General features: G+C 74.1%; 57 protein-coding genes (2 of these 57 cut by a window edge). 24 read left to right on the plus strand and 33 right to left on the minus strand.

The genetic code is table 11. The annotated features are described in order from the left end of the window. Window positions 1–610 carry the 5' portion of a LacI family DNA-binding transcriptional regulator gene (locus tag AB1207_RS19925; protein WP_367640200.1) on the minus strand. The gene continues 443 nt to the left of window position 1, outside the view, so the window shows 610 of its 1,053 coding nt (coding positions 1–610); it begins with the start codon at window positions 608–610; its stop codon lies off the left edge, out of view. A 61-nt stretch (window positions 611–671) separates the two neighbouring features. Continuing rightward, complete coding sequence (locus AB1207_RS19930) at window positions 672–1,847, minus strand: fumarylacetoacetate hydrolase family protein (RefSeq protein WP_367640201.1); 1,176 nt, start codon at window positions 1,845–1,847, stop codon at window positions 672–674. Window positions 1,848–2,199: 352 nt separating this feature from the next. Here AB1207_RS19930 and AB1207_RS19935 point away from each other — a divergent pair, with 352 nt between their 5' ends. Then, window positions 2,200–3,882: a thiamine pyrophosphate-dependent enzyme gene (locus AB1207_RS19935; protein WP_367640202.1), complete on the plus strand. Its 1,683-nt coding sequence runs from the start codon at window positions 2,200–2,202 to the stop codon at window positions 3,880–3,882. Window positions 3,883–3,943: 61 nt separating this feature from the next. On the opposite strand, the gene AB1207_RS19940 is transcribed toward AB1207_RS19935, so the two are convergent. The 3 genes from AB1207_RS19940 to AB1207_RS19950 form a co-directional block, all read right to left on the minus strand. Continuing rightward, window positions 3,944–4,660 (minus strand): peptidase, encoded by a 717-nt coding sequence (locus AB1207_RS19940; RefSeq protein WP_367640203.1) that lies wholly within the window; start codon window positions 4,658–4,660, stop codon window positions 3,944–3,946. A 153-nt stretch (window positions 4,661–4,813) separates the two neighbouring features. Next, window positions 4,814–5,803, minus strand: coding sequence for a sensor histidine kinase (locus AB1207_RS19945; RefSeq protein ID WP_367640204.1), 990 nt, complete (start codon window positions 5,801–5,803; stop codon window positions 4,814–4,816). A 1-nt stretch (window position 5,804) separates the two neighbouring features. After that, the gene (locus tag AB1207_RS19950) at window positions 5,805–6,512 is read right to left on the minus strand and encodes a response regulator transcription factor (RefSeq protein WP_367640205.1); all 708 of its coding nucleotides are present in this window, start codon (window positions 6,510–6,512) and stop codon (window positions 5,805–5,807) included. A 138-nt stretch (window positions 6,513–6,650) separates the two neighbouring features. Here AB1207_RS19950 and AB1207_RS19955 point away from each other — a divergent pair, with 138 nt between their 5' ends. Then, entirely contained in the window at window positions 6,651–7,349 is a 699-nt protein-coding gene (locus AB1207_RS19955; RefSeq protein ID WP_367640206.1) for a DUF4232 domain-containing protein, read from the plus strand. 13 nt (window positions 7,350–7,362) lie between these two features. Here AB1207_RS19955 and AB1207_RS19960 read toward each other — a convergent pair whose 3' ends face one another. Then, entirely contained in the window at window positions 7,363–8,241 is an 879-nt protein-coding gene (locus tag AB1207_RS19960) for an alpha/beta fold hydrolase (protein ID WP_367640207.1), read from the minus strand. 108 nt (window positions 8,242–8,349) lie between these two features. Between AB1207_RS19960 and AB1207_RS19965 the strand changes: the two genes are divergently transcribed. After that, window positions 8,350–8,934, plus strand: a complete 585-nt coding sequence (locus AB1207_RS19965) for a CGNR zinc finger domain-containing protein (RefSeq protein WP_367640208.1) — start codon at window positions 8,350–8,352, stop codon at window positions 8,932–8,934. On the opposite strand, the gene AB1207_RS19970 is transcribed toward AB1207_RS19965, so the two are convergent. Beyond that, window positions 8,910–9,140 (minus strand): hypothetical protein, encoded by a 231-nt coding sequence (locus tag AB1207_RS19970; protein ID WP_367640210.1) that lies wholly within the window; start codon window positions 9,138–9,140, stop codon window positions 8,910–8,912. The genes AB1207_RS19965 and AB1207_RS19970 overlap by 25 nt on opposite strands. A 50-nt stretch (window positions 9,141–9,190) precedes the next feature. Between AB1207_RS19970 and AB1207_RS19975 the strand changes: the two genes are divergently transcribed. Together AB1207_RS19975 and AB1207_RS19980 are read left to right on the plus strand one after the other, a co-directional pair. Next, window positions 9,191–9,667 carry a DUF2231 domain-containing protein gene (locus AB1207_RS19975; protein WP_367640211.1) on the plus strand — a complete coding sequence of 159 codons (477 nt, stop codon included), beginning with the start codon at window positions 9,191–9,193 and terminating at the stop codon, window positions 9,665–9,667. 94 nt (window positions 9,668–9,761) lie between these two features. Further along, entirely contained in the window at window positions 9,762–10,115 is a 354-nt protein-coding gene (locus tag AB1207_RS19980) for a VOC family protein (protein WP_367640213.1), read from the plus strand. Here the strand turns inward: AB1207_RS19980 and AB1207_RS19985 are convergent. Further along, the gene (locus AB1207_RS19985) at window positions 10,097–10,513 is read right to left on the minus strand and encodes a nitroreductase family deazaflavin-dependent oxidoreductase (protein WP_367640214.1); all 417 of its coding nucleotides are present in this window, start codon (window positions 10,511–10,513) and stop codon (window positions 10,097–10,099) included. The two genes, AB1207_RS19980 and AB1207_RS19985, sit on opposite strands and share 19 nt — an antisense overlap. Window positions 10,514–10,544: 31 nt before the next feature. Between AB1207_RS19985 and AB1207_RS19990 the strand changes: the two genes are divergently transcribed. Further along, window positions 10,545–10,907, plus strand: coding sequence for a VOC family protein (locus tag AB1207_RS19990; protein WP_367640215.1), 363 nt, complete (start codon window positions 10,545–10,547; stop codon window positions 10,905–10,907). Here the strand turns inward: AB1207_RS19990 and AB1207_RS19995 are convergent. From AB1207_RS19995 to AB1207_RS20005, 3 genes are read right to left on the minus strand one after another with little or no spacing between them, the layout of a single operon-like run. Continuing rightward, window positions 10,888–11,124 (minus strand): hypothetical protein, encoded by a 237-nt coding sequence (locus tag AB1207_RS19995; RefSeq protein WP_367640217.1) that lies wholly within the window; start codon window positions 11,122–11,124, stop codon window positions 10,888–10,890. The two genes, AB1207_RS19990 and AB1207_RS19995, sit on opposite strands and share 20 nt — an antisense overlap. A 27-nt stretch (window positions 11,125–11,151) precedes the next feature. Continuing rightward, complete coding sequence (locus AB1207_RS20000) at window positions 11,152–11,835, minus strand: SDR family NAD(P)-dependent oxidoreductase (protein WP_367640218.1); 684 nt, start codon at window positions 11,833–11,835, stop codon at window positions 11,152–11,154. Window positions 11,836–11,845: 10 nt separating this feature from the next. After that, window positions 11,846–12,439, minus strand: coding sequence for a TetR/AcrR family transcriptional regulator (locus AB1207_RS20005; RefSeq protein WP_367640220.1), 594 nt, complete (start codon window positions 12,437–12,439; stop codon window positions 11,846–11,848). Between the two features lie 52 nt (window positions 12,440–12,491). Here AB1207_RS20005 and AB1207_RS20010 point away from each other — a divergent pair, with 52 nt between their 5' ends. Continuing rightward, a complete protein-coding gene (locus AB1207_RS20010) occupies window positions 12,492–12,920 on the plus strand; it encodes an organic hydroperoxide resistance protein (protein ID WP_367640221.1) in 429 nt (142 codons plus the stop codon). 16 nt (window positions 12,921–12,936) lie between these two features. Here AB1207_RS20010 and AB1207_RS20015 read toward each other — a convergent pair whose 3' ends face one another. The 6 genes from AB1207_RS20015 to AB1207_RS20040 all read right to left on the minus strand — a co-directional run bounded on the left by AB1207_RS20015 (window position 12,937) and on the right by AB1207_RS20040 (window position 19,304). After that, on the minus strand, window positions 12,937–13,797 hold the full coding sequence (locus tag AB1207_RS20015) for a sugar phosphate isomerase/epimerase family protein (RefSeq protein ID WP_367640222.1): 861 nt from the start codon (window positions 13,795–13,797) through the stop codon (window positions 12,937–12,939). After that, window positions 13,797–14,987 carry a Gfo/Idh/MocA family protein gene (locus AB1207_RS20020; RefSeq protein WP_367640223.1) on the minus strand — a complete coding sequence of 397 codons (1,191 nt, stop codon included), beginning with the start codon at window positions 14,985–14,987 and terminating at the stop codon, window positions 13,797–13,799. Before AB1207_RS20020 ends, AB1207_RS20015 begins: the two co-directional genes overlap by 1 nt. 24 nt (window positions 14,988–15,011) lie before the next feature. Further along, window positions 15,012–15,842 (minus strand): sugar phosphate isomerase/epimerase family protein, encoded by an 831-nt coding sequence (locus AB1207_RS20025; RefSeq protein WP_367640224.1) that lies wholly within the window; start codon window positions 15,840–15,842, stop codon window positions 15,012–15,014. Beyond that, the gene (locus AB1207_RS20030; protein WP_367640226.1) at window positions 15,839–17,296 is read right to left on the minus strand and encodes a glycoside-pentoside-hexuronide (GPH):cation symporter; all 1,458 of its coding nucleotides are present in this window, start codon (window positions 17,294–17,296) and stop codon (window positions 15,839–15,841) included. Before AB1207_RS20030 ends, AB1207_RS20025 begins: the two co-directional genes overlap by 4 nt. Before the next feature lie 80 nt (window positions 17,297–17,376). Next, window positions 17,377–17,910 carry a gluconokinase gene (locus AB1207_RS20035; RefSeq protein WP_367640227.1) on the minus strand — a complete coding sequence of 178 codons (534 nt, stop codon included), beginning with the start codon at window positions 17,908–17,910 and terminating at the stop codon, window positions 17,377–17,379. Continuing rightward, a complete protein-coding gene (locus AB1207_RS20040) occupies window positions 17,907–19,304 on the minus strand; it encodes a lactate racemase domain-containing protein (protein WP_367640228.1) in 1,398 nt (465 codons plus the stop codon). The genes AB1207_RS20035 and AB1207_RS20040 overlap by 4 nt, the downstream gene beginning before the upstream one ends. Before the next feature lie 108 nt (window positions 19,305–19,412). Here AB1207_RS20040 and uxaC point away from each other — a divergent pair, with 108 nt between their 5' ends. Further along, entirely contained in the window at window positions 19,413–20,822 is a 1,410-nt protein-coding gene (gene uxaC, locus AB1207_RS20045) for a glucuronate isomerase (protein ID WP_367640230.1), read from the plus strand. Continuing rightward, complete coding sequence (locus AB1207_RS20050; protein ID WP_367640232.1) at window positions 20,819–22,183, plus strand: mannitol dehydrogenase family protein; 1,365 nt, start codon at window positions 20,819–20,821, stop codon at window positions 22,181–22,183. The genes uxaC and AB1207_RS20050 overlap by 4 nt, the downstream gene beginning before the upstream one ends. On the opposite strand, the gene AB1207_RS20055 is transcribed toward AB1207_RS20050, so the two are convergent. Further along, entirely contained in the window at window positions 22,143–23,192 is a 1,050-nt protein-coding gene (locus tag AB1207_RS20055) for a LacI family DNA-binding transcriptional regulator (protein WP_367640234.1), read from the minus strand. The two genes, AB1207_RS20050 and AB1207_RS20055, sit on opposite strands and share 41 nt — an antisense overlap. Window positions 23,193–23,262: 70 nt before the next feature. Here AB1207_RS20055 and larE point away from each other — a divergent pair, with 70 nt between their 5' ends. Genes larE through larC form a run of 3 tightly spaced genes read left to right on the plus strand, consistent with a single transcriptional unit; the run spans window position 23,263 to window position 25,986 of the window. After that, window positions 23,263–24,099 carry an ATP-dependent sacrificial sulfur transferase LarE gene (gene larE / locus AB1207_RS20060; protein WP_367640235.1) on the plus strand — a complete coding sequence of 279 codons (837 nt, stop codon included), beginning with the start codon at window positions 23,263–23,265 and terminating at the stop codon, window positions 24,097–24,099. Further along, window positions 24,092–24,781, plus strand: a complete 690-nt coding sequence (larB, locus tag AB1207_RS20065) for a nickel pincer cofactor biosynthesis protein LarB (RefSeq protein WP_367640237.1) — start codon at window positions 24,092–24,094, stop codon at window positions 24,779–24,781. Before larE ends, larB begins: the two co-directional genes overlap by 8 nt. Continuing rightward, window positions 24,778–25,986 (plus strand): nickel pincer cofactor biosynthesis protein LarC, encoded by a 1,209-nt coding sequence (gene larC / locus AB1207_RS20070; RefSeq protein ID WP_367640238.1) that lies wholly within the window; start codon window positions 24,778–24,780, stop codon window positions 25,984–25,986. The genes larB and larC overlap by 4 nt, the downstream gene beginning before the upstream one ends. Here the strand turns inward: larC and AB1207_RS20075 are convergent. Together AB1207_RS20075 and AB1207_RS20080 are read right to left on the minus strand one after the other, a co-directional pair. Further along, entirely contained in the window at window positions 25,976–27,049 is a 1,074-nt protein-coding gene (locus AB1207_RS20075; protein ID WP_367640240.1) for a glycosyltransferase family 4 protein, read from the minus strand. The two genes, larC and AB1207_RS20075, sit on opposite strands and share 11 nt — an antisense overlap. After that, a complete protein-coding gene (locus tag AB1207_RS20080; RefSeq protein WP_367640242.1) occupies window positions 27,046–28,035 on the minus strand; it encodes a lysylphosphatidylglycerol synthase transmembrane domain-containing protein in 990 nt (329 codons plus the stop codon). Before AB1207_RS20080 ends, AB1207_RS20075 begins: the two co-directional genes overlap by 4 nt. A 48-nt stretch (window positions 28,036–28,083) precedes the next feature. Here AB1207_RS20080 and AB1207_RS20085 point away from each other — a divergent pair, with 48 nt between their 5' ends. After that, the gene (locus tag AB1207_RS20085) at window positions 28,084–28,920 is read left to right on the plus strand and encodes a PIG-L deacetylase family protein (RefSeq protein ID WP_367640243.1); all 837 of its coding nucleotides are present in this window, start codon (window positions 28,084–28,086) and stop codon (window positions 28,918–28,920) included. Between the two features lie 134 nt (window positions 28,921–29,054). Here AB1207_RS20085 and AB1207_RS20090 read toward each other — a convergent pair whose 3' ends face one another. Then, complete coding sequence (locus AB1207_RS20090) at window positions 29,055–30,065, minus strand: helix-turn-helix transcriptional regulator (RefSeq protein WP_367640244.1); 1,011 nt, start codon at window positions 30,063–30,065, stop codon at window positions 29,055–29,057. A gap of 206 nt (window positions 30,066–30,271) precedes the next feature. On the opposite strand from AB1207_RS20090, the gene AB1207_RS20095 reads away from it, so the two are divergent. The 4 genes from AB1207_RS20095 to AB1207_RS20110 are packed head-to-tail and all read left to right on the plus strand — an operon-like array spanning window position 30,272 to window position 35,499. Further along, the gene (locus AB1207_RS20095) at window positions 30,272–31,276 is read left to right on the plus strand and encodes a sugar ABC transporter substrate-binding protein (RefSeq protein WP_367640245.1); all 1,005 of its coding nucleotides are present in this window, start codon (window positions 30,272–30,274) and stop codon (window positions 31,274–31,276) included. Between the two features lies 1 nt (window position 31,277). Beyond that, entirely contained in the window at window positions 31,278–32,780 is a 1,503-nt protein-coding gene (locus tag AB1207_RS20100) for a sugar ABC transporter ATP-binding protein (protein ID WP_367640246.1), read from the plus strand. Then, entirely contained in the window at window positions 32,777–33,814 is a 1,038-nt protein-coding gene (locus AB1207_RS20105) for an ABC transporter permease (RefSeq protein WP_367640248.1), read from the plus strand. The genes AB1207_RS20100 and AB1207_RS20105 overlap by 4 nt, the downstream gene beginning before the upstream one ends. After that, entirely contained in the window at window positions 33,811–35,499 is a 1,689-nt protein-coding gene (locus AB1207_RS20110) for an amidohydrolase (protein WP_367640249.1), read from the plus strand. Before AB1207_RS20105 ends, AB1207_RS20110 begins: the two co-directional genes overlap by 4 nt. A 4-nt stretch (window positions 35,500–35,503) precedes the next feature. Here the strand turns inward: AB1207_RS20110 and AB1207_RS20115 are convergent, their stop codons facing one another. Continuing rightward, window positions 35,504–35,755: a cold-shock protein gene (locus tag AB1207_RS20115; RefSeq protein WP_367640250.1), complete on the minus strand. Its 252-nt coding sequence runs from the start codon at window positions 35,753–35,755 to the stop codon at window positions 35,504–35,506. Window positions 35,756–35,853: 98 nt separating this feature from the next. Between AB1207_RS20115 and AB1207_RS20120 the strand changes: the two genes are divergently transcribed. From AB1207_RS20120 to AB1207_RS20130, 3 genes are read left to right on the plus strand one after another with little or no spacing between them, the layout of a single operon-like run. Continuing rightward, window positions 35,854–37,347 (plus strand): hypothetical protein, encoded by a 1,494-nt coding sequence (locus AB1207_RS20120; protein WP_367640251.1) that lies wholly within the window; start codon window positions 35,854–35,856, stop codon window positions 37,345–37,347. Further along, complete coding sequence (locus AB1207_RS20125; protein ID WP_367640252.1) at window positions 37,344–37,760, plus strand: hypothetical protein; 417 nt, start codon at window positions 37,344–37,346, stop codon at window positions 37,758–37,760. The genes AB1207_RS20120 and AB1207_RS20125 overlap by 4 nt, the downstream gene beginning before the upstream one ends. Then, window positions 37,757–37,975, plus strand: coding sequence for a helix-turn-helix transcriptional regulator (locus tag AB1207_RS20130; protein WP_367640254.1), 219 nt, complete (start codon window positions 37,757–37,759; stop codon window positions 37,973–37,975). The genes AB1207_RS20125 and AB1207_RS20130 overlap by 4 nt, the downstream gene beginning before the upstream one ends. 6 nt (window positions 37,976–37,981) lie before the next feature. Here AB1207_RS20130 and AB1207_RS20135 read toward each other — a convergent pair whose 3' ends face one another. From AB1207_RS20135 to AB1207_RS20165, 7 genes are all read right to left on the minus strand, one after another. Next, the gene (locus tag AB1207_RS20135; RefSeq protein ID WP_367640255.1) at window positions 37,982–38,281 is read right to left on the minus strand and encodes a hypothetical protein; all 300 of its coding nucleotides are present in this window, start codon (window positions 38,279–38,281) and stop codon (window positions 37,982–37,984) included. Between the two features lie 75 nt (window positions 38,282–38,356). After that, the gene (gene argS, locus AB1207_RS20140) at window positions 38,357–39,997 is read right to left on the minus strand and encodes an arginine--tRNA ligase (RefSeq protein ID WP_437178995.1); all 1,641 of its coding nucleotides are present in this window, start codon (window positions 39,995–39,997) and stop codon (window positions 38,357–38,359) included. A 116-nt stretch (window positions 39,998–40,113) separates the two neighbouring features. After that, complete coding sequence (locus AB1207_RS20145) at window positions 40,114–40,833, minus strand: SDR family NAD(P)-dependent oxidoreductase (RefSeq protein ID WP_367640257.1); 720 nt, start codon at window positions 40,831–40,833, stop codon at window positions 40,114–40,116. After that, entirely contained in the window at window positions 40,830–41,642 is an 813-nt protein-coding gene (locus tag AB1207_RS20150) for a MoaF C-terminal domain-containing protein (protein WP_367640259.1), read from the minus strand. Before AB1207_RS20150 ends, AB1207_RS20145 begins: the two co-directional genes overlap by 4 nt. A gap of 25 nt (window positions 41,643–41,667) precedes the next feature. Then, window positions 41,668–42,438, minus strand: coding sequence for an SDR family NAD(P)-dependent oxidoreductase (locus AB1207_RS20155; RefSeq protein WP_367640260.1), 771 nt, complete (start codon window positions 42,436–42,438; stop codon window positions 41,668–41,670). After that, on the minus strand, window positions 42,435–43,850 hold the full coding sequence (locus tag AB1207_RS20160; protein ID WP_367640261.1) for an APC family permease: 1,416 nt from the start codon (window positions 43,848–43,850) through the stop codon (window positions 42,435–42,437). The genes AB1207_RS20155 and AB1207_RS20160 overlap by 4 nt, the downstream gene beginning before the upstream one ends. Before the next feature lie 32 nt (window positions 43,851–43,882). Then, on the minus strand, window positions 43,883–45,715 hold the full coding sequence (locus AB1207_RS20165; RefSeq protein WP_367640263.1) for an amidohydrolase: 1,833 nt from the start codon (window positions 45,713–45,715) through the stop codon (window positions 43,883–43,885). A 166-nt stretch (window positions 45,716–45,881) separates the two neighbouring features. On the opposite strand from AB1207_RS20165, the gene AB1207_RS20170 reads away from it, so the two are divergent. Further along, window positions 45,882–46,460 carry a TetR/AcrR family transcriptional regulator gene (locus AB1207_RS20170; RefSeq protein WP_367640265.1) on the plus strand — a complete coding sequence of 193 codons (579 nt, stop codon included), beginning with the start codon at window positions 45,882–45,884 and terminating at the stop codon, window positions 46,458–46,460. Window positions 46,461–46,486: 26 nt separating this feature from the next. Beyond that, on the plus strand, window positions 46,487–49,393 hold the full coding sequence (locus tag AB1207_RS20175; RefSeq protein ID WP_367640266.1) for an aminotransferase: 2,907 nt from the start codon (window positions 46,487–46,489) through the stop codon (window positions 49,391–49,393). Here AB1207_RS20175 and AB1207_RS20180 read toward each other — a convergent pair. The 3 genes from AB1207_RS20180 to AB1207_RS20190 all read right to left on the minus strand — a co-directional run bounded on the left by AB1207_RS20180 (window position 49,377) and on the right by AB1207_RS20190 (window position 52,402). Next, window positions 49,377–49,838, minus strand: a complete 462-nt coding sequence (locus AB1207_RS20180) for a hypothetical protein (protein ID WP_367640268.1) — start codon at window positions 49,836–49,838, stop codon at window positions 49,377–49,379. The genes AB1207_RS20175 and AB1207_RS20180 overlap by 17 nt on opposite strands. Then, complete coding sequence (locus AB1207_RS20185) at window positions 49,835–51,739, minus strand: primary-amine oxidase (RefSeq protein WP_367640269.1); 1,905 nt, start codon at window positions 51,737–51,739, stop codon at window positions 49,835–49,837. The genes AB1207_RS20180 and AB1207_RS20185 overlap by 4 nt, the downstream gene beginning before the upstream one ends. A gap of 72 nt (window positions 51,740–51,811) precedes the next feature. Further along, a complete protein-coding gene (locus tag AB1207_RS20190) occupies window positions 51,812–52,402 on the minus strand; it encodes a TetR/AcrR family transcriptional regulator (protein WP_367640271.1) in 591 nt (196 codons plus the stop codon). Window positions 52,403–52,443: 41 nt separating this feature from the next. On the opposite strand from AB1207_RS20190, the gene AB1207_RS20195 reads away from it, so the two are divergent. Next, complete coding sequence (locus AB1207_RS20195; protein WP_367640272.1) at window positions 52,444–54,237, plus strand: heparinase II/III domain-containing protein; 1,794 nt, start codon at window positions 52,444–52,446, stop codon at window positions 54,235–54,237. Between the two features lie 22 nt (window positions 54,238–54,259). Then, window positions 54,260–55,786 carry a catalase gene (locus AB1207_RS20200; protein ID WP_367640354.1) on the plus strand — a complete coding sequence of 509 codons (1,527 nt, stop codon included), beginning with the start codon at window positions 54,260–54,262 and terminating at the stop codon, window positions 55,784–55,786. A 9-nt stretch (window positions 55,787–55,795) separates the two neighbouring features. Here the strand turns inward: AB1207_RS20200 and AB1207_RS20205 are convergent, their stop codons facing one another. Beyond that, a protein-coding gene (locus AB1207_RS20205) for a TetR/AcrR family transcriptional regulator (RefSeq protein ID WP_367640273.1) crosses the window boundary here: on the minus strand, window positions 55,796–55,997 show its 3' portion. It continues 428 nt past the right edge of the window; only the last 202 of its 630 coding nucleotides appear in the window; the start codon falls outside the window, past its right edge; its stop codon occupies window positions 55,796–55,798.

Below are 55,997 nucleotides of genomic sequence, written 5' to 3' on the forward strand. Positions count from 1 at the left end.
CCGAGGGCCCCCGCACGTGCAGGACGTCGCGGTGCCCGAGGTCGAGGAGGTGCCCCACCGCCAGGCTCGCCCCGGCGTACTGGTCCACGGCGACGGTGTGGATGTGACCGCTCACCTGGCCGGGGCCGACCATGACGACGGGGAGCTTGCGGCTGTAGTCCTTCACGGCGCGCACGGCCTCGTCGTGGGAGGCGATGACGACGACGCCGTCCACGCCCTGGTCGAGGAAGTGCTCGAGGGTGGCCTGCACAGAGTCGACCTCCCACCGGGTGACGGTGGCGACCGAGACGTACGTCCCCTGGCTGCGCGCCGCGTTCTCGACCGCGATGAGCGTCATGGTCGGCCCGAAGAGGGGCGAGTCCTCGGTGATGACGCCGATGGCGCCGGTCCGCCGCGTCACGAGCGCCCGCGCAGCCTCGTTGCGGCGGTAGCCGAGTTCGGTGATCGCGCTCTGCACACGCTCGCGCGTCGAAGCCTTGACGTTGGGGTGGTCGTTGAGGACCCGCGAGACGGTCTGGTGGGACACCCCGGCGAGCTTGGCGACGTCGCTCATGGCCGGCGGACGCGGCAGGGCGGCGCCGGCCCGTTCCCCGGTCCCCGCGTCAGCCACGGCAGGCACCACCGCTGGCGCTGGGCATCGGATCCTCCGTCGGATTGAGAGCGTTCACATCCTAGGGCGGCGTCACCGTCCTGGGAAGACCGAGCGACCGGAGGAGCTCACCCACCCCGGACGTCCACGGCGGCAGGTCCTCGGTGGCCAGCACGGTGTTCTCCAGCGTCCCCAGCTGCGGGCAGCTGATGCGCACGACGTCCCCGACGTGGTGCGTGAACCCCTGCCCCGGCTCGTCCCGGTCCGTCGTCGGGGCGAAGAGGGTGCCCGTGTAGAGGACGAACCCGTCGGGGTACTGGTGGTGCGGCCCCACGGTGGCCGCGACGAGTTCCTCGAACGGCCGGCTGATGCGCCGCAACGAGTTCCGGCCGTGCAGGAGGAAACCGTCGGTCCCGCGCACCTCGAGGTCGACGTCGACCTCCCTCAGCGCGTCGAGGGTGAGGGAGTCGTCGAGGAGGCGGACGAACGGACCCAGTGCGCTGGAGGCGTTCGCGTCCTTGGCCCGGCCGAGCAGCAACGCCGACCGGCCCTCGACGTCCCGCAGGTTGACGTCGTTGCCCAGCGTCGCCCCGACCACCTCGCCGCGGGAGGTCACGACGAGCACGAGCTCGGGTTCTGGGTTGTTCCACCGCGACCACGACGGCACGCCGACCGCCGCCCCGTGCCCGACCGAGGCGAGGACCGGCGCCTTGGTGAACACCTCGGGGTCGGGACCGAGGCCCACCTCGAGGTACTGCGACCACCAGCCCCGCGCCTGCAGCACGTCCTTGACGCGCGCCGCCTCGGGCGACCCCGGCCGCACGGACGCCAGCGTGCCACCGAGCACGTCCGCCACCTCGGCCCGCACGGCGGCGGCCCGGGCCGGGTCACCGCCCGCGCGTTCCTCGATGACGCGTTCGGCGAGGCTGTCGGCGAACGTCACGCCGCACGCCTTGACGACCTGCAGGTCCACGGGCGCGAGCAGGTGCGCCGACTCCCGGGACCCCACGGTCGCGGCGAGGAGCTCCCGCGTCCACCACCGCGGCTCAGAGGCCAGGGCGGCCCGCACGACCGCGATCCGGTCGTCCCGTTCGAGCAGTCCCGAGACGGTGGGTGCGAGCGCGGTCAGGTCGTGCACGCCCCAGCCGTCGTCTCCCGGGGGTTCCGCGGTGTCGAGGGCCACCACGCGGGGGCCACCCGTCGAGGGGTCCTGCACCCGGCCGAGCAGGACAGCCCCCGCCGGCAGCACGTCGTCCACGCGTCGGCCCGTCCGTCAGTCGGTCTCGGGACCGCAGCAGTAGAAGCAGTCCCCCTCGCACCGTCCTCCGCCGTCCACGACCGCGAGGTCCTCGGTCCGCTCCACCACGACCGTCATGCCCGTCCTCCGTCACCGCCCGCCCCGGCGACCTGCCGGTGCACCCCTCCACCGTGCCCCCGGACCGCGGTCCGCGGTGCCGGACGCGCCGCACGTCCCCCACTTCTCCACCGATCGCGTCACCCCGGTCCACAGTCGTGAAGACAGGCCCTTCTTCACAGTCGGGCAACAACGGGGGAAACATCCCGAGGTGCGACGGGTGCAGGACCGCGGAGCGCGCCTAGCGTCCCTGGTCGTGACCGAACTTCTCCCGGCACCCGCAGCCGCACTCGACACCCCGCCCGTCCCCGTCCGCAGCGCCGGCCACGCGATCGTCGAGGCCCTTGCGCTGCACGGGGTGCAGCGCACCTACGTCGTCCCGGGCGAGAGCTACCTCGACGTCCTCGACGGACTCGTCGACTCCGGCATCGAGACGGTCGTGTGCCGCCACGAGGGCGGCGCGGCGTACATGGCCGAGGCCGACGGGAAGATGCACCGCCGTCCCGGCATCGCCATGGTGACGCGGGGCCCGGGGGCGGCGAACGCGCACGTCGGCCTGCACACGGCCTGGCAGGACTCGACCCCCATGGTCCTGTTCGTCGGCCTCATCCCGTTCGACCACCGCGACCGCGAGGCGTTCCAGGAGTTCGACGTCAAGGCGTGGTTCGACACCGGCGCCAAGCGCGTCATGGTCCTCGACAACGCCGAGCGCGCCTCCGAGATCGTCGCCGAGGCGATGTTCGCGGCGAGCAGCGGTCGCCCCGGCCCCGTCGTCGTGGGTCTGCCCGAGGACGTCCTGCGGCACACCGTGCACGGCCCGGCCCACCCGCCGATCCCCGTCGCGACGGGCGGCATGACCGCGCGGGACGTGGACGCGCTGCGGGAGGCCCTGGCCGGGTCCGTCAAACCCCTCTTCGTGACCGGCGGCAACGACTGGACACCGGAGGCGGCGCAGCAGCTCACGCGGTGGCTGGAGCGGCACCGCATCCCCGCCGCGGCCGAGTGGCGCACCGAGGGCACGGTCCCGTTCGACTCCCCCAGCTACGTCGGCCCGATCGGCTACGGCCGACCGAAACCCACCTACGACCTCCTCGAGGAGACCGATCTGCTGGTCTTCGTCGGGACCGTCCCGGGCGACACCATCACCGACGGGTTCGTCGTGCGGCAGGACTGGTCGAGGAAGAACTTCCTCGTGACGATGGACCCCTCCCTCCGCGGCCGCAGCGGTGCCGTGTCCTACCAGATCGTCGCGAAACCCGACGTCTTCGTCCGCGACCTCGCGGGCATCGAGCTCGACGTGCGTCCCGAGTGGACCGCGTGGACGGAGCGGATGCGGGGGGAGCAGGAGAGGTTCGCGGCGCTCCCCCCGGCCACCCCCACCCCGGGCCCGGCGCGGATGGACACGTTCATGGCGAACCTCGTCCCCACGCTGCCGCGCGACGCGGTCGTGACGTTCGGCGCCGGCGAGCACACGAACTGGGCGCACCGGTACTTCCCGACGATGGAGTACGCCTCGATGCTCAGCGCCCGCAACGGGTCGATGGGCTACTCGATCCCGTCCGCCGTGGCCGCTTCGCTGGCCCGTCCCGGCCGCCGGGTCGTCACCGTCGCGGGCGACGGGGAGTTCCTCATGAACGGCCAGGAACTCGCCACGGCCGCGCAGTACGGCGCGACCCCGCTCGTGGTGGTCGTCGACAACGCCGAGTACGGGACGATCCGGACCCACCAGGAGCGGCACTACCCGGGGCGGGTCAGCGGCACCCAGCTGAAGAACCCCGACTTCGCCCTCATGGCGCAGGCGTTCGGGGGGTTCGGGGTCCGCGCCGAGCGGGACGAGGACGTCCCCGGCGCCCTCGCCGCCGCCCTGCGCGCGATCGACGAGGACCACGTGTTCGCCCTCGTCCACCTCGTCGTCGAGCAGCGGACCCGCGCCTACTGACCGGGGCCCCGACCGGGTCCGCGCCTCCCCTCCGGGCGCGGACCCGGTCCGGGCCGTGGCCTCAGCCGCGCGGGATCGACAGCGTGAGGGTGTAGCGGCTGCCGGCCGGCGCCTGGACGGAGAGCCGGTAGCCGCCGGTGCTCGGCAGCTGGACGGTGACGTCGCGCTGCTGCTGCGTCATCGTCGTGTGCAACGGGCTGCCGTCCGGCGCCACCAGCGTCCACGCGCCCTGCGCGCTGGTGTCGGTGAAGTGCACCGTGGCGCGCTGTCCGGCGCGGGCGTCGAACGTGTAGTCGCGCGACCCGGTGCCCTTGACGGTGGTCGCGGTCCCGCCGACCGGGAACGTGATCTTCGACGACGACGACGCCGTGGTGGCGGCCGGGATCGACAGCGAGAGGTCGTAGGTCGCGGCACGGCTCGAGACGACGTCGACGTAGTACGTCCCCGACTCCGGCAGCGTGTACGTGAAGTCGCTCTGCCGGGGGCTGTGGGCGTTGTGCACGGAGGGGCCGGTCGGGCCGACGAGGGCCCACGTCATCGCCGAGGTGCTGCGGGACAGGTGGAACGTGGCGGTCTGCCCGGCGCGGGCCTGGAACGTGTAGCGGCGGTCCCCGCCGGCGGCGACGTGGCCGCTCACGTGGCTGGAGGTGGCGCCGCGGGCGAAGTGCAGGGGCGTCGCGGTCGGGATGCTCGGCGAGGCGGCCGACGCGACCCCGGCGCCGGCGACGCCGGCGGCGGTCAGCAGGGCGGCGGCGGTTGCGATCATCTTGCCACGCATGGGGTTCTCCTCAGGGAGTGCGTTTCCGGGTCTGTGCTTCCGGTCTTGTCCGCGGCCGCTCCCGCGGCCGCACCTCGAACCTACGGACCCGGTGTGGCACCCGGGTGTCGGCGCGGCAACCGTTCCGGGACAGCGTGTGTCGAGATGGACACGTCACTCCGGCGGCGCCGCCGGGAGGTGGACCCGCACCACGGTCCCCTGCCCCTCGCGGCTGTCGGCGGCGACCGTCCCGCCGTGCCGTTCGACCACGGCGCGGACCAGGGGGAGGCCGAGCCCGCTGCCGGCGACGGTCCGCGCCGACGGGCTGCGGAACAACTCGTCCCAGACGTGCGGGAGGTCCTCGGCGGGGATCCCCTGCCCCGTGTCGGCCACCTCGACGAGGACGCCTCCTGCGTCCTCGCGGGCCCGCACCTCGACGTTCCCGCCCTCCGGCGTGTACTTCACGGCGTTGTCGACGAGGTTCACCAGGGCCAGCGCGAGCAGGTCCCCGTCCCCGTCGACGGCCGGCAGCGGCCAGGGCGCCCGCGGCACGTCGAGGTCGAGACGGCGACCGGCCGCCCGGGGTTGTTCTCCCACCACCTCGACGGCCTCCTCCAGGAGCGCCGTGAGGTCCACGCGCCGGAACGTGAGGGGGTTCGTCTGGACGTCGGCGATCTTGCGCAGGTCGGCGGTGAGGCGGCTGAGCCGCAGCACCTGCTCCTCGATGCTGCGCAGGCCCCGGCTGCGCTGGTCCGGGCTCGCGTCCTCGGCCGCGGCGTTCGCCAGCGCCAGGCGGATGGCCGTCAGCGGGTTCTTCAGCTCGTGGTCGAGCCGGCCCAGCAGGAGCTGCCGGTCCCGCGCGGCCCCTGCCGCGACAGCCGCCACGGCCTCCCGCTCGGCACGCCACCGGTTCCGGCGGACCCGGGCGAGGAGGGCCAGCACGACGGCCGCGACGACGGAGACGAGCACCCCCAGGGTGAGCACCCAGTCCTGGGTCTGCGCCCCGAGGCGCACCTCGACGAACTCGGCACCCCCGCCCAGACGCCCTGCGCGCCAGAGGGTCCAGGCGGCCAAGCCCACCAGCGCCGGCACGACCGCGAGCACGGCGGCGACGACGGCGCGGGTGCTGCCCGGACGTGCGCGGGGCCCGGTCACGTCGCCCACGTCACGCCTTCTCGACCGGACCGGCGAACCGGTACCCCGACCCCAGCACCGTGGCGATGAGCCGCGGGCTGGCGGAGTCGTCCTCGAGTTCTCGGCGCAGTTCCGCGATCCGGGTGTCGACGGAGCGGGTGCTCGTCTGGAACGTCCACCCCCACACCGCCTCCAGCAGGCGTTCTCGGGTCATGACCTCGTCGGGGTGGGTCATGAGGTAGGACAGCAACGCCGTCGCGCGCGGCGTCAGGACGACCTCGCGGCCGTCCTTCCACACCCGCTGGGAGACGCGGTCCAGCACGACCGACCCCGACCGCAACCGCTGGAACTGCCCGGGCCCGCCCGTCCGGTCGCCGTCGCGGCGGCGCAGCACCGCCCGGATGCGGGCCGTGAGTTCCTGGGGGTCGAAGGGTTTGTTGAGGTAGTCGTCCGCCCCCTCCTCCAGCGCCATCGCGCGCTCGCTGGACTCCCCCACCTGCGTCAGCAGGATGACGGGGGTCGAGGACCCCTCCTGCCGCAGGCGGCGCAGCACCGCCCGGCCGTCCATCCTCGGCATCATGACGTCGAGGACGACGAGGTCCGGGTCCTGCGCCCGGACGCGGTCGAGGGCCTCCTGGCCGTCGTGGGCGACGACCACGTCGAAACCCGCCCGCGTCAGCAGCGGCGCGAGGTTGTCGGTGATGGCGCTCTCGTCGTCGGCGAGCAGGATGGTCGGCACCCCCCGATGATGCCCGCCCCCCAAGGCCTCCGGCAGCCCCGGTGCCCCCGCTGTGCCGGAACGGTTGCCGGTGTGTCCGTCCTGTCACAGCCGCCGGTCGCGGCGCCCGCCGTCCGCCGGGGTTCCTAGACTGGGTGGGTGCGTGCCCCCGTGTCCCGTCCGCTCGTCCTCGCGGTGCTGGCGGTCACGGGAGTGGCCCTCGCGGGGTGCTCGTTCCGCGGCGGGGTCAGCGTCGGGGCACCGGCGACGACGAGCTCGCGTCCTCCGACCTCGGCCGCCTCCAGCCCCACCACGACGAACCCCACGCCCGCACCGTCGACTCCCACCCCCACCGCGACGACCCCGGTCCCGACGACCCCGATCCCGACGACGCCCGTCCCGACGACGCCCACCCCCAGCGCGCCACCGACCACGGTCGGCGTCTGCACCTCGGCCCAGCTCGTCGCGGCGCTCGCCCCGGCCGACGCGCCGGCCGGCAGGGGCGCCGCGCTCCTGACGCTGACGAACACCGGTCGCTCGGCGTGCCACCTCAAGGGGTTCGGCGGCATCTCGCTGAGCCGCAGCGACGGGGCGCCCGTCCTGTCCCGGCAGGTGCGCACCGACGCGGCACCGGCCGGCCTCACCCTGGAACCCGGTGACGTCGCCCGCTCGTCCCTGTCGTGGTCGACCGTCGCGAACACCGCGGTGGGTGAACCGGCGACGGGGGGTTGCGAGGCCGTCCCGACGTCGTTGCTCGTCATCCCGCCCGACCAGATCGCCGACCAGGCGGTCCCCTGGTCGGCCGGTCCGGTCTGCGACCAGGGCTCGATCACCCAGACCCCCTACACCAGCGGCTGAGGCGGGACCCGGCTCAGGACAGCTCGCCGAGGAACCCGCGCACCCGGTCCGCCACCTCGTCGAGGTGCGACTCCAGGAGGAAGTGCCCCCCGTCGAGGAGTTCGACCCGGGCCTCGGGCAGGTCGGCGGTGAAGGCACGGGCCCCGTCGGGTCCGAAGATCTCGTCCCGCTCGCCCCAGACCGCCAGGAGCGGGACGGGGTGGGCACGGAACGCCTCGTGCAGGACGGGGTACAACCGGCGGTTCGACGGGTAGTCCCGGTACAGGGCCAGCTGCACCTCGGGCTGCCCGGGACGGTTCACCGCGGCGGCGTCGCGGGTCCACGTGTCGGGGTCGACGACGTCGGGTTCGTCGAGCCCGTGGGTGTACTGCCAGCGGATCAGGTCCGCGCTGAACGTGCTGCGCAGCAACGCCTCGTCCTGCGCGTTGCCGTCGGCCGCCCACCGCCACAGGGGCGCCCAGAACGTGTCGACGAAACCCTCCTCGTAGGCGTTGCCGTTCTGGGAGACGACGGCGGTGATCCTCGCGGGGTCGCGCAGGAACAGTCGCCAGCCGACGGGGGCGCCGTAGTCCTGGACGTACACGGCGAACCGCTGCACCCCGAGCTGGGCCAGGAGCGATTCGACGACGTCGGCGAGGCGGTCGAACGTGTACTCGAACTCCTCGACCGCCGGGGCGTCGGAGTGGCCGAAGCCGATGTGGTCCGGGGCGATGACGCGGTAGCGGTCGGCCAGCCGCGGGAGGAGGTGGCGGTACATCGCGGACGAGGCGGGGAAACCGTGCAGGAGGACGACGACGGGTCCGTCGGCGGGCCCGGCCTCGCGGTAGGCGACGGTCCGGCCGTCGACGGTCGCGGTCCGGTGGTGGGTCCGGGGGAGGTGGGCGGTGGGCACGGTGGTCTCCTCACGTCGTTTCTCACGGTTGCGAGTTCGATCGACGTGAGAGTGTCTAGCAGGCCGGTCTAACGGTTGCAACCATCTCAAGCGTGATAACTTCGAGGTGTGACCACCCGGGACACCCCCGACGAACCACTGCCCGTGCGCTGGGCCAACACGGTGCGCGCCGAACGCGGCGTGGTGCACGACGAGATCGAGCAGTCCGACGGCCTACGGCAGTGGCTGCGCAGCAACGGGTTCGAGGTCGCCCGTCGGCCGACAGACCGTGACCTGTCGGCGGCCCGCGCCCTGCGCGACGCCGTGCGCGTGCTCCTCTCGCACGTCACGGGCGACGACCGACCTGCCACCACGAGCCCGTCCCCGGACGTCCCGGCCGCCGTCGAGGTGCTGGAAGCGCACGGTCGGCCCACGCCGCCCGACCGGCTCGAACTCGTCGACGGCGAGCTGCGCCTGGCGCACCCCCAGCCCGTCGCCGTGTCGGTCGAGGAGGCGCTCGCGCAGGTGCGGGCGCAGACCGTCCGCCTCCTCACGGGGGCGGGCGCGGCCGAGCTCCGCGCGTGCCACGGTCCCCGGTGCGTGCTGTTCTTCGTGCGCGACCACCCCCGTCGCGAGTGGTGCTCGGCGGCGTGCGGCACGCGGGCACGCGCCGCCCGGCACTACCGCCGTCACCGCCCGGGCGGTGCGGGGTGACCGACGTCGTGCAGGGCCCGCCGCTTCACCGCCTCGCCGAACAGGCTGAGCCCGGCGTTCAGCGTCACCAGGCCGGCGGTGCCGGGAACCACCCAGGCACGTCGCCGCGCCCGGCGCACGGCGGCGTCGGTGACGACGCACACCCCGGCCCCCACGAGCAGCAGCCCCGAGGGGGCGAGCACCTTCCACGCGGTGAGGTCGTCCACCACCCCAGCTTCTCAGCGGGGGTTCAACAGCGCGCGGGCACAGTGACCGCATGTTCGACCTCATCGGCGGTCTGCCCGTCCACCCGCTCGTCGTCCACGCCGTCGTCGTCCTGCTCCCCCTGGCCGTCCTCGGCACCGTCGCGGTGGCCGCACGGCCGGCGTGGCGGGCCCGCTACAGCGGCCTCAACGCGCTCGTCGCCGTCGTCGGCACGGCCCTGTGCCCCGTCGCCACGAGCAGCGGGGAATCGCTGGAGCACCGGGTGGGCGATCCCGGCCGGCACGCCGAGCTCGGCGACCAGCTCGTCTGGTTCGCCCTGCCGCTGGCGGTCCTCGCCGTCGTCCTGTGGTGGCTGCAGCGCCGCCGACGGGACGAGGCGGGGCGCCCGCCCGCCGCGGTGACCGTCGTCGCCGCCCTGTCCGTCGTGGCGGCGCTCGCCACCGCCGTGCAGGTGTACCGCGTCGGCGACTCCGGCGCGCAGGCCGTCTGGAAGGACCAGGTCACCGCGACCAGCCAGAAGGCCGGCTGACGTCGGCCGGCCTTCCGGGATGCGGTCCCCCGCGGCGCCCCGAGACTGGGACCGTGCCCGGGCACCGTGCCCGGGACCTGGTGCGGAGGTCGACGTGGCGAACGGTGTGGCGACGGTGTGGGTTCCCGTGGACGACATGGACAGGGCGGTCGCGTTCTACGGCACGACCCTGGGGTTGGACGTGAGCATGACCTCGCCGGACTGGAGCGAGGTCGAGGCCGGCGGTCTGACCATCGGGCTGAACGCGCGGGAGGACACCGGGTCGCACGCCGACGGCGGGGCGGTCATCTCCTTCACACCCGACTCCTCCATCGACGACGAGGTGTCGCGCCTGCGCAGCGAGGGCGTGGAGTTCACGGGCGGGATCAGCGACCACCCGTGGGGCCGCATCGCCCCGTTCAAGGACAGCGAGGGGAACGACCTGCAGTTCTACGCCCCGCCGGCCTGATCCTGCAGTTCCAGGACCGGGATGCGGCGCGACGTCTTCGCCTCGTACCCGGCGAAACCCGGACTGGCCGCGAGGAACCGCGCCCAGGCCGCGTCCCGGTCCTCCCCCTGCAGGTCGACGGCCCGCACCGCGACCTCGCCCCGGTCGGGGTGCTCGACCACGGTGTCGGGGTGGGCCAGCAGGTTGTGGTACCACGCGGGGTGCTGGTCAGCGCCCGCCGCCGAGGCCGCGATGAGCCACCCGTTCTCGGTGGGGATGGCGAACAACGGGGCGACCCGTTCCGTCCCGCTGCGCGCGCCGGTGTGGTGCACCAGGAGCAGGCTCCGCCCGAAACCCGCCGTCGTCACCGTCCCGCCGTTGGCGCGGAACTCCTCGATCACCTGCTGGTTGAAGTCCACCGTTCCTCCTCGCGCGTGCTGTGCTGGGGGCATGGACTCCCCCGCCCGGTTCAAGGACCTCTGCCTCGACGCCCGTGACCACCAGCGTCTCGCGGACTGGTGGTGCCGCGCCATGGGCTACCGCCGTCACGTCGGCGCGTCGGGTCCCCGTCCCGACGGCGATCCCGTGCCGATCGTCGCCGTCGACGGGGCCGGCCCGCTGCTGTGGGTGAACCCCGTCCCGGAGGGCAAGGTCGTCAAGAACCGGCTGCACGTCGACGTCGACGGGGACGTGCCGGCGCTCCTCGCCCTCGGCGCGACCCTCGTCCGGGCGCGGGAGGCGGACCGGCCGTGGGACGTGCTGGCCGATCCCGAGGGCAACGAGTTCTGCGTGTTCAGTCCCGACGGCGTCTGAGGTTCCAGCCCCGCACCGCGAGGAACGCCCCCGCGACGACGGCCCCGTAGGCCCCCGCCCGCAGCCCGGCGTGGTTCAGCACGACGGTCCAGGTGTCGCCCCCGTCGGGGCCGGACGGCCGGTGCGCGGCCGCGACCCCGTGGAAGGCCACGCCGGCGACCACGAGGACGACGCCGACGACGAGCAGCAGGGCACCGGAGCGCGGGGATCTGAGCACCGCACGATCCAACCGCACCCGGGCACCTCAGAAGGTGACGACCCCGCGCACCCGGTGCCCGGTGGCGATGGCCTCACCGCTGACCGCGGCGGCCAGCGGGGAGACGAGGAACGTCACGAGCGCGGCGATCTGGTCCGGCGAGGACTCCCCCGGAGCCCCCGGACGCACCTGCGACGACGGCTCGTCGACCACCGGTCCGGGGTTGACGGTGTTCACGGTGACGCCACTTCCCGCGAGGTCGTCGGCGAGGTTCTTGGCGGCGATGACGAGCGCGGCGTTGCGCACGGCGCCCGTCGTGTTCCCCGTCAGGTAGGCGTTCTGGCCGCTGATCCCGACGATCCGGCCGTACCCCGCCTCGCGCATGGCCGGTGCGGCGGCGTTCGCCAGGCGCAGGAACCCCAGGGACTTCGCGTCGAACGCCGTCGCGATCTGCTCGGGGTCGGAGTTCCGGGCCGGGTCGAGGGTCCCGGCCGCCGGGGCCGCGGTGACGACGAGTCCGTCGAGCCGCCCGTGCTCGGCGAGCACCCGCTCGACCGCGGCCCGCGCCGAGGCGGTGTCGGTGAGGTCGACGGCCACGCCGTCCTCGCCGGGGTTCCGCGAGGCGACCACGACGGTCGCGCCCTCCTCGCGCAGGCGCTGCACGACAGCACGTCCGATGTAGCCGCGCCCACCGGCGACGAGCACGACACGGGAGTCCAGTCCGAGGTCCACGGACGCGAGCCTACGTCGCGACGAGCGCCAGCACGTGGTCCACGACGCCGACCAACGCGTCCCCGCGGACGGCGTCGTCCCCCACCGTGAGGGCGCGGAACAGCAGGGAGCCCATGAGGACCTCGGTGGCCTGCGCCGGGGTGGTGGTCGCGCGCAGTTCCCCTCGGGCGCGGGCCCGGTGGAAGGCGTCCTCGAGGACGGCGGCGCAGCGGTCGACGTGGTCGCGCCGGAACCGTTCCGTGACCGCGGGCGCGTCGGCGACCTCGTCGAGGCACCGCTGCAGCACGCGGCGCCGGTCTCCCGACAGCGACCGGGCGATGTCCGGCACGAGGGCGTCCAGGTCGCCGCGCAGCGAGCCCGCCGCCGGGGGGCGCAGGTTGGCCGTCAACGTCGCCAGGGCGTCCACGACGAGGTCCTCGGTGGTGGTCCAGCGGGCGTGGACACCGCGGCGGTCCACCCCGGCCCGCGCAGCCACCCCCCGGGTGCTGAAGCCGGCGACGCCCTTCTCGGCCAGTTCCTCGACCGCCGCCGCCAGGACGCGCCCGTCGATGCCCGGGTCCCGCGGACGGCCCCGGGCGGGTCGGGTGGTGGGGACCTCGCTCACGGGTGCATCCTATTCGTGCACCAGCCTGGTACACGAATAGAAGGGCACCACCGTGTCGACTCTCTACGAAGCCACCGCCACCGCCTGGGGCGGCCGCGACGGACGCGTGAGCTCCTCGGACGACCGCGTCGACCTGAACCTGTCGATCCCGAAGGGCATGGGCGGCGACGACGGGCCGGGCACCAACCCCGAGCAGCTCTTCGCCGCCGGGTACGCCGCCTGCTTCCACAGCGCCCTCAAGGCCATCGCACGCTCCCAGAAGGTCGACGTGGCCGACTCGGCCGTGTCGGTCACGGTCGGCGTCACCGGTGGCCTCGCCCAGGGCATCGACCTCGCCGTCACCATCGAGGCCCAGCTGCCCGGCGTCGAGGAGCAGGTGGCGCGCGGCCTCCTCGACGCCGCGCACCAGGCCTGCCCCTACAGCCGCGCCACCCGCGGCAACGTCGTGCAGGACGTCCGCCTCGTCGCCGACGAGGACTGACGACCTGCCGGACGGCTCAGAACAGGTCGCCGAACCCCAACGCCACGAGGTTGTCGTGGGAGGTCCGCAGGGCCTCCCACACAGTCCGGCCGTAGAGCTGGTCCTGCTCGACCAGGAGGTGCTGCGCGCCGGCCTCGACGGCCGCGGGGACGATCGCGGCGAAGTCGAGGTTGCCCTCCCCGACCTCGGCGAACTGCACCACGTCGTTGAACGCCCGCTGGAAACCCTCGCGGTCGCCGCGCTGCAGGGCCTCGAACGCCGACGGGTCGATGCGCCCGATCCGGTAGTCCTTGAGGTGGACCATCCGGACCCGGCCGGCGTACTGCCCGATCACCGCGACGGGGTTGACACCTCCGCGCTGCAACCAGTGCACGTCCAGCTCCAGCCCGACGTCCGGGGCCCGGTCGGCGATCACGTCCAGCATGAAGCGCCCGTCGAACTTCGTGAACTCGATGTGGTGGTTGTGGTAGTACAGGCGGATCCCGGTCTCCCGCAGCCGCACCGCGATGGCGTTGGAGCGGTCGCAGAAGTCCAGCACCCGGTCCAGGTCGGTCATCGCCTCGAAGGGCAGCATCCCGATCCGGACCATGTCCGCGCCCAGCCGCTTGCAGTCCGCGACGATCTTCTCCAGGTCGCCCTCGAGCGCGTCGTTCGGCATGCCGGGGACGCGCGTGAGGTTCGCGGACAGGGCCGCCACCTCGACCCCCAGCTCGTCGCGGGCGCGTTCCAGCTCCCCGACGTTCTCGTCGGTCATGGGGATCTGCGAGACCTCCACGGACCGGTAGCCGATCTCCCGCACGCGCCGGAACGTCTCGAACGCCCCGAGCTCGGCCACGCTGTCGCGCAGCATCATCGCCTGCACACCGATGCGCGCCATCACTCGTCACCCTGCCGCTGCGGGAAGAGCGCCTCGTCCGCGATGCGTTCGTTGAGCAGCTTCAGGTACAGGGTCTCGTCGAAGTCGAGGCCCACCTCCTGACCGGTCCAGCTGGACAGGTGGACGGCGTTGGCCAGCCGGACACCGAGCAGCCCCTCGGCACCGGGGGCGATGAGGTCCTCCTCCCCACGCACGGCCGCCGCGAAGTTCGCCAGGACGGCGACGTGCTGCCCGCCCCACTCCGAGGGGAACTCGACGGTCTCGGTGGTGTAGAGCTCGCTGGGGTCGAACTGCCCACGGAACAACCCGGCGACCTGCTCGGCGCTCATCCCGGCGCTGATCTCGCGCTCCGGCTCGGCCAGCCGCGTGACGGTGGCCACCTTGCTGCCCTCGACGACGATCTTCCCCGCGTCGCCCTGGATCTCGAGCCGGTCGGTCCCCACCAGGTCGTGCACGGCGGTGACGAACACCCCCGTCGACCCCTCGCCGAAGTCGGCGAGCACGGTCACCTCGTCCTCGACGGCGATGTCGCGCTGCAACCCGTAGGAGACCTTCGCGAACACCGACCGCGGCACGCCGCAGATCCACTGCCACAGGTCGAGCTGGTGGGGGGCCTGGTTGACCAGCACGCCGCCGCCCTCGCCACCCCAGGTGGCGCGCCAGGCGCTCTGCTCGTAGTACCCCTGCGGACGCCACCACGTCGTGATGATCCAGTTCGAGCGGATGATCCGGCCGATCTCGCCGGCCTCGACGATCTCCTTGAGGCGCCGGTAGAGGGGGTTGCTGCGCTGGTTGAACATGACGCCGAAGGTCACGTCCGGGTGGGCCGCGGCGACGGCGTTGAGCCGCTGCACCTGGAGGGAGTGCACCCCGGCCGGCTTCTCGACGAGGACGTGGATCCCCCGCTCGATCGCCTCCACCCCCATCTGGGGGTGCAGGTAGTGCGGGACGCAGGTGATGACGGCGTCGACCGTGCCGCTGTCCATCATCGCCAGGTGGTCGGTGAAGAACGGCACGTCGCCGAACTCCGCCGCCGCCCGTTCGGCCTTCGCCGGGTCCGTGTCCGCGACGGCACCCACCGTCATGCCGGGGACGCGACCGTCGGCGACGAAGCGGGCGTACGTCCCGCCCTGCGTTCCGAGACCGATGATGCCGAGACGCACCGGGTCCTGGGTGGTGGAGCTGGTCATGGTGTTCCTCTCGTGGGATGTCTCTCAGACGAGCGTGACGCCGGCGCGGTCGGTGAGCCGGCGGAAGGCGCGGGCCGCGCGCCCGAAGGCGCCCGGTCCGGAGAAGCCGCCGAGCTCGTGGGCGTCGGCGAGGTGCGGTTCGAGGGACGCGAACCCGGTGAACCCGTCGGCGGCCAGGGCGGAGACCGTGGCCTCGACCTGACCGTCCCCTTCCCCGGCGGGCACGACCGAACCGTCGGCGGCCCGGGCGTCCTTGACCTGCAGGTACTCCAGGTGCGGACGCAGCAGGGCGAACCCCTCGTCGTGCGGGCGCTGCACCCCGACCTGGACGAAGTTCGCCGAGTCCCAGGCCACCTTGAGGGCGGGCGACCCGACGGACTCGACGAGGTCCAGGACCCGTTCCGGCGTGTCCCCGTAGATGCCCTTCTCGTTCTCGTGCAGCAGGACCACGCCGGTCTCCTCCGCGACGGCGGCCAGCCTCGCCATCCGCCGCAGCACGTTGTCACGCACCTCGTCGGGCTTCCGCTCCCCCGTGAAGAACGAGAAGATCCGCACGTACGGGGTGCCGAGCACGGTCGCGACGTGCGCGATCCGGCGCAACCGGACGACCTCGTCGTCGGGATCGGCCTCGACGGGCACCTTCCCGACGGGCGAGGCCACGGCCGAGACCTGCTGACCGCGCAGGCGCAGCACGCGGTCGAGTTCGCCGAGCTGGGCGTCGTCGAGGTCGGCGACGTTGGTCCCCCAGGCGCTGCGCACCTCGATGCAGCGGGCCCCGAGGGCCTGCAGCACCGCCACCTGCACGACGGGGTCGGCGTCGACCTCGTCCCCGAAACCCGACAACTGCCAGCTCACGGTGCGACCTCCTGCGTCTGTGCGGCCTTGCGGGCCTCGGTCTCGTCCCGGACCTGTCGGAACAGGGCGTCGCTCAAGGGGTAGCGGGCGAAGACGAGCATCGCCAGCACGGCGCACACGGCGGGCAGCAGACCCATCGTGGCCTTGATGGCGATGATCGCGCTGTCCGGCTGGACGGGGTTCGGGTTCCCCGACGTGGCGGCGAGGTACCCGCCGGCGGCCAGCGCCCACGCCCCGAGCGCACCACCGAGGGACTGCGTCACCTTGCGGGTGAACGAGAACAGCGCGTACGTCGCCCCCTCGGTGCGGCGACCGGTCTTCCACTCGCCGTACTCGACGGTGTCGGCCTCCAGGCCGAACATCACGCTGTTGATGAGGGTGGCGCCCACGCCCTTGACCGCCAGGGTCAGCAGGACGAACCAGAACATGTCGCCCGGGGCGAAGAACAACCCGACCCCGCCGACGACCGTGAACACCCCGCAGTACTGGAACACCGTCTTCTTGCCGAACCGGTCGACGATCCGCGGGATGAACGGCCCGACGACGAACACCACCCCGGTGTTCACGAGGGTCATCAACCCGACGAGCGCGATGTCCCCCAGGACGTACTGGGCGTAGAACGCGGTGCTGCCGCCGACGGCGGAGACGCCGATGAGGTAGAAGAAGCTCGACGTGCACAGGTAGGCCAGCGGCCGGTTGCTGCGCAGGGTCGCCACGGTCTCCCGGGCCCCCACCCGCGGCTGGGCCCGCACGACGCGTTCGCGGCAGGCCCAGGCGGTGAAGAGGAACGCCGCGGTCCCGATGACGACGAACGCCAGCGTGACCTTGGTGAAGACGCCCTGCACCGCGGCCTGGTAGGCGATGAGGTCGGCGGAGTCCTCGATCGCGGCCTTCTGCTCGCGCAGCCCGCTGACGAAGTGGCCGATGACGTACGTCAGGACGACGCCGCCCAGCCCGGCCCCGATGACGCGGGCCGAGACGAGGCGCGCCCGTTCGTGGACCGACTGCGTCACGGCCGAGGCGAGCGAACCGTAGGGGATGTTGACGAGCGAGTAGACCAGCCCCAGCACCGCGTAGGTGGCGTAGGCGTAGACGAGCTTCATCCCGTCGTCGAAGCTCGTCGGCACCCGGAAGGTCAGGAAGCTGAGGAACAGCAGCGGAGCCGCGCCGAACATGATGAAGGGCCGGAACTTCCCCCACCGCGTCATCGTGCTGTCGACCAGGCGGCCGGCGAGCAGGTCGGCCACGGCGTCCCACAGCCGGACGACGAGGAACATCGTCCCCACGGCGGCGGCCGAGATGCCGGCCACGTCCGTGTAGTAGTAGAGCAGGAACGCCGTGCTGAGGCTGAACGCGAGGTTGCACGCGAAGTCCCCTGCGCCGTACCCGATGACGGTCCGCACGGGGAGGCGCTCCAGAGACCGCAGTCCCTGCGTCGTCGCAGGTCGAGCCATGTCATCTCCTCAAGGGGTGTGGCCGCCCGGGCCCGGTGGGGCCGGCGGCGAGGAGACCAGCGTCCGCCGGACGGGCGCGCTCACCCAACCACTTGCCACGAGTTGCCAGAACCCGACACCTGACGGGCAACCGCCTCCTCGACGCGGCCGGCCACCTCGAGGGGCCCGCCGGTGATCGGCACGACGACACCGTCCTCGTCGGCCTCCAGCGGTTCGAGGACGGCGAGCTGGGAGTCGAGCAGCGAGGCCGGCATGAAGTGCCCCGTGCGGGCGGCGAGACGGGCCGCGAGCTCGTCCCGGGACCCGTCGAGGTGGACGAACCGCACCCGGGCGCCCGCACCGCGCAGGACGTCCCGGTAGGACCGCCGCAGCGCCGAGCAGGTGAGCACGCAGTCGCCGCCCTGCGCGTCGATCCAGTCCCGCACGGCGAGCAGCCAGGGCGCGCGGTCGGCGTCGGAGAGCGGCGTCCCCGCCGTCATCGCGGCGACGTTGGCGGCCGGGTGCCAGTCGTCGGCCTCGCCGAGCGGCCACCCGAGCCGGTCGGCGAGCAGTCCCGCCACCGTGCTCTTGCCGCACCCGGCGACCCCCATGACGACCAGCGCGGTGGGCCTCACCGCGCGGCCCGCTCTTCGGACGGCTGCCGCCCGTCGGGTTCGCCCGGGACCTCCGCGCCCCCTCCGGGCGCCTGCGCCCGCAGGCGGTACAGCACCTCCCCCGCGTGGGGTTCGACGAAGGTGTCGGGGTCCTGGGCCCACGCGTCGACGTCGACGTCCGCGGGATCGAGGTACTGCAGGTTGACGCTCTCCACGACCTCGCGCGGGATCCCCGTCGCCAGCGTCACGGTGACCCGGTTCCGCTCCCCGTGCTCGGGGTCCCACGTGCCCTGACCGCGCAGGTGCGTGGAGTGCGCGAGGTCGCCCCACGGCTGGTCGCGGAACCGTTCCCACTGCCCCGTGAAGTAGTCCCGGTTGTGGTAGCCGATCTCCGTGATGTGCGGATGCATGACCGAGACCTGCGTGATGTGCGGGGCGTACAGGACGAGTTCCCCGCCGTCGGCGACGACGGGTTCGAGCTTGTAGAAACCCTTCGCCGCGGTCCAGATGTCCTCGTACTTCTCCGGCATGATCGACAGCACCCGCCGCCACGGCCGGTCGAGGTAGGTGACGTGCGTCTGCGCCGACACCTCCGCGCACGCCGCCCACGCGTCCTCGGGCGTCCCGAACGCCGCGGTGTGCAGCACGTCCGTGCCCGACGCGACGACGAGGCACAGCGCCAGCCGCTTCCCCGGCAGCATCGAGGCCGCCTCGTTGATGAGCGCTCGCACGGGGGTCACGCCGCGGCTGCCGATCATCGCAGCGCTCGTGATGAGCGCCCCCACCCAGTGCGAGACGTCGATGACCTCCTGCCCGGAGACCCCCGGGAAGAAGTACTTGTTGCCGCCGGAGAACCCGACGACCTCGTGCGGGAACACCGGTCCGACGACGAGCGCCACGTCCGCCTCGGCGACGAGCCGGTTGATGCGGACGTCGACGTCCGGCCCCGGCAGCAGCCCGCCCGTCAGCTCGGCCAGCCGCGCGGCGGGGATCGTGCCGAGGGAGGTGAACGTCGCGGGGTCCCAGGACGCGTGGTTCACGACGGACCAGCCCGGGTACGTCTCCTCCAGCGCACCGGCCTCGTACCCGAGGTGGCGCGCGAGGTGCTCCTCGTCCATGCCCTGGTGGGTGCCGAGGGCGATGACGACGTCGACGCGGGCCGGGCGGCCCGCGAACCCCTCGTGCACCGCCCGCAGCAGCAGCGGCAGGGGGCACGTGCGCGTGGCGTCCGGCACGACGACGCACACGCGGGCGCCGTCGAGGTCGACACCGCGGACCTGCTCGGCCACGAAGCTCCGGACGACGTCGGGGTCGAGGTGGTCCCCCGGGCCACCGAGCACGGCGGCCCGCGCGGGGTCCCCCGGATCCGTCCCGAACGCGCTACCCGCCGCCGCACCCGTCGCCGCACCAGTCATGGCCCGACTGTGGACGGCGGGGGCGCGGAAGTCGAGGCGGACCGGGATCCGGCGGCAACTCCCGGCAACCGCTGGTCACCACGCCTCCCCGTCGGGTCGGGTGGCCCCATGACGTCGCTGACGCTGGACCCCGACCGGCTCCTGCCCCCCGACCCGACCCGGCGCGCCGTGGCGCGGCGGCTGCACGCGGCGGTGGCGGACCTGCCGATCATCTCCCCGCACGGGCACGTGCCCGCGGGGTGGCTCGCGCACGACACCCCGTTCGCGGACCCGACGTCGCTGCTGCTGACGCCCGACCACTACGCCACGCGCCTCCTGCACTCCCAGGGCGTCGACCTGGCCCACCTCGGCGTGGGACAGGGCCCCCTGTCGCCGGAGGCCTCCCGCGCGGCGTTCCGGACTCTCTGCGCGCACTGGTCCGTCTACCGCGGGACGCCCGTCCGGTACTGGCTGCAGGTGCAGTTCGCCGACCTGTTCGGCATCACCGTCCGTCCGTCGGCCGAGACGGCCGACGACATCTACGACCAGATCGCCGCCACCCTGCAGACACCGCAGTTCCGGCCCCGCGCACTGTTCGAGCGGTTCGGCGTCGAGGTCCTCGCCACCACCGACGACCCGTGCGACGACCTCGCCGACCACGCGTTCCTGGCCGCCGACCCGACGTTCTCCGGCCGCGTCCTGCCGACGTTCCGCCCGGACCGCTACCTCGAGGTGGGCGTCGACGGCTGGACGACCCACGCCGACCGGCTCCAGGAGGTCTCCGGGACCGACACGAGCGAACTCACCGGTTTCCTCGACGCGCTGCGACAGCGGCGGGAGCACTTCCGCGCGCACGGCGCCGTGTCGGCCGACCACAGCCACGCCGACGTGCGCGCCGAGCGCCTGCCGGCGTCCGAGGCCGTGGAACTCTTCGCGCTGGCGCGCAAGGGGTCCCTGAGCACCGCCGAGGCGACGGCGTTGCGCCGGCACCTGCTGTGGGAGATGGCCCGCATGTCCTCCGAGGACGGTCTCGTCATGACCCTGCACCCCGGGGTGGCCCGCAGCCACCACGGACCGACCCAGCGTGCGTTCGGCGCCGACGTGGGCGCCGACATCCCGCTGCCCGGCGACTTCACGCGCGACCTGCGACCGGTGCTGCAGGACTTCGGGACCGACCCGGGGTTCCAGCTCGTCCTGTTCACCCTGGACGAGACGACGCTGTCCCGCGAGATCGCACCGCTGGCGGGTTTCTACCCCTCGGTGTGGGTGGGGGCGCCCTGGTGGTTCCTCGACGCCCCCGACGCGACCGGCCGGCACCGTTCCGCGGTGACGGAGACCGCGGGTTTCAGCAAGACGTCGGGGTTCATCGACGACACCCGCGCGTTCTGCTCGATCCCCGCCCGCCACGACATGGCGCGTCGCCTCGACGCGGCGTACCTGTCGACGCTCGTCGCGGACGGCCGCCTCGAGGAGGACGAGGCGCTCGAGACCATCGTCGACATCGTGACCGTCAACCCGCGGAAGGCGTTCCGGCTGTGACCACCCCCCTCCGTCGCGAGGTTCCCGCTCCGCCCGTCCGGATCGTCCACCTGGGCCTCGGGAACTTCCACCGCGCGCACCAGGCCTGGTACACCGCCCGCGCCTCCGACGGCGCGGAGTGGGGCGTCGCCGCGTTCACGGGCCGGCGTCCGGACGCGGCCGAGAAGCTGAACCGGCAGGACGGGCTCTACACGCTGCTGGTCCGTGGCGCGGACGGCGACCACCCCCAGGTCGTCACCTCCATCGCCCGCGCGCACGCGGCCACCGAGCACGAGGAGTTCCTCGACCTGCTGCGCCGCAGCGAGGTCGCGGTCGTGACCCTCACCGTGACGGAGGCCGCGTACCTGCTCGGCGCGGACGGCGGGCTCGACGAGCACCGCCCCGAGGTCGTCGCCGACCTCGCCGCGCTGCGCGCCGACGCCACCGCCCCCGTGAGCACCGTCCCCGGCCGCCTCGTCGCGGGCCTGGCCGCCCGCCGCGCGGCGGACGCCGGGCCGGTCACCGTCCTGTCCTGCGACAACCTCGCGCACAACGGGCACGTCACCGGATCCGTCGTGACACGGCTGGCCGAACTCCTCGACCCGGCGCTGGCCGGGTGGATCCGCCGGGACGTGGAGTTCGCGTCCTCGATGGTCGACCGGATCACCCCGGCCACCACCGACGAGGTCGTCGCGACGGTCGAGGCCCTGACCGGGGTGCACGACGAGTCCCCGGTTCCCACCGAGCCCTTCTCGGAGTGGGTGGTCTCCGGGGAGTTCCGCGCGGGACGTCCGGACTGGGAGAGCGCGGGCGTCGTGTTCGTCGACGACGTGACCGTGCACGAGCAGCGCAAGTTGTGGCTGCTCAACGGGTCGCACTCCCTTCTCGCCTACGCCGGCGCGCTGCTCGGCCACCGCACGATCGCCGACGCGGTCGCCGACCCGCGCTGCCGGGCCTGGGTGGAGACGTTCTGGGACGAGGCGTGCCGTCACCTGCCGATCCCGGCGCAGGACCTCGCGCGGTACCGGGAGGCGCTGCTCGACCGGTACGCCAACCCCGGCGTCCGGCACCTGCTGGCCCAGATCGCCGCCGGGGGCTCGCTGAAACTGCCGTTGCGGATCGTGCCCGCGCTGCGCGCCGAACGCGCCGCGGGCCGGTTGCCGGAAGGGTGCGCGACGGCCCTCGCCGCGTGGATCCGGCACCTGCGGGGCGAGAGCACACCCGTCGACGACCCGGCGGCGGACCGAGCGGTGGCGGCCGCGACGTCCGACGACCCGGTCCGCGCGGTGCTCGACCTGCTGCACCCCGGGCTCGGTGACGACGCGGAACTGGTCGAACTGGTCAGCTCCCGGCTGGACGTCCTGACGCCCGCGACCGTCTGACCCGTCCGCTCGGCGCGCGTCCCGTCGACCCCCGCACGACGAGCCAGGCCGGCAGCAGCACGGGTTCGCCCGTGCTGCCCTCCCGGGGGCGGCCCGCCGCGAGGTGGGCCACCCCCGCGGACCCCATGTCCACCAGGGGGGCCGCGATCGTCGTCAGCCCGGGGCGGACGAGGTCGGCGTCGACGATGTTGTCGAACCCGACGACGCTGACGTCCTCGGGGACGCGGCGGCCGGCGGCCGTGACGGCGGTGAGGAAACCGATGGCCATGAGGTCGTTGTAGGCGATGACGGCCGTCGAGGGGCGTCGGGCCCACGCCTCGGCCGCTGCGGCCCCGCCCCGCAGGGTCGGCAGGTTCGGCCCGACGCGGCCGACGCGCAGGTCGAGTTCCACCCCGGCCTCCTGCACCCCGCGCCAGCGGGTCCCGTCGGCGTGGGAGGCCTCCGGGCCGGCGAGGTACGTGATCGAGGTGTGGCCGAGTTCGACGAGGTGCTCGGCCGCCTTCTTCACGGCGCGGACGTTGTCGCTGACGACGGACGTCACCGACCGCACCGAGCGGTTCAGCACGACGACGGGTTTGCGCTTGGCGACGGCGCGGATCTCCTGGTCGCTCAGCCGCGAGGACGCCAGGACGAACCCGTCGACGGTGGCCTCGAGCCGGGCCAGCGCCTTGGCCTCGGCGCGTTCGGACTCCTGCGTCTCGACCACGGCGAGCGTGAGGTCGTGCGTCACCGCGGCCCGTTCGGCGCCGCGCACCATGCCGACGAAGACGGGGTTGCCGATGTCGGCCACGACGAGGGCGAGGACCCCCGACCCCCGCGAGGACAGCGGCACCTGCATGCGCGAGGACCGGTAGCCGAGCTCGGCGGCGACCTGGCGGACGTGCTCGGCGGTCCGCCAGCTGACGCGGCCCGGTTTGGTCAGCGCGCGCGAGACGGTGGACGCGGACACGCCCGCGGCGGCGGCGACGTCGTAGATCGTCACCTGGCCCCCGTCGGCCCCCTCGCTCATGCCCGGACGCTAGCAATCAACTGCTGGCAACGACTGGCCCTGGAGGGGGCGGGGGTGGTCGGGTGGGCCCATGACCCTCGCACCACCCGACACCGCCGTCCCCGCCGCCCTGGCGCGCGCCTTCGAGGACGTGGACCGGCTCGGCGTCGCGTTCTCCGGCGGCGTCGACTCCGCGGTCGTGCTGGCCGCGGCCGTCCGCACCCTGGGCGCGGCGCGCGTCGTCGCGGTGCTCGGGGTCTCCCCGAGCCTGCCGGCCACCGAACGCGCTGCGGCGCACCGCGTCGCGGCCGTCGTCGGGGCCGCGCTGGTCGAGGTCGAGACCCACGAGGGCGACAACGCCGCCTACCGCGCCAACGGGCCGGACCGCTGCTTCCACTGCAAGGACGAGCTGTTCACCCGCATCGGCGAGGACGTCGTCACCGCGCACGGCCTCGACGCCGTCGCCTACGGCGAGAACGCCGACGACGCCCGCCGCCCCGACCGTCCGGGCTCGCGGGCCGCGACCGAGCACCGCGTCCTGCGCCCGCTCGCCGACGCCGGCCTCGACAAGGCGGCCGTCCGCGCGCTGGCCCGGGCGTGGGACCTGCCCTGCGCGGACAAGCCGGCCGCCCCCTGCCTCGCCTCGCGCATCCCCCACCACGAGGAGGTGACCCCGGAGAAGCTGGCGCAGGTGGAGGCCGCCGAGGCGGCGCTGCGCGACCTGGGCCTCGCGGACCTGCGCGTCCGCCACCACGGCGACATCGCCCGCCTGGAGGTCCCCGCCGCCGACCTCGTGCGCGTCGCGTCCGAACCGCTCCGGGCGCAGGTGAACGCGGCCGTCCGCCGCGCCGGGTTCCGCTGGGCCGTGCTCGACCTCGCCGGGATGCAGTCCGGCGCGTTCACGCTGGAGGTGCTCAACCGTGCCTGACCTGGTGGGTGATCTTCAGGACATCGCCGAGCTCGACCTCGACCGCACCGCCCGCCGCGGGTACCCCGAGGCGGTGTTCTGCGCGGGCAAGACGCCGGAGCAGGTCGGCCGCATCGCCGCGGCCGTCCGCGAGCGCCCCGACGTGACGACCCTGTTCACCCGCGCGGACGACCAGCACGCCGCCGCCGTCCTGGCGGCCCTGCCCGACGCCGCGCACGACCCCGACGCGGGTCTGCTGGCCTGGCCACCCGCCCCGCCGGACCCGACGGGCGGCCTCGTCGTCGTGCTCGCGGCGGGGACCTCGGACCTGCCCGTGGCGCGCGAGGCCCACCTGACGGCGCGCTACCTCGGGCGCGAGAGCGAACTCGTCGTCGACGTCGGAGTGGCTGGGCTGCACCGCGTCCTGGCCCGGGTGGACCTGCTGCGCCGGGCCCGCGTGGTCGTGGTGGCGGCCGGGATGGACGGTGCGCTGCCGAGCGTCGTGGCCGGGCTGACGTCCGCGCCGGTCGTGGGGTTGCCGACGTCGGTGGGCTACGGCGCGGCCTTCGGCGGGATCGCCGCGCTCCTGACGATGCTCAACGCCTGCGCGCCGGGGGTGAGCGTCGTGAACATCGACAACGGGTACGGCGCAGGGCACCTGGCGGCCCAGATCGCCGCGCCCCAGGACGGGGTCCCGTCGTGAACCACGTCTGGATCGACCCCTCCGCGGGGGTTGCCGGGGACATGCTGCTGGGGGCGCTGCTGGACGCCGGCGCCGACCTCGCGGCCGTCCGCGCCGCCGTCCACGCCGTCGTGGGAGACGCCGTCTCGGTCCGCACCGAGCGCGTCACGCGGGCGGGACTGGCCGCGACGAAGGCGCACGTCGAGCTGCACGACGAGGACCCGCCGCACCGGACCTGGACGACGATCCGGCGGATGCTGGACCACGCCGCCGTGCCGGAACCGGTGCGCCGCAACGCCGTCACGGTGTTCGCCGCGCTCGCCACGGCGGAGGGTGCCGTCCACGGCGTGCCCGCGGACGACGTCCACTTCCACGAGGTCGGCGCGCTGGACTCCATCGCGGACGTCGTCGGGGTGTGCGCCGCGCTGCACGCCCTCGGCGTGACGTCCGCGAGCGCCGGGACGGTCGCGCTGGGGTCGGGCACGGTCCGCGCGGCGCACGGGGCGATCCCCGTGCCGGTTCCCGCGGTGGTGGCGCTGTCCCGCGGCCGGCGGGTGCGCGCCGGCGGGGAGGGCGAGCTGACGACCCCGACCGGGATGGCCCTCGTGGCCGCGCTGGCCACGACCGACGAGGACCTGCCCGAGCTGACCGTCACGGCCTGGGGTTCGGGGGCGGGCACCCGGGACGTGGGGGGCCGCCCGAACGTCACCCGGGTCGTCCTGGGTGAGCGCGCCACACGGGCCGCGAGACCCCTTGCGCACCAGCTGGAGGCGACGGTCGACGACCTCGACCCGCGGCTGTGGCCGGGGGTCCTCGCCCGGGTCCTGGCAGCGGGCGCGCTCGACGCGTGGCTCGTCCCCGTGGTCGGCAAGAAGGGCCGCCCGGCGCACGTGCTGACGGTGCTGTCCCCGCCGGAGCGGTCCGACGAGCTCGAGGAGCTGGTGGTCGCGACGACGACGACACTGGGGGTGCGGCGCACGGAGTACACCCGGTTGGTGCTGGAGCGCGGGTGGGTCGAGGTGGGCGTCGAGGGGCACGCGGTGCCCGTGAAGGTCGGGCTGCTGCGGGGCGTGGTGCAGCAGGTCATGCCGGAGTTCGAGGACGTGGCGCGCGTCGCCGCCGACCTCGGCTGGCCCGAACGCCGCGTCCTCGCAGCGGCCCACACCGCGGCGGCGGCCGCCGGCTGGACGGTCGGCGGACCCCCGCCCGGGGACCTCAGACGGTGACGCCCACCGGTGCCCCCGCGGCCGCGTACTGCCGCAGCGTCTCGGCGAGGACCTGCGGCCACGTCACCTGCGGGTCGGTGTCGACGTTGTGCCGGCGGATGCGTTCACGCCGCTCGGGGTCGGTGGCGAGCACGTGCAGCAGCCGGGCCGCGTCGGCGTCGTCGGCGGCGAGCAGACCCTCGACGTCGTGGCGGACGAACTCGGTGACGCCGCTGGCGGCCATGGCGACGACGGGGACCCCCGCGCACCGCGCCTCCAGGGCGGCCAGCCCGAACGACTCCAGCCGCGCGGGGGCGACGTAGGCGTCGGCGGCGGTGAGGACGCGCTGGACCCCCGCCCGGTCCAGCCGGCCCGGCAGCTCGACCTGGTCCGCGAGCCCGGTCGCCGCCAGCTTGCGCCGGACCGCGGGCAGCAGCCGTCCGTCCCCGACGAGGACGGCCCGCAGCGGGACGTCCGCGGGCAGCCGGTCGCGCAGGTCGGCCAGGACGCGGACGAGGGCGAGGGGCCGCTTGCGGGCCGCGAAGCGCAGGGCGCTGACGACCGTGAACTCCGGCGCGTCGACCCGGTGCGCGTGGCAGTCCCGCCACTCGGTGGGGTCGATGCCGTTGGGCAGCAGGGCGACCGGGACGCCGACGGTGCGGCTCAGCGGGTCGGCGACGGCCCGGCTCACGGCGCTCCAGCGCACCCCGGACGCCGTCGCGCGACGCAACGCCACGGCCATCGGCCGGGCCGTCCCGTGGGACACCATCGAGTGCACGGTGACGAGCGCGGGCACGGCGAGCGTGCGGGCCAGGGCGGCGGCGCGCCAGGCCAGCGGCGAGACGACGGAGGAGTGCACGTGGACGACGTCCGCGTCGGCGAGGTGCCCGGCGAGGCGGTCGCCGCGGCCGAGGCGCACGACGCGCACGTCCCCCACCGGGTCGGCGTCCGGGCCGGCGGGGGTGCGGGTCAGGACGTCCACCGCGTGCCCGGCGGCGGCGAGCTGGTCGGCGAGGTCGCGCACGTGCAGCTCGATCCCCCCGAGCACCGGCAGGTAGCTGTCGGTGACGAGCGCGATCCTCACGCGGTGACCCCCAGGTCGACCCGGGCGCGGCGACGCAGGAGCAGCCAGCCGGCGAGCGCCCCGCCGCCCACGGGGACCTCGAGCAGCACGACGAACGCGCGGTACAGCAGCACGCCGGTCAGGGCGGCGGCCGGCGAGGCGCCCGCGGCGAGCAGCACGCCGGTCGCGCCGGCCTCGGCGAACCCGCTGCCGCCCGGGGTGATCGGGACGGTGCTGGCGAGGCGGTCGACGACGAAGGCCGCGACGACGGCGGACAGGGTGGGGACGGCACCCGTCAGGTGCAGGCAGGCCCAGAAGAGACCGCCCTGCAGCAGGACGTAGGCCAGGACGCCGAAGGTCAGCCGCCGCCACTGCGCGACGACGGTCTGCTGCACGCGGCGCCGCACCCCGAGGAGCTCGATGCGCCACCGAGCGAGCCGGCGCAGGACGCCCGTCCGCCGCGTCACCGGGGACAGGGCCAGCACTCCTCGCACGAGCACGACCGTCCCCACCCGCGACCCCAGGGCCGCGGCCACGAGGACGACGGTCGCGAGGAGAGCGGACACGACACCGGCCCCGGCCAGCACCTGCGGGGGCAACTGCCCCAGCAGGGCCGTCCCGGCCAGGGCGACCGCGCAGACGACGAGCTTGCCCGCGACGTCGACGACGTTGCTCGTGACGGTGAAGTCGGCGATGCGGCGCATCCCGAAACCCCAGCGGCGCAACATGGTCGAGTTCAGCCACATCCCCACGGCCCCGCCGGCGGGCAGCGCGTTGGAGACGGCGCTGCCGGACAGGTTCAGCAGCATGGCGCGGGGGCGCGTCAGCCCGGGCAGCGCGCCGGTGAGCGACCAGGCGTAGGCCCACAGCCCCAGCCACCACAACCCCGCGAGGGCCGCCAGCGCGACCGGGCTCACGGCGGTGGCGAGCCCGGCGACGTCCGACCACGTCGTCCCGACGAACCGGGGCAGGGCCGTCACCGCGGCGATCCCGGCGGCGAGCGACACGATCCCGACGAGGGTCCGCCCGCGCAGCAGCCGTGGCAGTCTGCGCCGGTGCCCCGCTCCGGACCCTTCGTCCTCGTGTCCTTCCACGCCCACCCCGACGACGAGGCGCTGCTCACCGGCGGCACCCTGGCGCGGGCGGCCGCCGAGGGTCACCGCGTCGTCCTCGTCGTGGCGACCGACGGTGAGGCCGGGCTCGCGGCCGACGACCCCGGGGCCGGGCTGGGTGCGCGGCGCGCCGCCGAGCTGGACCGCTCCGCCGCGGCCCTGGGGGTCGCGCGCGTCGTCCGGCTCGGTCACCGCGACAGCGGCTGGCCCGAGCCCGCGCCCGGTCCGGGGCGCCCCTTCAGCGAGGTCGGGGTGGAGGAGGTGGCCGCCGAGCTCGCCGTGGTCCTGCGCGCCGAGGGCGCCGACGTCCTGACCACCTACGACGCCGCCGGCGGGTACGGCCACCCCGACCACGTCCGCGTCCACCACGTCGGGGCCCGCGCCGCGCAGCTCGCGGGCACGCCCGTCGTCCTGGAGGCGACGGTCGACCGGACGCTCGTCGAGCGCGGCCTGCGCCTGGCCCAGCTCGTCCCCGGGTTCGTCAGCGACGTCACGGCCGACCGGGCGCGCGGGGCCTTCACCCCGCGCCGGGCCCTGACCCACCGCGTCGACGTGCGCGCCCACCTCGACGCCAAGCGCGCGGCGCTGCGGGCGCACGCCAGCCAGACCGAGACCCGCGGGCCGCGAGGGTGGGTGCGGGGGCTGCGCGGGGTCGGTCTGCTCGCCGCGCTGCCGGGGCCGGTGGGCCGGCTCGTCCTGGGGCGGGAGTGGTTCGTCGAGAGCGGCCGCGTCCCCGGGGCCGTGCTGTCGGACGACGTCTTCGCGAGCCTGCGCCGCTAGCTGCTGCGGTCCGTGGTCGCCGTCGTGGTGCACCCCCCGAGGATGGCGCACCGACGGCGGCCGGGACGCCCACTCGCCCGGACTCCCAGGAAGATCGGACGGGTCTTCACGGCGTCTCCCCAGGTGGGGCCCTCTCAGAGCCGGTGCAGCAGCAGGCGGACGTCCTCGGCGCTCGCGTCGGGCGCCAGGTGCAGGACCCCTTCGCGGTGCGCCCAGGACGCCGCGTGCACGCGCGACGCGCTGCCGGTCTTCCAGCGCACGGCGTCGACGTGGGTGTGCACCGTGCGGACGGAGATGCCGAGGCGTTCGGCGATCTCCGCGTTCGCCATCCCGGCCGCGACGCACGTCAGGACGTCCAGTTCCCGCCGGGACAGCCCGCAGGGGACCTCTCCCGGCTCGAGCAGGACCTGCAACCGGTCACCGTGCCCCCCCGGCTCGGGCTGGGCCACCACGCGGTACCAGGTGCCACCGGCGTCCCACCAGGCGTCCAGCCGTCGCCCCGGGACCGTCCGGACGGCACGGAGCGCGCGGGCCAACCGCGGGTCGCCCAGCACGGCCGGCGCGTCGGCCCCCGGCAGCGGGTGCAGGCCCCGGGCGTCGAGCAGCGCCGCGGCGCCCTGCGCGCCGTCGTCGACGGCCGCGTTGCGCAACCGCGTGACCACGGCGTTGAGGGCGGGCACGAGCGCTGCCACCCGGGCCTGCTCCGCAGCGCCGAAGCGCGGGCTGCGCGCGGAGAAGTGGGCGAAGCCGGCCGTCGCGCCGTCGGCGTCGACGAGGTGCACGGACATGCCGTCGACGAAGCCCTCCGGCTCGAGGTGACGGCGGAAGAAGGTGCGTTCGCGGAAGCGGTTGCCCGTGTCGGTCGACAGCGTGGGCGGGGGCCAGCTGGCGCACAGGTAGTCCAGGTCGGGTTCGTGCATCCAGTCCTGCGCGACGGCGTCGCCCCACTGGTGGGCGAAGCCCCGGCTGGCGAGGGTGCGGGTGGGCACCTGCGCCGCGGCTCCGGCCGCGACGACCTGGAGGGCCGACGCGTCGCTGGGGATGAGCCTGGCGAGCAGGCCGAGGGCGTCGGAGCCCACGTCGGCTCCCCCGCCTCCGGCGAGCACGCCGAGTCCGGCCGCGGCCGCGAGCAGTTCCGTGTCCACACGCACCTCCCGTTCGACTCCCGTCGGAGACGGTAAGCCCGCCGGGGCCCGCGCTCAAGCACTTCGGCCGGGTTCACCCGTCGGTACTTGTACGGATCCCGCCTCCCGACGCACCTGGTTCCGTGTCCGGTCACCGGCGCCTCACCGACGACGCCCCGGTCCCCGCACCTCCAGCGCACTCCCCGACGAACGCCAGGAGACACCCCATGGTCAGTCGCAGAACCCTCCTCCTCGGCGCAGGCCTGTCCGTCGTGGGCGGCACCACCGCCTGCGGGACGATGTCCGAGCAGCCGGCCTCCGGCGGGACCGCGGGCGCGTCGTCCGGACCGCGGCCGGTGAAGAAGATCCTCTTCGACTACCCCTTCACGTCGCTGCCGATCTACGCGGCGCTGACACCGATCATGGTCGACTACGCCAAGACCAAGTCGGTCGGTTTCGAGCTGACGAACGACAACAACGACCTGTCGCAGCAGATCACCAACCTCACGACCTACCTGAACTCCGACGTCGACGCGGTCGTCTCCTTCCCCGCCGACCCGGCCAGCCTCGAGGCCATGGCCAAGCAGTACAAGGCGGCCGGCAAGTACTGGGTCACCTACGGCGGAGACCTGCCGACACAGGACGCGACCCTGCAGTTCTCCTTCGAGGACTCCGGCAAGCAGCTCGCCGACCACGCCGGGACGTGGGTCAACGAGACCCTCGGCGGCTCGGCGAAGGTCCTCGTCATCGAGGACCAGACGATCCAGATCGGCCGGGAGCGCACGAAGGGTCTCGTCGAGGGGCTGAAGGCCACGGCGCCGGGCGCGGAGGTCGTCGTCCAGCAGCAGGGCGTCAGCCCCTCGGAGGGCCTGAGCGTCACGTCGGCGGCGCTGGCCCAGCACCCCGACATCGCGGTCGTCCTCACGGCCGTCGGGGACGCGGCGCAGGGCGCGTACCAGGCGCTCGTCACGGCCGGGCGCCCAGAGACCGACGCGAAGACGTACGTGGGCGGCCTGGACGCGAACCTGTTCGCGCTGCAGAAGATGAAGGCCGGGACGTTCTTCCGCGCCACCGTGACCGTCGACGGCATCGCCATCGCCCGGGCCGTGGTCGACATCCCGCTGGCCCTGGGGCAGGGGAAGAAGGACGCGAGCATCGACCTGCCGGTCGCCCTCATCACGATGGACGACCCGGCCGCCGTCGACGCCCAGATCAAGATCTTCGGCGGCTGAGGTGGGACTCGTCCTGCAGGGCCTCACCAAGAGGTACGGCGCCACGATCGCCCTCGACGGCGTGGACCTCACGATCGCGTCCGGAACCGTCCACGGGCTGCTCGGCCACAACGGGGCCGGGAAGTCGACGCTCATCAAGTGCCTCGGCGGGGCCACCGCCCCCACGGCCGGGACGATGGAACTCGACGGGGAACCCCTCGTGGACCTCACCCCCCGCCGCGCCATCGCCTCCGGGGTGGCGGTGATCTACCAGCACCTCTCGCTCGTGGGGAACCTGTCCGTGGCCGACAACCTGTTCCTCGGGCAGGAGGTCCGCTCCGGCGGGGTCCTCGTGCACGCCCGGCACCAGCGCGAGGTCGCCGCGGCGACGCTCGCCGAACTCGGGTCCACGATCTCCCCGCGGACCCTGGTGCGGGACCTGCCGATCGGACAGCGGCAGCTCGTCGAGGTGGCCAAGGCGCTGCAGCGCAACGCCAAGCTCCTCGTCCTGGACGAGCCGACCGCCTCCCTGGCCGGGGACGAGGCCGCCCGCCTCGTGGAACTCGTCGAACGGTTGCGGGACCGGGGCCTCGCGATCCTCTACGTCACGCACCTCCTCGCCGAGGTGACCCGCCTCGCCGACCGCGTGAGCACCCTGCGCGACGGGCGCCAGGTGTTCGAGGCCGACCTCGCCGGACTCACGACGGCAGACCTCGCCGCCTCGATCAGCGGACGCGGCGCGAGTCGTCCGCCGGCACCGCCCGCTCCCCCGGCGGACCCGCCCGTGGTCCTGCGGACGCGTGGTCTGCAGGGCCGGGGCATGGGCCCCGTCGACCTGACCCTGCGCGCCGGCGAGGTCGTCGCCCTGTTCGGCCTCGTCGGGTCCGGCCGGACGCGGATCCTGGAGACGCTGTACCGGGGCGGGACGCAGGAGACCGAGGTCGACGGACGGCGCGTCGACGTCGGCAGCCCGGCGACGTCGTTGCGCGCCGGGATCTGCCTCGTGCCCGGAGACCGCCGGACGCAGGGGTTGTTCGGGCGGCTCTCGGCGCTGGACAACAGCGTGTTCGGTGTCCTGGGCCGTCTCGGCCGGGGGCCCTGGCGTTCCCGGCGCGGCGAACGCCGCGCGTTCGGCGAGGTCGCCCGGCACGTCGCCCTGCGCCCGCTCGCCCCCGACCTGCCCGTGGACAGCTTCTCCGGCGGGAACCAGCAGAAGGTCCTCATCAGCCGTTCGCTGCAGGAGGGCGAGCGGTTGCGCGTGCTGCTGCTCGACGAACCCACCCAGGGGGTCGACGTCGGCGCCCGCGCCGAGATCTACGACGTCGTCCACGGTCTCGCCGCCCGCGGCGCGGCCGTCCTGTTCGCGACGAACGAGGCCGACGAGGTCCTCGCGCTCGCGCACCGGTGCCTCGTCGTCCGCGACGGCCGCGTCGTGGAGGAACTGGACGTCCGCGACCTGCAAGCCCGCGACCTCGTCGTCCGGCTGCACGACTCCCCCGCCCACCAGGAGAGGAACTCCGCATGAGCACCACCCTCACCCGCCCGGTGCCCCCGGTGCAGGAGGTCTCCCTGGGCGCCCGCCTGCGGGCCGGGCTGACCCGCAACCCCCTCCTCGTCCTGCTCGTCGTCATGGTCGCCGCGCTGCAGGTGAGCACGGGCACGGCGCTGGACTGGGGGAACCTGCGCGGTGTCCTCCTCGACGCCGCGGTGATCGCCGTGGTCGCGGTCCCCGGTGCGGTGCTGGTGATCTGCGGCTACATCGACCTCAGCGTCGGTTCCACCCTCGCCCTCGGTGGAGTCGTGGCCGGCAAGGTCATGGCCGGCGGCCAGGGGAACCCGGTCGTCGCCGTGGTCCTCGCCGTCGCCGTCGGTGCGTTCGTCGGTCTGGTGAACGGCGTGCTGAGCACGTGGTTCGGTTTGTCCTCGTTCATCGTGACCCTCGGCTCGCTGACGGCGGTCCGCGGCGTGGCGCAACTCGTCAGCCCGTTGCCGGTCAACACCTTCGGCGACACGTTCGGGTTCCTCGGCGTCGGCACGGTCGCGGGGGTCCCGCTCGCGGTGTGGCTGGCGCTCGCCGCCCTCGTCGTCGCGGGCCTGGTGCTGACGACGACCCCCGTCGGCCGGCACGTGTACGCCATCGGCGTGAACCGCGAGGCCGCGTTCCTGTCCGGGGTGCGCGTGCGCCAGGTCCCGCTCGTCGTGTTCGTCCTGAGCGGGGCGGCCGCGGCGTTCGCGGGGGTCGTCACGGTGGCCCGGCTGAACAGCGCCCCGGCCGGGCAGCTCGGACTGGGTTTCGAGCTGCAGGTCCTCACGGCCGTCCTGCTCGGCGGCGTCGCCCTGACGGGCGGGGAGGGCGGGATGTTCGGCGTCGCCCTCGGGGTCCTGTTCCTCGGCATGCTGCGCAACGGGTTGACCCTGCTCGGGGTCACGACGTTCTGGCAGAGCGTCGCCAGCGGTGTGGCCCTCGTCGCCGCCATCGCCATCGCCAAGGGCACGCACGTCGTCCGACAACGGCTCGAGGCCCGAGCCGCCCGCACGAGTTCCGGAGGTCCCGCATGACCGGCACGGCCCACCCCGACACGCTGTTCCTCGGCGGCCGGATCTGGACGCAGGACCCCGACCGGCCCTGGGCCCAGGCGCTCGCCGCGACCGGCGGGCGGATCACCGCCGTCGGCGACGACGCCGACCTCGGGGGCACCGCCGGCCCGGCCACGCGGGTCGTCGACCGCGGCGGCCGGTTCGGCGTCCCCGGTCTGGTCGACGGTCACATCCACCTCAACCTCGGCGGGTCGCAGTCGCGGTGGGAACTGCCCGTCTCCCCCGACGCCGACCTCGACGGCGTGCTCGCCGCGGTGCGGGACTGGGCTCGGGACCTCCCGCAGGACGCCTGGGTCGTCGGGGGCATCGTCAACAGCGGGGTCCTGGCGGCCGCGGACGCGGACGCGTCCGTCGTCGCGCGCCTCGACGAGGCCGCCGGCGGCCGGCCCGTCCTCCTGCGCGACGTCTCGATGCACAACCGCTGGGTCAGCACCGCTGCGCTGCAGGCGATGGGCCTGGACCGGACGAGCGCCGACCCCGAGGGTGGCCACCTCGGCCGGACCCCCGACGGCTCCCTGAGCGGAGTGCTGGAGGAGATGGCCTCCGCTCTGGCCGAGGAGGCCTTCGCGCGGGCCGTGCCCGACCCCGCCGCCCGCACGCTGGGATCGCTGGAGGAGGCCGTCCGCGTCGCGAACTCCTTCGGGATCACGAGCGTGCAGGACGCGGCCACCACGCCCGCGCCCGTCGAAGCCCTGAGGACGCTGGAGGACGAGGGAAGGCTGACCCTGCGCGTCGTGACGTCGGCCCCCGTCCGCCCCTTCTTGGAGGCCAGCGTCGTCGGCGACGAACTCGTCGCGGAACTGCGCCGGCACCGCAGCGAACTCGTCCGGCCCGACTTCGTGAAGGTCGTGCTCGACGGCGTCCCCATGACCCGCACGACGGCACTGCTCGCGCCCTACCGCTGCCACCACCACCACGACGAACCCGAGTACGGCGAGCTGTACTGGCAGCAGGACGAGCTCGTCGAGCAGGTCGCGCACTGCTACGACCTGGGGATCGGCGCGAAGTTCCACGCGACCGGTGACGCCTCCGTGCGGGCCGTCCTCGACGCGGTCGAGACCGTGCGGGCCGAACGCGGTCCCGGCCCCCGCTTCCAGATCGCGCACACCGAGTACGTCGACCCCGCCGACCTCCCCCGGTTCGCAGCGCTCGGCGTCGTCGCCGACGCGTCGCCGTACATCTGGTACCCGGGCGTCGTGCAGGACGCCGTGGCCGGGGAGATCACCGAGGAACTCCTCGCTGCGAGCTGGCCCGTCCGCGACCTCGTGGAGTCCGGCGCCGTCGTCGCGGCGGGTTCGGACTGGCCGTGCGTGCTGCCGACGCCCGACCCGTGGACGGGGTTGCAGACCCTCGTGACGCGCCGGAACGTCGACCCCGCGGTCCCCGGGACCCTGAACCCCGGCCAGGCCGTCGACGTGGCCACCGCCCTCACGGCGTTCACCTCCGCCCCCGCCGAGGCCGCCGGGCTCGGCGAGGAGGCGGGTCGGTTGCGGCCGGGGTTCTCGGCGGACCTCGCCGTGCTCGACCGGAACCTGTTCGAGGTCCCGGTCGAGGAGATCCACCGGACCGTGGTGCTGCAGACGTGGTTCCGCGGGGAACTGGCCCACGAGGAGGTGGGCGAGCGGGTTCCTCAGGAGGTGGGCTGACGCGTCAGGCCACCGGGCGCCCGGGTCCGTCGTCTTCCCGCAGGCGGCGGACCCTGGTCGCGCGGAAGTCGAAGCTGTCTTGCTGCGCCGCCTCGAACTCGAACTCGACCTCCTCGCCGACCTGGAGGTCGCGGTAGCCGGAGCCCTCGATGCAGCTGAAGTGCACCCAGGCGTCACGACCAGGCGGCAGGTTCGCGCTCCTGATCGCGCCGGTCCCCTTCTCCGCCCGGAACCACTTGACCGTTCCCTTCACCATGTCCGCAGCGTACTCGCACCAGCTAGGTGACTCAGCATAGCCGTTGCGGCACAACGTGTTCAGCTTGCTCGAACGCATCCTGTGCGGTAGGGTGAGGCATGGCCGCGACGTTCCTCGACGAAGCCCCCGACGGGGTCACCTTCGCCGCGCCGTCCCGCCTGCGCCGCGCGGTGGACACCGCCCACGCCGCGTTCCTGCTCGGCGTCGCCGCCGCCGTCCACCAGGTCCTGGACTCCGAGCACCCCGACCTGGCCGTCCTGGACGAACGCGGCCTCACCGTCACCGGCCGCGGCGCCGACCGCCTCCACGCCGCCCTGGACCTGGTCACCGAGGAGTTCGCCCGCCACGAACGCATGCCCTACGACGCCGCCGCCGGCATCATCCACACCGCCTACCACCAAGGCAGCGACCACCACACCCTGTGGACCGCCGTCGCCGAAGCCCGCATCACCCGCCACCAAGCCCGCACCATCGAGGCCCGCGCCCGCCGCCTCGCCGGCCGCGTCGCCGTCCTGAGCGAAACCACCCACGCCGACGGCAGCACCTCCCTGAGCGCCGACGAAGGCGAACCCCTCCTGAGCGGCGACGCGCACACCCGCGCCCTGCAGCAGTACCTGACCGCCGCCGTCGCCCACGCCGAACACGGCCACACCGGCCGCCGCCTGACCTACCGCCTCGACCAGGTCATCACCGGCCTCACCCCCGGCTACCGCGCCGTCGAGGTCACCCAGCCGCGCCCGGCCGCGGGCCTGCACGTCACCGCCCACGACGACACCTTCGGCGACCGCGGTGGGGACCTCAGCGGTCAGCGCTACGCCCACGTCACCTTCCTCATGCCCCTGGCCGACGCCCTGCGCTTCCAAGCGCACGTCGCCGCCACCGCCGACGCCAGCGCCGACGACGCCACCGCCCGCGGCGTCACCGACCCCCGCACCCACGGGCAACGACAGTGCGACGTCGTGACCGACCTGCTGCGCGATGCGATGGACCGCCACGTCCCCGCCCACTCCGACCCGGCCGCGGCTGAAGCCACCACCGACGGTCCCACCCCGGCGCGGCAGGGCCGGACCCACCGCCCCGCCTCCTCCGTCCAGGTCCACGTCCGCATCGACGCCTCCACCCTCCTGCGCGCCGACGACGACCCCGCCTGGGTCGACGGCGTCGGACCGGTCCCCGCCGCCGTCGCCCGCGACCTGGCCGGCGCCGCCGGGGCGCAGTGGCGGGCCCTCACCCTCGCCCCCGGCACCCGCCACGTCCTGGACGTCGCCGCCGACACCTACCGCCCCGGCGCCGCGCTGCGCCGCTACGTCACCGCGCGGGACGAGACCTGCACCGCCCCGGCTGCCCGGTCCCGGCAGTCGACTGCGACCTCGACCACATCGTCCCCTTCCCGCAAGGCCCCACCACCGCAGGCAACCTGCGGGCCGTCTGCCGCAGCCACCACCGGTTCAAGACCCAGTACGTGTTCCAAGAACTCCGGCGCCGCCAGGTCCGCCCACCCGTACCGGACGACCCGCCCCCGTTCTGACGTGCACCGCCGATGGAAAGCGTGCTTGACATACGCCGACCACAGGACCATGCTCACACCATGACAAGCAAGCTTGACACTGCCGGTCCGAGCAGGGGTGACCGCGCCAGGGCACGCGCCTACCTCCTGGACTTCACGCCGGCCACGGCCGGCTACGTCGTGTGCATCGTGGCCGTCGTCCGGTGGGGCGGCCTCGACGGTGACAGCCCCTGGCGGTTCGCGTGGGCCCTCCTGCCCGTCGTCCCTGTCCTGGCCGTCGTCCGCGCCGTCGTCCGCGGGCTGCGCCGCTCGGACGAGTACGCGCAGCTCCTGCAGGTCCGCGCCCTGGCAGTCGGTTTCGCCGTCGCGATGGTCGGGTGCGTCGTCGTCGGCATGCTGGCCCTGGCCGGGCTGCACCTGACGCCGGCTCCCTGGTTCGTCGTCGGAGCCGGGATGCTGTCCTGGGCCGTGGCGGCGGCCGTCACGGCCCGCCGGTGAAGAACCGCATCCGGGAACTGCGCGCCGCGCGCGGGTGGACCCAGGCCGCTCTGGCCGACCTCCTCGACGTCTCCCGTCAGACCGTCAACGCCCTGGAGACGGGCCGGTACGACCCCAGCCTGCCGTTGGCGTTCCGCCTGAGCCGTCTGCTCGGTGAACCCCTTGAGCAGATCTTCGAACCCGACGAGGAACCCGCGCCCCACAGCTCGCGCTGATTCTCGTCAGGGACGACGTCGTTCCACCCCGCTGTCGTCGATCTCGACGACCCGGTCCGGGCACACGGGTTCCTCCAGCGCGACCGTGCGTCCGTCCGGGTAGACGACGTCCACGCCCCCCTCGAGGCACCCGGACCCCAGCACGACCATTCCCCCACCGGCATCGACCGTCGAGTCATCGCCACCCCAGACGACGCGGACGGCCGTCGACGAGTTGTTCTCGAACGACACGTCACCCGCGTCGCCGCACCCCGCCGTGAGCACGACGAAGGCCACCGTCCCCAGAACCCGCTGAGTCCTCCCCATGCATCGACTCTGCTCCCGCCAGCCGGTCTCGGACACCGGCGAGACGGGACCTGCACGAGTCGTGCACCGCTCCGCCTACATCGCGTCCGGCGCCGCGATCCCGAGCAGGTCCAGACCGGTGGCCAGCGTCCGCCGGGCGGCCGCGCACAACGCGAGCCGGCTGGACCGCGACGGTTCCTCCGCCCGCAGGACGGGGCACGCCTCGTAGAAACCCGACACCGCGACGGCGAGGTCGTGCAGGTACCCGCACAACCGGTGCGGTTCCAGCGTGCGGGCCACCTCCAGCACCACACCCGGGAACCGCGTCAGCACGAACGCCACCCGCAGTTCCGCCGGGTGCTCCAGGACCGTGACCGGCCCCGGCACGCCGCCGGCCCGGGCCAGCAGGGTCGCGAGCCGGGCGTGGGCGTACTGCAGGTACGGCCCGGTGTCGCCGTCCGTCCCCACCATCCGCCCGAGGTCGAACACGTAGTCCCGACCGAGGCCGGAGGACAGGTCGGCGTACTTCACCGCCCCGATGCCCACGTCCCGCGACCCGGCCCGCTGCTCGGCCTCGTCGAGCAGCACCCCGAGGGGGACGGTTCCCCCGTCCCGCGTCTTGAAGGGACGCCCGTCGGCGCCCAGGACCGTCCCGAACGCGACGTGCTCGGCCTGCACGGCGTCCGGCAGCCAGCCGGCCGCCCGCGCCAGGGCGAAGACCTGGTCGAAGTGGAGGCTCTGCCGGGCGTCGACGACGTAGACGAGGCGGTCCGCACCGTCCACGGCCACCCGGTGCCGCAGCGCGGTCACGTCCGTCGCGTCGTAGCCGAAACCCCCGTCGGACTTGCGCAGGACCATCGGAGGCAGACCGGGCGGGAACGCGCACAGCGCGCCCTCGGACACCCGCAGCAGACCGAGCCCGTCGAGGTCGTCCACCGTCCGCTGCAACCGGTCCTGGTAGTGGCTCTCCCCCACCACGTCAGCCGGCTGCAACCGGACCCCCAGCCGGCCGTAGGTCGCGGAGAACGCCTCGGCCGACACGGTGACGACCCGCTCCCACAGCACCCTCGTCGCGGCGTCACCGCCCTGCAGGTCCACGACCCGCCGCCGCGCACGGTCCGCGAAACCCGCCTCCTCGTCGAACCTCCGCCGCGCGGCCCGGTACGCCTCGTCGAGGGCGGCGAGGTCGGGTTCGGCGGGGAACCCGATCTCGTCCAGGTGTTCCAGGAGCATGCCGAACGGCGTCCCCCAGTCGCCGACGTGGTTGCGCCGCAGCACCTCGTGACCTGCAAACTCCAGGACGCGGACGAGGGCGTCCCCGATGACGGTCGACCGCAGGTGCCCGACGTGCATCTGCTTGGCCACGTTGGGCGAGGAGTAGTCGACGACGATCCGTTGCGGGACAGAAGGTCTGTCGACCCCGAGGTGTGCGTGCGCGGCGTACCCGGTGACGGTCCGGGCCAGGGTCTCCGGCCGCAGGGTCAGGTTGACGAAACCCGCACCGGCCAGGACGGGCGGCAGGCACAGGTCGGCGACGTCCAGCGCGTCCACCAACCGCTCCCCGAGCGCCCGGGGTGGTTCGCCCAGCGGCTTGGCCAGACGCAACGGGAGGTTGGTCTGGAAGTGGCCGAACTCGGGCCGGGTGGCTGTCCGGAGTTCGGGGTCGGCGCCCAGACCGAAGGCGGTCAGGGCGGCGGCGGAGAGCCGGGACGTGAGGGTGTTCTCGATCGTGGGCACTGCAGCTCCTCGGGGTGCGACGGCGGCGTCACCCCTCGGACGAGGGGTGGGTCAGGAGACGCGTCGGCGTCGTCGTCGCAGCACCCGGGTCGAGGACATGGGTCCAGTGTTGCACGTCAGGCCGGGAACGGGGAGGCCGCGGACATCCCGAAGTCGGCGAGGAGGTGCGTGCCGTTCACGGCGGCCGTGAGCGGAGACAGGAGCAGAGCGACGAGCCCGGCCACCTGCTCGGGGGTCTGCACCGGGTAGGAACTGCCGGAGAAACCCTGCGGGAGTTCCAGGTCCGTGCGCGACATCGGCGTGTCCACGACGCTGGGGCACAGGCAGTTCACCCGCACCCCTTCCGGGCGCAGGTCCACGGCCAGGCTGCGGCCGAGGGCCAGCAGCGCCCCCTTGGACGTGCAGTAGGGCGCCATCCCCGGCGCGCTGGTGAACGAGGAGTCCGACGCCAGGAGGACCACCGACGGGTCCGCGCCGGCCCGCAGGAGCGGCGCGGCACCCCGCACGGACAGGAAGGCGCCGAGGACGTTGACGTCCTGCACCCGCGCGAAGTCGGTGGCGGACACCTCCACCGCGGGGGTGCCGACGGGCCCGGAGATCCCGGCGCAGCAGACGAGCCCGTCCACCGCTGCGCCGAACTCGGCCGACACCCGGGCGAACGCCGACGCGACCTGCTCCTCCCGGGTCACGTCGGCGTCCACGTCCGCCCCGCGCAGGTCGATCGCGGTCACCCGCGCCCCCGCGTCGCGCAACACCCCCACGACGGCGGCGCCGATGCCCGACGCCCCGCCGGTCACCACCACGCGGCGACCGGCGAGGCCCAGGTCGAGCGTCACGCCCACGCCGACGGGTCGGGCACGGTGCGGGACAGTTCGGACTCCCGGGCGCCCATCGCGATGGAGTTCGTCGTGCCCTCCTCGGTGTCCAGGCCCCAGATCCGGCCGGTGGAACGGCCGCGGTCGAAGTTGATCGCGACGATGCCGTCGCAGGGGACGACCTTCTCCTGCCAGGCGAAGAGGAACACGTTCTCCCGCAACCGCCAGACCCGCCCGCGGTCGGTGTCGGCGAGGCCCTTCTCCGCCCCGGCGAGGCAGTGCCAGGTGTACGCGCTGTCGGTGAGGTAGAGGTGCTCGTAGGCGTTGTCCGGTCCGTAGACGTAGAGGACGCGTCGGCCGACGAGCGCGTCGGTGCGCTCGTGCCGGGCGGCTCCACCCGTCGTCGTGCCCGTGCGGACCTCCTCGACGACGCGGACGGTTCCGACGGGGCCGGGAGGGGCGACGTGGCTGCGGACGACGGTGGCGGCACCCGTGCGTCCGTCGACCACGACGACGTGCGCGATCCCGTCGGGCCCCGGGGAGGCGGTGTGGACGAGGTGCAGGTCGTCGTCGACGAGCTTCACCGACACCGGGCCCGTGTGGGCCACCAGGTCGCTGCCGGGGCGCTCGTCGAGCACCGTGGCCTCGCCGTCGGCGCCGATCTCCACCGACACCTGCGCGCCGTCGTCGAGGGTCACCGTGAGGCGGGTGCCCGCCAGGGCGTCGGTGTCGGGCAGGTCGTAGTCGCCGAACCCGTGCCCGTCCAGGGCGTTGAGGGTGGGCCACTCCGAGGCGGTCAGGTAGTCGGTGGGGGTGTTCACGACGGACATCCGGTCTCCTGGGGTTTGCGAGCGGTCAGAGGAAGGCGAAGGCGCCCGGGTCGACGACGACGGTGCCGCCGTCGACCGGGAGCACGGCGCCGTGGACGTAGGACGCCTCACCCGAGAGCAGCCAGGCCACGACGGCGGCCACCTCCGCGGCGTCCGCGGGACGGCGTTGCGGGACGGCGGCGGTGACGCGGGCGTAGGCCTGCCCCACGTCGAGACCGAGGGGTCCGCCGAACTCGGCCATCTCCTCGTCGCCCATCTCGGTGCGGACCCAGCCGGGGGCGACGCAGTTCACACGCACCCCCTGCGGACCCAGGTCGACGGCGAGGTTCTGGACGAGCATGTGGAGCGCGGCCTTGGAGGCGCCGTAGGCGAGGTAGTCGGCCGAGGCGCGCAGCCCCGCCACCGACCCCACGGCGACGACCGCGCCCCGCGAGGACAGCAGGTGGGGCAGGGCCTGGCGGACGAGGAGGTAGGGACCGGTCAGGTTGATGCGCAACGTCTCGTCCCAGTCCGCCCGGGCCATGGTGGTGAGGGTCCCGGTGCGGGCGACACCGGCGTTGAGGACCAGACCGTCGAGGCGGCCGTGCCGGTCCAGGGTCTGCGCGACGACGTGGGCCACCCCCTCGTCCGTGGCGGTGTCACCCACGACGACGGTGGCGCCGGTGTCCGCCGCGACGGCGTCGAGGGGTCCGCGGCGCCGCCCGCAGACGACGACCTGGTCCCCCCGCGCGGCGAGGGTGCGAGCCACGGCGGCGCCGATCCCCGTCCCGCCCCCGGTGACGACGACGACGCTCACGACAGTTCCGTGGTGAAGTCGACGTCGCGCCGGGAGCCGGCGAGGACCCAGCCGAGGACGGCCATGAGCGGGATGCCGAGCAGCAACCAGACGCCGGCCCCGCTGCCGCCCAGCGTGGAGTAGTTCGCGATCGCCAGGTACAGGACGACGACGAAACCCACGAGCGCCACGGCCGGGGTGACGGTCGTCCGCCACACCCCCTCCCCTCCGCCGGCCCGGGGCAGGAACCGCAGCATCGCCACGCAGGTCAGCAGGAGGACGACGACGAGCGAGGCCGTCCCGAGGGCCAGGAGCCAGAAGTAGGTGACCGCGATGGGGTCGGCCCGAAACAGCTCGAAACCCCCGAGGACGGCGAACTCGGCGACGCCGATGGCGAGCGCCGCGGCCACGGGCGAGCGGGTCCCGGCGCTGGTCCGCCCGAGGACGGACGGCAGGGCCCCCGCGCGGCCGAGCGCGAACACGTACCGCGTGAAGAGGTTGTGGAACCCGATGAGCATGGCGAAGAAGCTCGTGACGACCAGCACGTCCATCACGGTCGCGAACCCCGTCCCGACGTACCGGGCGGCGAGGTCGGGGACGAAGGTCCCGGCGGCGAGCTTGTCGCCCGCCTCCTGCTCGACGACGCCGAACCCCGCGGCCCCGCCCAGGCACCACGTCGTGAAGGCGTAGAAGACGCCGATGAACCCGATGGCCAGGTAGGCCGCACGCGGGATGGTCCGGCGCGGTTCGCGCGCCTCCTCCGAGAACACGACGGTCGCCTCGAACCCGGTGAAGCAGGAGACGCAGAACAGGAACGCCACGCCCAGCCCGGGTACGGCCCAGGAGGACGGGGAGAAACCCTGCAGCGAGAACCCGTCGGGTCCGCCGCCCTGGGCGAGGACGACGACGTCCAGCACGACGAACGTCAGGACCTCCAGCACGAGCAGGACGCCCAGCACCTTCAAGGAGAGGTCCACCCCGCGGGCCGTGAGCGCCGTCACCAGGACGAGCGAGACCAGCAGCAGGACCTCGCGGGGCACGGCGACGCCGAGCCGGTTCTCGACCAGTTGCGCGGCGAACACCCCGTACTGGCTCCACAACCCGCACTGCAGCGCGACGTAGCACAGGACGGTGATCCCGGCGACGGCCGCGCCCGCGCGGGTTCCCAGCCCGCGGGCGACGTACGCGACGAAACCGCCGGCGTTCGTGAGGTGCCGGCTCATCGTGACGTACCCGACGCTGAAGACGAGGAAGAGGGCACCGGCCATGAGGAACACCGCGGGGGTCCCCGGACCGACGCTCGCGAAGACGACGGGAGAACCGCCCACGATGGCGGCCATCGGGGCGACGGCGGCCACCACGAAGAAGGTGACGCCGAGGACCCCCAGCCGGCCGCGGCGCAGTCCGGTGAAGGCGAGGGTTTCCTGGCTCATGGTCGTCCTGTCGGGGTGAGGGGGTGGGGGGTTCAGCACGAGGCGCACACGGACCCGGGATGGGGGTGCTGCTGCCAGGACCCGGCGGGCGCGGCCCGGTGCGCGACGTCGGCCGCATCGTGGACGACGACGCCGCCCACGACGACGAGGTCGACACCGACCTGCGGGAACTGCTCGAGGGGGAAGGCCGGGCGGCCCTCGTCGTCGAGGAGGCGTTCGGACAGGACGCAGACGTCGGCGGCGAAACCCGGTGCCAGCCGCCCCTTCCACTGCTCCGCGTGGTCCTGCCAGGCGCCGGCCGTCGTGAAGGCCCGCAGGGCGTCGAGCAGACCGACCCGTTGCTCGGGGCCGGACACGGCGCCCGACCCGCCCTCGCGCAGGACGGCCGAGACGACGCCCGCGCGCCAGTCGTAGGACACGTTGGGCGAGTCCGACGACGCCGCCGTCGGCACCTGCGCCTCGAGCGCCGAGGCGAAGGGGACCTGCTGGGCGGCCCGGGCCTCGCCGACGACGGCCGGCTGGCTGTCGGCGATGAGCGCCCGGATCGCAGGGTTGAAGTTCACGCCGATGCCGTGCTCGGCCATGACGGCGAGCGTCGCCGGGGAGGTGAAGTCGCCGTGGACGACGTAGTGCCGGGCGGGGTTCGTCCGGCCACCCGCCGTGAACGCGGCGACCACGGCGTCGATCGCCGCGTCGCCGGTCGCGTGCACCCCGATCTGGTAGCCGGTCTCGTGCACGGTGCGGACCATCTGCGCCAGGTGCGCCACCTTCGCCGCGTCGTCGGCGCCGGTCGTCACCAGGCTCCCCCGGCCGCCCCCGACGTACTCCTCGTGCATCCAGGCGGTGCGGCTGGCGATCGGCACCCCGTCGGCGCGGAGCTTGACCCCCCGCACGGCGAAGCGCCGCGGGTCGACGTCGCGGGCGGGGACGTTCCCCTGCAGCACGTCCAGCACACCGTCCACGTCGACGGGGTAGGTGTCGTCGGGCCGGCTGAGCAGGGCGGTGACGCGCAGCGGCAGGGTTCCGGCGCGGGCCAGTTCCTCGTAGAGCTCGCGGGCGACGGTGCCGATCCCGGGTTCGGTGACGCTCGTGATGCCGACGGCGACGACCGCGGCCGCGGCGTCCTCGATGGCCTGCCGCTGCTCGTCCCGGGTGAACGGGGGCACCGTCGCGGTGACGAGCGCCATCGCGGTCTCCCGCAGGACCCCCGTCGGCCGGCCGGAGGAGTCCAGGACGACCTCGCCACCCGCCGGGACGGGGGTCGAGGCGTCGACGCCCGCCAGGACCAGGGCCGCGGAGTTCACCCACAGCTGGTGGTTCGACCAGTCGAGCAGGACGACGGGGTTGTCCGGCGAGACGGCGTCGAGGTCGGCCGCCGTCGGGGCCCGGCCCAGCAGGTCCTCGTTCCAGCCCTTGCCGCGGATCCACCCACCGCGGGGGGCGGTGGCCACGGCGGCGGCGACGGCGGCGACGGCCGCCGGGACGGTCCCGCCCACGGCCGCGCCGACGTCGATGGTGCGCGGCGGCATCGCCAGCCCGGTGCGCAGGAGGTGCAGGTGGGAGTCGTTGATCCCGGGCAGCGCAGTGCGGCCGGCGAGGTCGACGACGTGCGTGCAGGGCCCGGTCCAGGCCACGACGCTCTCGTCGTCCCCGACGTGGACGACGGCCCCGTCCCGGACGGCGAGCGCGGTGGCGGTCTCGGGTCCGGCCCCGTCGAGGGTGAGGACCTGCCCGCCCCGCAGCACGAGGTCGGCGGGACGCGGGTGGCCGTCCGGATCGATGTCGGCGGCGGCGAGGGTCACGGCGGCGGCGGCCCCGAGGATGACCTGTCGGCGGGGAGGCGCGGTGGTGTCGAGGGGTTCCACGTTCGCTCCGGAGGGATGAGAGGGGTGGGGCGCGACGGCCGCGGGATCTCCTTCGACGACGGGCCTGCCGGTGCTGGATTCCAGCACCGGCAGAGGTCGGGGGGATCCGTAGCCGTACGGATGCGCCACCCGCCCCTCAGCTGGGGGTGCTCGGTAGGTTGACCGCGTGTCCCGGCGCGAGGAGATCCTGCACGCGAGCGCCCAGGCGATCGCCGACGTCGGCGTGCGGGGGTTGCGCGTGAGCGACGTCGCCGCCCGCGTGGGCGTCGCGACGAGCCTCATCTACTACCACTTCACCGACCGGGACACCCTCGTCACGGCGGCCTTGGACCACGTGACGCGGCAGGCGCTGGCGTTCCGCCGGCGGCCGGGCGCGGAGCCGGCGAGGACGGTCGAGCGGCTGCTCGAGCAGTTCACGGCCGAGTTCGTCGACGACCCGGAGGTCGTCGACCACTCCCGGGCGTGGAACGAGCTGCGCGCCAGCGCGGTGCACGAACCCGCGCTGCGGGAGGCCATGGCCGCGGCCAGCCGGGCCTGGACCGACGACATCGCGGCCGCGGTCCGGGAGGCGCAGGCGGCGGGGAACGTGGCGGCCGACGTCGACGCGGACGGGGTGGCCCTTCAGGTGGCGGTGTTCATGGAGGGCCTGGACAGCCGGTGGCTCACGGGGGAGCTGACGACGGCCGACGCCGTGAGGGCCCTGCGGGACGTCGCGATCCGGTTGCTCCGCACCCCTGGATCCTGACTGACTTTTCAGTCTAAGATCGCCGCGTGACCGCCGCCGACGCGCCGCTCTTCGACTTCTTCTCCCAGCCCGCGCTGCCCGCACCCGACGTCCCCGCCGACGAACTGCGGGAGATCGTGGCGCAGGAGTGGGGGTTGCACGTGACGCTGCGTTCCCTGGGCAGCCAGCAGGACCAGAACTTCATGGCCCACGACGCCGACGGCGAGGCCGTGGGGGTCCTCAAGATCAGCAACCCCGCCTTCGGGGAAGCCGAGATCGACCTGCTCGACCGGGCCGCCGACCTCGTGGCCGCGGGACGGCCGGACCTGAGGGTGGCGCGCGTCGTGCGCCGCGACGGCGAACCCCTGCGCGGCTGGTTCGACACCTCCCACGGCCGGCTGCACGCCCGGCTCCTGACCGTCGTCCACGGCCGCACCCTCAACGGCTCACGTCACCTGTCCCCCGCCGTCGTCGAGCGCCTCGGCGTCCTGGCCGCCGCGGTCAGCCGCACGCTGGAGAGCGTGGAAGACCCTGCGCAGGAACGGGTCCTGCAGTGGGACCTGCAGCACGCCCGGCGGGTCGTGGAGCTCCTGGCCCCGCAGGACCCCGACGCTGCCGTCCGGGAACGGGTCCTCGCCGAGTCCGCGACCGCGCTCGCCGCCCTCGAACCGCTCGCCGACCGGCTGCCCCGCCAGCTCGGCCACTTCGACCTCACCGACGACAACGTCGTGGTGCCCCCGGGAGGGGTGCTGCCCGACGGCGTCGTCGACTTCGGCGACGTCCTGCGTTCCTACCGCGTCGCCGAGCTCGCGGTGACGATCTCCTCGGTCCTGCACCACGCCGGCGCGGAGGTGGAGAGCGTGCTGCCCGCGGTCCGCGCCTTCGACGCCGAGCGCCACCTCACCGACGACGAGGTGGAGGCCTTGTGGCCGCTCGTCGTGCTGCGCGGGGCCGTCCTCGTGGTCTCCGGCCGCGACCAGGCCGTCCTGGACCCCGGCAACGCCTACGCCCAGGACGGCCTGGACCGCGAGTGGCGCATCTTCGAGAAGGCGACGGAGGTTCCGCTCCCCGTCGTCACGGCGCTGCTGCGGGACGCGCTCGGGCGGTCGACGCTACGGGAACCCGCCGCCGGCGGTCGGCTCCTGCCCGCGGGTCTGGCCGTGGACGTCCTCGACGCGGGCACCCGCTCCGAGCTCAACGACCTCGGGGCGTGGCAGGACCCGGGCACGCTCGACCGCGGGGCCGCGCGCCTGCTGGCCGCCGGGTCGGACGTCGTCGTGCTGGCCCACGCGGTTCCCGTGCTGACGGGTGCGCCGACGTTGAGCCCGGAACCGCCCGCCTCCGTCCCCACCGGCAGCACGCTGTGGCTCGCCCGCGCCCAGCCCCTGCTCGCGCCGTTCCCGGGAGACGTGCGGGTCTCGGGTCCCGTCGTGGAACTCCTCGGGGACGAGGCGGTGCTGCGGGTGCGCGGGGCGGAGGCGCTCGCCGGCCCCGTGGCCGCGGGGGCCGAGTTCGGACGGCTGCCCGCGGGAACCCCCGTGCTCGTGCAGGTCCTGCGCGGCACCGGGGACCTCGACGTCCCGGCGCGCGTGCGGGCGGCGCAGGCTCCGGGCTGGCTGGCGCAGGTCGCCGATCCGGCCCCGCTGCTCGGGCTCGACCCGGTGGTGCCCGTCGGCGCGCACGAGGTGCTGCGCCGCCGCGAACAGGTCCTCGCCGAGGTGCAGGAGCACTACTACGCGCAGCCGCCGCAGATCGAACGCGGCTGGCGCGAGCACCTCGCCGACGTGGACGGCCGCGTGTACCTCGACATGGTCAACAACGTCACCTCCGTGGGGCACGCGCACCCGCGCGTCGCCGAGGCCGCGGGCCGGCAGCTGCGGTTGCTCAACACGAACTCCCGCTTCCACTACGCGGCCGTCGCCGAGTTCGCCGAGAAGATCGCCGCGACGCTGCCCGACGAGCTGGACACGGTGTTCCTCGTGAACTCCGGCTCCGAGGCCGTCGACCTGGCGCTGCGGATCGTGATGGCCTCCACGGGACGGCGCCACGTCGTGGCGATGCGGGAGGCGTACCACGGGTGGACGTTCGCCAGCGACGCCGTCTCGACGTCGGTGGCCGACAACCCGAACGCCCTCGCCACCCGGCCCGACTGGGTCCACACCGTCGACGCCGCGAACTCCTACCGCGGGACGTACCGGGGGCAGGAGGCCCACCGCTACGCCCCCGAGGCGGTCGCGACGATCCGCGAGCTCGCCGGGCGGGTCGACCTGGCGGGCTTCGTCGCCGAGACGTACTTCGGCAACGCGGGCGGCGTCGCCCTGCCGCCGGGCTACCTCGAGGCCGTCTACGCCGCGGTGCGGGAGGCGGGCGGGCTGACCGTGGCCGACGAGGTGCAGGTCGGCTACGGCCGCCTCGGGCACTGGTTCTGGGGTTTCGAGCAGCAGGGGGTCGTGCCGGACGTCGTGGCCGTCGCGAAGTCGGTCGGCAACGGCACCCCCGTCGGTGCGGTCGTCACGCGCCGCGAGGTCGCCGACCGGTACCGGACGCAGGGCTACTTCTTCTCCTCCACCGGCGGCAGCCCGGTGTCCAGCGTGGTGGGCGCGACCGTGCTGGACGTCATCCGCGAGGAACGGTTGCAGGAGAACGCCGCGACGGTCGGGACCCACCTGAGGGAACGGCTGCGGGAGCTCGGGACCCGGCACGAGCTCCTCGGCACGGTCCACGGCGACGGCCTCTACCTCGGCGTCGAGTTCGTCCGGGACCGCACCACCCTGGAGCCGGCCACGGCCGAGACAGCGGCGATCTGCGACCGGTTGCTGGACCTCGGCGTCGTCATGCAGCCCACGGGCGACCACCTCAACGTCCTGAAGGTGAAACCGCCGCTGTGCGTCGCCCGGGAGTCGGTGGACTACTTCGCCGACGCCCTGGACCGGGTGCTCACCGAAGGCTGGTGAGCAGGGCCGTCACGAGCATGCTGCCCGCCATCCCCAGGCCGCAGACCCGGGGACGGCGGGCGGCGGCCACCAGCCACCCGGCCGCCACGAGGACGGCCGGCAGGCCGGTCACCCCGGCGGTCGCGTGCAGGTGGGCCCCGCCGAGGGACGGCGCGTGGGAGGACGCGGGCAGCCACCACAGCAGCGCGACCGTGGCCATCAGGTCGACCGGCACCGGGCTGGGGACGCCGCTGCGACGGGCGGCCGCCGCCGCGGCCCAGGCGGCGCCCCAGCCGGCCAGCGTGAGGACCGGGGTGAGCAGGAACGGCACCGCCAGACCGCACGCGGCCAGCAGGCACTGGGCCATCGCCGCGGTCATGACGGCCGCCGCCGCGCGGGAGGTCCGGAAACCGGCGAGCGCCGCGGCGACCCCGACCAGCCCTGCGGCGAGGTGGAGGTGCGTCACCCCTCCCGGTGGCAGTGGGCGCCCGCCGAGGGCGGCACGTCGAGGGTGGGGTTGCGGTCGAAGAACCCGACGGGTTTGAGGACGAACCCCGTGTGGTCGACGGGCATGATCGGCCAGTCCTCCGGCCGCGGGACGTGCGTCAGCCCGAACGTGTGCCACACGACGAGGTCGGTGGCCTCGAGGTTGCGGTCCCCCGCGACGTAGGTGGGCAGACCCGCTCCGCCGTGGTGCTGGTTGACGAAGTCGCCGGCCGAGTAGCGCTGGTCCGGGTCGAAGGCCGTCACCCACAGGTGGTCCGTCGCGAACCCCGCGCGCCGCTGGATGGAGGAGTCGTCCGCCGCCAGCAGCGTCGGCTGTCCCTCGGGGAACAGCGCGTACGCCACGGGCCGGCCGAGCGCGTTGAGGCGTCCCGGGTTCGACACGTGCCACACCCGCGCGCGGGCGGGGTCGGCCTGGCGGCGGGCGGCCAGTTCGGTCCGCAGCGGCGTGACCGACGTCGTGAACGCGTTGCCGCGCGGGTTCTCCGGCCCGACCGGGACGCGCTCGACCTGCACCTCCTCGACCGAGTTCTCGTACCCGTCCACGGCCATGTCGAGGCGGGCGCTGAACAGGTGCTGGTGGTAGGGGGCGCCCAGACCCGGCGCGATCTCCGACGAGTAGGGGTACCCCTCCCCGGGGTAGGCGGAGGTGAAGACGACCCCCGTGGCCTTGGCCTCGAACTCGATGGTCCCGTCGAGGTAGAGGTACCAGTAGAACCCGTAATCGTAGTTCCCGATGGTCGTGAAGAACGACACGACGAGCCGGCGCTGGCGCCGCACGGTGCTGCTGCCCGCCCACAGGTCGGTGTGCTTGAAGAGGATCCCGGTGTCCTCCTCGTGGATGCAGACGGCGTTCGGCAGGACCCGTGGGTTCCCGCGCTCGTCCGCGATGGTCGCGTCGAGGTAGGTGATCTCGCCGACGCAGTCGCAGCCCAGCTCAAGGGCGTTGGCGTACCGGCCGACGAGGTACTCCCCCGTGTCGAAGTAGTTCTGCCACGAGCGGACCGGGGAGGGGTCGGCGTACGGCACGACCATCTCGGCGATCGAGGCGCGGTGGACGATCGGGCGGTCGCGGCCCTGGTCCCGGTCGTGGAACGAGACCTGGTGCAGCACCAGACCTTCCCGGGCGTCGAACCCCACCCGGACGGAGAAGTTCTCCCACTGCAGCAGGTCGCCGTCGAGGGTGAAGCTGGGGCCCTCGGGCTGGGTGATCGAGATCGGCTTCTGCGTCGTGCGGTGCTCGCCGCGCACGGCGGGGTCGTCGAAGTTCCCCGACACCGACGGCACGGGCACGGCGCCGAGGTCGAGGACCTGGGTCACCTCGCGGGCGATGACGTCGACGTACCCGACGAGCCCGTCCACCGGGTGCGCCCAGGCGAGGTCGGCGGGGTGCTCCTGGACGAAGGCGAGACCGCGCAGGATGCGGCGGCCGACCTCCTCGGGGTACTCGAAGACGCCGGCCGACAGCGGGGCGACGCGCACGGTGGCGACGTCGAGGTCGCGGGCGGCCAGCGCGGCGAGCCACCGGCCGTCCGTGGCGAGCAACTGCTCGACGAGCTCGAACTCCTCGTCGAGCACGGGCAGCTGCCCGTCGACGGCGGCGTCCAGGTCGCTCGAGCGCAGGACCGTCCGCGCCGTCAGGTCGACGAGGACGTCGCGGGCGGCGACGACGCGCACGTCGTGCAGCAGGGCGCGGGCCCGGCGCGGTGGCGTCGCGGCGGCGAGTTCCGCCTTCGTCGGTTCGTCGAGCCCCACGTAGGCGAAGCGGGTGGACTCGCGGACGAGCCCCTTGGCGTCCAGCACCTCACGGACGGCGGCGATCTCGTCGGCGGTCAACGAGGACAACGGGTGGCCGGTGGTCATGGGGCTCCTCTGTGAGTCTCCGGCGGGAGACGAAAAGAGTAGGACGGAGGGAGCCGTCCTGGGAAGACCCGGTCAGCGGGAGATCTGGGCGAGGTGGGCGTCGAGCGCGGCGCGCTGCTGGTGCGGCGTCAGCAGGGGTTCCTCGGCGACGACGAACGTCTGGGCCCCCATGAGGAAGGCCAGCAGGTGGGCCGCGGCCAGGTCCGCGTCGACCGTCGGGGGGACGTCCCCCGCGCGACGCGCCTCCTGCAACCAGCCCACGACCTGCGTCCGCCACTCCCGCAGCGCCACGGCGTTGACGCCCGCGAAACGGTCGTCGGCGACGGTCCGCCCCCAGAACGAGACGACGATGCGCGCCTCCAGCACCCGCGTCTCGTCCAGCGGAAGCACCTCGAGGCAGAACGCCCGCAGCGCGTCCAGCCCGCGCCGATCACCGATCGCCGCCGCCACCCGGTCGTTCGTCTGGGCGAACACGTACTCGAACGATGCCTGCAGCAGTTCGTCCTTGCCGGCGAAGTACCGGTTCAGCGCACCGTTGGCGTACCCGGCCTCCGCGGCGATGTCCCGCATCGTCACCGAGTCCAGCCCGTGCCGGGCCACGAGGCGCCAGGTCACGTGGATGATCTCGCGGCGGCGCGCGGTGTGGTCGACGAGACGGGGCATGACGCCGGGAACGCTAGCAGCGGGTCTGCCAGGGTGGACGCGTGCTTCCCCGGTCCGGCGCTGCCCTGCCCCCCGGCCGCGTCCCCGCGAGCGAGGTGGACGCCGTGCTCGCGGCGGCCCGGGCGGACAGGGACCTCCCGTGGCCGCAGACCACCGCGAGCACGTGGGCGCGGGTGCGCCGCGACGGTGACCGCACCGGGCACGAGGCGCTCGTCGCCGCCCTCACCCACCGCACGTCCCGGGCCGTGCTGGCCGCCCTCGCCGACCCGGACGACCCGGCCCTGCTCGACGTCGTCGCGGACGCGGTCCTGCTGCGCTGCGAGCAGTCGAGCTGGTGCTGGCCCGCCCACGACGACACGCTCGTGCCCGACCCCGCGCGCCCCGTCCTCGACCTCGGCGCCGGGGAGGTCGCCGGCCAACTGGCCTGGACCGACCACCTCCTCGGCGACCGCCTCGACGAGCGCTGGCCCGGACTGCGCGCCCGGTTGCGGCTCGAGGTGCGGGTGCGCGTCCTGGACCCGTTCCGGCAGCGGCGGGACTGGCACTGGCTCGGACTCGACGGTGACGTCCACAACTGGAACCCCTGGATCCACGGCAACGTCCTCACCGCCGCCCTCGCCCTGACGGAGGGGGACGAGCGGGCCGAGCTGGTCGCGCTCGCCCTCGAGGGCATCGACCGCTACGTCGCGGCCCTCCCGGCGGACGGTGCCACCGACGAGGGGTTCGACTACTGGTTCAACGGCGCGTGCCGCGCGATCGAGGCGCTCGACCTCGTCCGGGACTGGACGACGGAGCCACGGTTGCGGGCGACGACGGGTTTCCCCTCCGCCCTGCACCTCGGCGGGACGTGGCACGCCTCCTTCGCCGACTCCCGGGGCCGCGCCGCCGACGACCTGCCCTGGCACGCCCTGCACGCGGCGGCCCGCGCGGTGGGCGACGTCGAGGCGCAGGCGCACGCGGCGTTCCTCGCCGCGGAACAGGAACGGGCCGGGCGCCCCCGGGTCGACGTCCGCGTGGGGCTCGGGCGGGTCGTGCGCGAACTGGCCGACGACGGGTGGTGGGTGGAACGGGAACGGGCCGTCGCTCCCCCGCTGCCGCAGCGGTCGCTGCTGTCGTCGCTGGAGGTCCTCGTCGCCCGGTCGAACTCCCTGGGCGTCGCGGTGAAGGGCGGTCACGACGACGAGCACCACAACCACTGCGACGTCGGGTCGCTCGTCGTAGCCCTGCACGGGGTCCCCGTGGTGGTCGACCCCGGCCGGCCCATCTACACCGCCGCGACGTTCGGACCGGACCGGTACGGGACCTGGACGATGGGCAGCGCCTGGCACTCCGTGCCGCAGCTGGGCGGGGTCGACCAGGCGCCCGGTCGCAGCAGCGCGGCGCGCGGGTTCACGCTCCGCCTCGCGGAGGACGCCGACGAGGTCGCGATGGACCTCCAGGACGCCTACCCGGGCAGCGGGGTGCGGTCGTGGCGGCGCACCGTCCGGCTCGACCGGCGCCGGGACGAGGTCCTGCTGAGCGACCGGTGGAGCGGCGCCGCCGCCGGAACGGCCTCCGCCGTGCACCTCGTCCTCGCCGGTGAGGTCGGGCTGGCGGCGGGGCGCGCGGTCGTCGAGGCGCTCGACGGGGTGGGTGCGCTCGAGCTGTCCTGGGACCCGTCGTCGGTGGTCAGGGCCGGTCTGGAGGTGCGGGAACTCGACGACCCGATGCTCACCGGGGTGTGGGGTGGGCGGCTGACACGGCTGCGACTGGAACTGCCACCCGCGCCTGACGGTGCGCTGGACGTCACCTGCAGGCGGTCCACTCCCGGATGCGGAGGGTCCGGCACGCGCTGATGCTGGTGGCGTGACCGAGCAGATGGAAACCACCGCTCCCGGCGCGCCGACGACGAACGACGCGGGCATCCCCGTCGCGAGCGACGAGCACTCCCTGACCCAGGGTCCCGGCGGCGGGATCCTGCTGCACGACGCGTACCTCATCGAGAAGATGGCGCAGTTCAACCGCGAACGCGTCCCCGAGCGTGTCGTGCACGCCAAGGGCGGCGGCGCCTTCGGCGAGTTCCGCGTGACGGGCGACGTCTCGGCGTACACCCGCGCCGCTCTCTTCCAGCCGGGCACCACGACGCCCGTGCTCGCGCGCTTCTCCACCGTGGCCGGTGAGTCCGGGACCCCGGACACCTGGCGCGACCCGCGCGGGTTCTCGCTGAAGTTCTACACGTCCGAGGGGAACTACGACCTCGTCGGCAACAACACCCCCGTCTTCTTCGTCAAGGACCCGCTGAAGTTCCAGGACTTCATCCGCTCCCAGAAGCGCCGCGCCGACACGCACCTGCGCGACCACGACATGCAGTGGGACTTCTGGACCCTCTCCCCCGAGTCCGCGCACCAGGTGACGTGGCTCATGGGTGACCGCGGCATCCCGCGGACGTGGCGGCACATGAACGGCTACGGCTCGCACACGTTCCAGTGGATCGACGCCGAGGGGAAGCGCACCTGGGTCAAGTACCACTTCACGACCGACCAGGGCGCGGAGTTCTTCACCCAGGACGAGGCCGACCAGATGGCCTCGATCGACACGGACTACCACATCCGCGACCTGAGCGAGCACATCCGCGACGGGGAGTTCCCCTCGTGGACCCTCTCGGTCCAGCTCATGCCCGACGAGGACGCCGCCGGGTACCGGTTCAACCCGTTCGACGTCACGAAGGTCTGGCCGCACAGCGACTACCCGCTGCACGAGGTCGGGAAGCTCACGCTGAACCGGAACCCGGAGAACTACTTCGCGGAGATCGAGCAGGCCGCCTTCGAGCCGTCGAACATGGTGCCGGGCATCGGCGTCAGCCCGGACAAGATGCTGCTGGGCCGCATGTTCAGCTACGCCGACGCGCACCGCTACCGCATCGGCGCGAACTACGCCCAGCTGCCGGTGAACCACGCGACGTCCCCCGTCAACAGCTACGCCAAGGACGGGGCCATGCGCTACAGCAACCCCGGTGACCCGGTCTACGCCCCGAACTCCTACGGCGGACCGGCCGCCGACCCCCAGCGGGCCGGCCACACCGGACGCTGGGACGCGGGCGGCGAGCCCGTCCGCGCCGCCTACGAGCAGCACGCCGAGGACGACGACTGGGGCCAGGCCCGGTCGCTCCTCAACGACGTGATGGACGAGGACGCGCGCGGCCGCTTCGTCGACAACGTCGTGGGGCACCTGCTCAACGGCGTCAGCGACGCCGTGCTGACGCGCGCCTTCGCCTACTGGGACGCCGTCGACGGCGAGATCGGCCGGCGGATCCGCGAGGGCGTGTCGGCCAAGCAGGACCTGACGGACCCCAAGGCCGAGGAGCAGGGGAACTCCGCCCGCAGCTCGGCGCAGCACAAGGCCTGACGCCGGCGCTCAGTCGTCCGCCGGGTCGGGGCGGGTCGTGGACCACGACAGCTCCAGCCCGGCGAACAACCGGTCCAGCGTCTGCCGGATGGCGTGCCGCGCAGCCGCTTGCAGCGGCGCCCCGAGGTGGTCGACCTCCAGACCCGAGACGACGGACAGGACGAGGCGGGCGTCCGTGCGTGGACTCGGCGAGCCGAGGGCTGCGACGGTC

Source organism: Kineococcus endophyticus (genome assembly GCF_040796495.1).
In the GTDB taxonomy this organism is placed as follows: Bacteria; Actinomycetota; Actinomycetes; order Actinomycetales; family Kineococcaceae; genus Kineococcus; species Kineococcus endophyticus.

Excerpts from the sequence above, each read along its gene's own strand:
- AB1207_RS20185 (WP_367640269.1), bottom strand. The coding sequence starts at position 51,739 with ATGACCACCGGCCACCCGTTGTCCTCGTTGACCGCCGACGAGATCGCC.
- AB1207_RS20055 (WP_367640234.1), bottom strand. The coding sequence starts at position 23,192 with ATGAGCGAGGGGGCCGACGGGGGCCAGGTGACGATCTACGACGTCGCC.
- AB1207_RS20040 (WP_367640228.1), bottom strand. The coding sequence starts at position 19,304 with ATGACTGGTGCGGCGACGGGTGCGGCGGCGGGTAGCGCGTTCGGGACG.
- AB1207_RS19975 (WP_367640211.1), top strand. The coding sequence starts at position 9,191 with ATGTTCGACCTCATCGGCGGTCTGCCCGTCCACCCGCTCGTCGTCCAC.
- AB1207_RS20015 (WP_367640222.1), bottom strand. The coding sequence starts at position 13,797 with ATGGCGCGCATCGGTGTGCAGGCGATGATGCTGCGCGACAGCGTGGCC.
- larE (WP_367640235.1), top strand. The coding sequence starts at position 23,263 with ATGACCCTCGCACCACCCGACACCGCCGTCCCCGCCGCCCTGGCGCGC.
- AB1207_RS20020 (WP_367640223.1), bottom strand. The coding sequence starts at position 14,987 with ATGACCAGCTCCACCACCCAGGACCCGGTGCGTCTCGGCATCATCGGT.
- AB1207_RS20120 (WP_367640251.1), top strand. The coding sequence starts at position 35,854 with ATGGCCGCGACGTTCCTCGACGAAGCCCCCGACGGGGTCACCTTCGCC.
- AB1207_RS20030 (WP_367640226.1), bottom strand. The coding sequence starts at position 17,296 with ATGGCTCGACCTGCGACGACGCAGGGACTGCGGTCTCTGGAGCGCCTC.
- AB1207_RS20135 (WP_367640255.1), bottom strand. The coding sequence starts at position 38,281 with ATGGGGAGGACTCAGCGGGTTCTGGGGACGGTGGCCTTCGTCGTGCTC.
- AB1207_RS20115 (WP_367640250.1), bottom strand. The coding sequence starts at position 35,755 with ATGGTGAAGGGAACGGTCAAGTGGTTCCGGGCGGAGAAGGGGACCGGC.
- AB1207_RS20110 (WP_367640249.1), top strand. The coding sequence starts at position 33,811 with ATGACCGGCACGGCCCACCCCGACACGCTGTTCCTCGGCGGCCGGATC.
- AB1207_RS20125 (WP_367640252.1), top strand. The coding sequence starts at position 37,344 with ATGACAAGCAAGCTTGACACTGCCGGTCCGAGCAGGGGTGACCGCGCC.
- AB1207_RS20190 (WP_367640271.1), bottom strand. The coding sequence starts at position 52,402 with ATGCCCCGTCTCGTCGACCACACCGCGCGCCGCCGCGAGATCATCCAC.
- AB1207_RS20095 (WP_367640245.1), top strand. The coding sequence starts at position 30,272 with ATGGTCAGTCGCAGAACCCTCCTCCTCGGCGCAGGCCTGTCCGTCGTG.
- AB1207_RS20105 (WP_367640248.1), top strand. The coding sequence starts at position 32,777 with ATGAGCACCACCCTCACCCGCCCGGTGCCCCCGGTGCAGGAGGTCTCC.
- AB1207_RS20160 (WP_367640261.1), bottom strand. The coding sequence starts at position 43,850 with ATGAGCCAGGAAACCCTCGCCTTCACCGGACTGCGCCGCGGCCGGCTG.
- AB1207_RS20150 (WP_367640259.1), bottom strand. The coding sequence starts at position 41,642 with ATGTCCGTCGTGAACACCCCCACCGACTACCTGACCGCCTCGGAGTGG.
- AB1207_RS19990 (WP_367640215.1), top strand. The coding sequence starts at position 10,545 with ATGGACTCCCCCGCCCGGTTCAAGGACCTCTGCCTCGACGCCCGTGAC.
- uxaC (WP_367640230.1), top strand. The coding sequence starts at position 19,413 with ATGACGTCGCTGACGCTGGACCCCGACCGGCTCCTGCCCCCCGACCCG.
- AB1207_RS20200 (WP_367640354.1), top strand. The coding sequence starts at position 54,260 with ATGGAAACCACCGCTCCCGGCGCGCCGACGACGAACGACGCGGGCATC.
- AB1207_RS19940 (WP_367640203.1), bottom strand. The coding sequence starts at position 4,660 with ATGCGTGGCAAGATGATCGCAACCGCCGCCGCCCTGCTGACCGCCGCC.